The organism is Mycolicibacterium komossense, assembly GCF_025822605.1.
In the GTDB taxonomy this organism is placed as follows: domain Bacteria; phylum Actinomycetota; class Actinomycetes; order Mycobacteriales; family Mycobacteriaceae; genus Mycobacterium; species Mycobacterium komossense.
The window spans coordinates 1-57,671 of the sequence record NZ_JACKTY010000024.1 but is presented as its reverse complement, the minus strand read 5'-3'; the positions used below and the strand labels follow the sequence as shown (position 1 = coordinate 57,671).

The following is a 57,671-nucleotide window of genomic DNA, read 5'->3' as shown; positions in this document are numbered from 1 at the left end:
ACGGCGGGCCTGGTCTCGCGCCGCCGCCGAAAGCGCTCGCGTCGTTCATCTTTCGACCAGCATCGAAGTAGACGACAACACCCGGCAGTACTAGCGCGTCAGTCGGCGGTGATTGCGGCTCACGAGATCACCATGAGTAGGTCGCTGCCTTCGACGTGCGCGGTCGGGGTCACCGCGATCCGTTCGACTCTGCCCGCTTTGGGCGCGGTGATGGCGGCTTCCATCTTCATCGCCTCGATGGTCGCCACGGTCTGCCCTGCATGCACCGACTCTCCGACGCTGACACCGAGCGTGACGACCCCGGAGAAAGGGGCGGCGACGTGGTCGGGGTTGGCTCGATCGGACTTCTCCGCGGAGGGGACGTCGCTGGCGATGCTGCGGTCACGCACCGCCACGGGCCGCAGCTGTCCATTGATGATGCACATCACCGTCCGCATACCGCGCTCGTCGGGCTCGGAGATCGCCTCCAGGCCGATGAGCAGCTCGACACCCTTCTCCAGCTGTACCCGGTGTTCGTCGTCGCGGCGCAATCCATAGAAGAACTGATTGGCTGACAGCTGCGAGGTGTCCCCGTATTCCTCGCGGTGCGACACGAATTCGCGTGTCGGTCCAGGAAAGAGCAACTGGTTCAGTCTCATCCGACGTCTCGGGCCAACGGCGGCGAGGGCGGCTTCGTCGTCGGTGCTGAGTGCTGCAGGCGGTGTGGCCGCTGACCGGCCGGCAAGCGCCCTAGTGCGCAGTGGTTCCGGCCACCCGCCGGGGGGATCGCCCAGTTCACCACCCAGGAAGCCGATTACCGAGTCGGGGATGTCGAAGCGCGCTGGGTCGTTGGCGAATTCGTCGGCGTCGACTCCGGCGCCGACGAGCGCCAAGGCGAGATCCCCGACGACCTTGGATGACGGTGTCACCTTGACCAGCCTGCCAAGTATTCGGTCGGCGGCGGCGTAGTTGGCCTCGATCTGTTCGAATCTGTCGCCGAGGCCCAGCGCGAGGGCCTGTTGGCGGAGGTTGGAGAGTTGACCGCCGGGAATCTCGTGCTCATAGACGCGTCCGGTCGGTGCCTGCAGTCCGGATTCGAAGGGCGCGTACACGTTTCGCAATGCCTCCCAGTACGGTTCGAGCTCGCAGACGGCGCGCAGTGACAGTCCGGTGTCGTGGTCGGTGTGTGCGGCTGCGGCGACGATCGAGGACAGGGCGGGCTGGCTGGTGGTGCCGGCCAGTGGCGCTGCGGCCCCGTCGACGGCGTCGGCACCGGCCTGCCACGCCGCCACGTAGGTGGCCAGTTGCCCGCCGGGGGTGTCGTGGGTGTGCACGTGCACCGGCAGGTCGAACCGGCTGCGCAATGCGGTGACCAGGGTGTGGGCGGCGGGTGCCCGCAACAGCCCGGCCATGTCCTTGATCGCGAGCACGTGCGCACCGGCGTCGACGATCTGTTCGGCGAGCTTGAGGTAGTAGTCCAGGGTGTAGAGGTTCTCAGCCGGGTCGGACAGGTCGCCGGTGTAGGACATTGCGACTTCGGCTACGGTGCAACCGGTTTCACAGACCGCGTCGATGGCGGGGCGCATCGACTCGACATTGTTGAGGGCATCGAAGATCCGGAAGACGTCGATTCCCGTGTCGGTCGCCTCCTGCACGAACGCCGTAGTCACGACATTCGGGTACGGGGTGTACCCCACGGTGTTGCGGCCACGCAGCAGCATCTGCAAGCAGATGTTGGGGACCGCTTCCCGCAACGCGGCGAGGCGCTCCCACGGGTCTTCCTTCAGGAACCGCAGCGCGACGTCGTAGGTGGCGCCGCCCCAACATTCGATGGACAGCAGTTCCGGGGTGAGCCGGGCGATGTAGGGCGCCACGGTCACCAGCCCGCTGGTGCGTACCCGGGTGGCCAGCAGCGACTGGTGGGCGTCGCGGAAGGTGGTGTCGGTAACGGCCACGGCGTCCTGATCACGCAACGCACGGGCGAAATTCTCGGGACCAAGTGCCCGAAGTCGTTGTCGCGATCCGGGTGGCGGCGTGATGGTGAGATCGACGTCGGGCAGCTTGTCGTGGGGGTAGACCGTGGAGGGTCGCGGGCCGTGCGGTTGGTTGACGGTGACGTCGGCGAGGTAGGTGAGGATCTTGGTGCCACGGTCCGCGGATGGTGGTCGGGCGGTCAGGAGGTGTGGTCGCTCGTCGATGAACGACGTGGTGATTCTTCCTGCCTGAAAGTCGGGATCGTCCAGAACAGCCTGCAGGAAGCCGATGTTCGTCGACACCCCGCGAATCCGGAATTCGGCAACACCGCGGCGGGACCGGCGTACCGCGGTCGGGAAGTCCCTGCCACGACAGGTCATCTTCACCAGCATGGAGTCGAAGTGCGCACTGATCTCGGCACCCAGATGGGTGCCGCCGTCGAGCCGGATGCCCGCGCCGCCGGGTGTCCGGTAGGCGGTGATGCGGCCGGTGTCGGGCCGAAAGCCGTTGGCTGGGTCTTCGGTGGTGATCCGGCATTGCAGTGCCGCGCCGCGCACCTGAATGGACTCTTGCTGGAGGCCGAGATCCTGCAGGGTCTCTCCGGCGGAGATCCGCAGCTGGCTGGCCACCAGGTCGACGTCGGTGATCTCCTCAGTGACGGTGTGCTCGACTTGGATCCGCGGGTTCATCTCGATGAAGACGTACCGTCCTTGCTCGTCGAGAAGGAACTCCACCGTCCCAGCGCCGGTGTAGCCGATGCGTCGGGCGAAGGCGACCGCGTCGGCGCAGATCCTGTCCCGCAGTGCCTCGGGGAGGTTCGGGGCGGGTGCCAGCTCGACGACCTTCTGGTGGCGCCGCTGCAGGCTGCAGTCGCGCTCGTAGAGGTGAATCACGTTGCCGTGGATGTCGGCGAGGATCTGTACCTCGATGTGGCGAGGGTTGATCACCGCCTGTTCGAGGAACACCGTCGCGTCGCCGAACGCCGAGGATGCCTCGCGGCTGGCCGCCTCGATCGCCTCGCGCAGACCAGAATATGCTGTGACTCGGCGCATTCCACGCCCACCGCCACCGGCGACGGCCTTTACGAAGAGCGGGAACTGCATGGACTCGGCGGCCGCCAACAGTTCCTCGACCGAGGTTGAGGGGGCCGATGACGCCAGCACCGGCAGCCCGGCCTCGCGTGCCGCGGCGATGGCGCGGGATTTGTCACCGGTCAGTTCGAGCAGGTCCGCGCCCGGGCCGACGAAGATTATCCCGGCGGCGGCGCACGCGCGGGACAGCTCGGGGTTCTCCGAGAGGAACCCGTACCCCGGGTAGATCGCGCTCACGCCAGCTCTTGTCGCGGTCTCGACGATCTCGGCGACCGACAGGTAGGCACGGACCGGATGACCGATCTCACCGATCTGGTAGGACTCGTCGGCCTTGAGCCGGTGTATCGAGTTTCGATCCTCGTAGGGGTACACCGCGACCGTTGAGATGCCCATTTCGTAGGCGGCGCGGAACGCGCGGATGGCGATTTCGCCACGGTTGGCGACCAGCAGTTTGGAGATCATGGGTTCAGGCAAGTGCGCGCTGGGGTGGGCCGGAGTAGTCACTCAGGGGCCGGATCAGGGCGTTGGAGGCGGCCTGCTCGATGATGTGGGCGGTCCACCCGGTGATGCGGCTCATCACGAAGATCGGCGTGAAGCTGGGGATGTCGAATCCCATGAGGTGGTAGACGGGGCCGGTCGGGAAGTCGAGGTTCGGTTTGATGCCGGTGGTAGCCAGCATTCCGCTCTCCAACGTGCGGTAGATGTCGAGATACTGCTGGCCGCCGCGGGCAGCGACCACACGTTCTAGGGCCGCTTTCATGGTGGGCACTCGCGAGTCTCCGTTGCGATAGACGCGGTGTCCGAAGCCCATGACCTTCTCCTTGCGGGAGAGCTTGCCGTGCAACCATTCCGAGGCTTTGTCGCCGGTTCCGATCTCGATCATGTCGTGCATGACCGCTTCGTTGGCCCCGCCATGTAGCGATCCCTTCAGTGCGCCGATCGCCGCGGTCACGGCGCTGTAGATGTCGGACTGGGTGGAGGTGACGACCCTGGCCGCGAACGTGGAGGCGTTGAAGCTGTGCTCGGCGTACAGCGTCATCGACTGCTCGAAGGCTTCGACGATCACCGGTTCGGGCACCGTATCGAAGCACATGTGGAGGAAGTTCTCCGCATAGCCCAGCCCGTGGTGGGGTGCGATCGGCTCCAGCCCGCGGCGACGGCGCATGTCGGCGGCCACGATGGTAGGCAGAATCGCCCACATACGAAGGGATTTGGCGTAGTTCGCCGCTTCGGAGCTGTTGTCCTCGTCTGGGTCCTCGGCGCCGAGGTAACTGATCGCGGTGCGCACGACGTCCATCGGATGGCAGGTATCGGGCAGCTTGGCCAGCAGCGAGTGCATCGATCGGTTCAGGCCGCGGCTCGCCCGTTCGCGCTGGCTGAACAGCTGCAGCTGGCCCTCGGTGGGGAGTTCGCCGTGCCACAGCAGGTAGGCCACCTGCTCGAAACTGCAGTTCGCGGCGAGGTCCTGCACGGGATAGCCGCGATAGGTCAAGGAGTTCGTCTCTGGGACCACCTTGGAGATGGCGGTGGTGTCGACGACGACGCCGGCCAATCCCTTGTAGATGTGGGGCTTGTCCGTCGGTTCGGCCGTGAGCGTCACGGTGTCACTCCTTGCAACGCGAAGTTATAGATGTCGGAGTCGAACTGGTTGTACTCGGTGTAGCGCAGCAATTCGTAGAGTCGGGCGCGGTGTTGCATGCGGTCGAGAAGACCTGATTGCGTTCCGGCCGAATGGACTTCGCGCAGGCCGATCTCGACCGCGTGCATGGCCAACCGCAATGCGGTCACTGGATAGATGACGACGTTGTAGCCGATGTCGGCCAGCACGGCGGCGTTCAGCAAGTCGGACTTGCCGAACTCGGTCATGTTGGCCAGCAGTGGGGTATCGATCGCCGCTCGGAACCGTTCGAATTCGCTTGCTGCGGTGAGGGCTTCGGTGAAGATGAGGTCGGCTCCAGCGTCGGTGTAAGCCTTGGCACGTTCGATGGCCGCGGGCACCCCCTCGATGGCCGCGGCGTCGGTGCGGGCGCAGATGACGAAGTTGGGGTCCCGCCGGGCCGATACCGCGGCGCGCAGTCGTCGGACCATCTCCGAGGTCGGGACGACGGCCTTGCCGTCGAGGTGGCCGCACCGCTTCGGGTTCACCTGGTCCTCGAAGTGACAACCCGCCAGCCCGGCGTCCTCCAACACCGTGACGGTCCGTGCCGCGCTCATCGGCTCGCCGAACCCGGTGTCGGCGTCGATGAGGGTGGGGAGGTCGGTGACCGACGCGATCTGCGCACCGCGGGAGGCCACTTCGGTCAGTGTCGTCAGACCGATGTCGGGTAGACCGAGATCTGCCGACAGCACGGCACCCGACACGTAGACACCGTCGAAACCGATGTCTGCGATGAGTGTGGCCACCAGGGGCGAGAAGGCACCCGGAAAGCGCTGGAGGTGTCCTGAATCCAGCGCTGCCCGAAAGTGAGCACGCTTGTCGGCGGCGGGTGTGACCGACGCGAGCAGGCCGCTCATCGAAAGATTCCTGACGGAATCGTGGGAGCCTTGTCGAGCACCCGGGGGTCGACCCGGACGTTCAGCGCACCGAGTGCCCCCGCCTTGAGCCCTGAGACATTGTCGACTGCGTCCAAGAACCGTTGCTGCTCTTCGGCTTCCACGACGCCATCGGCGAGTTCGGTGAACTTGGCCACGTACTGTTCACGGTCGAACGGGCGGGCGCCGAGCGGGTGCGCATCGGCGACGGCGAGCTCGTCGACGATGGTGTCGCCGTTCTTCAGCGTGATGACAGCTCTGGCGCCGAAGGCCTTCTCGCTCGGGTCGGTCGAGTGGTAACGGCGGGTCCACTCGGCGTCCTCGACGGTGGAGATCTTGCGCCACAGGTCGATGGTGTCGGCTTGGTGGGCACGCTCGGGTGCGTAGGACCTTTCGTGATGCCAGGTGCCGTCCTGCAGGGCGACGGCGAAGATGTACATGACCGAGTGGTCGAGGGTCTCCCGTGAGGCGTCGGGGTCGAACTTCTGCGGATCGTTGGACCCGGTTCCGATCACCACATGAGTGTGGTTGCTGGTATGCAGCACGACCGACTCGATCTGGTCGAGATCACTTATCCGGCTGCGCATTCGGCGGGCCAGGTCGATGGGCGCCTGACTCTGATACTCCGCGGAATGTTCCTTGGTGTAGCTGTCCAGGATGGCCCGCTTGGGCTCCCCCGGGCCGGGCAGTGGCACCCGATAGGTGTGCTCCGGGCCGGCGAGTAGCCACGCGACGACGCCGTCCTCACCTTCCCAGATCGGGGCGGGTGATCCCTCTCCCCGCATGGCGCGGTCGACGGCCTCGATGGCGACCTTGCCCGCCCAGGCCGGCGCAAACGCCTTCCAGCTGGAGATGAGGCCCTTGCGGGACTGCCTGGTGGCGGTCGTCAGGTGCAGGGCTTGCCCGACGGCGGCGTAGATGGTCTCCGGGTCCAGGCGCAGCATGGTGCCCAGGCCCGCGGCGACCGACGGACCGAGGTGCGCGACATGGTCGATCTTGTGCTGGTGCAAACAGATTCCCTTGACCAGGTCGATCTGGACCTCGTAGGCGGTGGCTATGCCGCGGATCAGGTCAGCGCCGCGCACACCCAACTGCTGCGCCACGGCCACCAGGGCCGGGATGTTGTCGCCGGGATGGGAGTACTCGGCGGCCAGGAAGGTGTCGTGAAAATCCAGCTCGCGGACCGCGACGCCATTGGCCCACGCCGCCCACTCCGCAGAGACCGTGCCGTCGACGCCGAAGACGCTCGCTCCATGGCGGGTCCGGTGGGCGAACGCCTGGGCCCGTCCCACCGTCACCGGTCTGCGGATCACCGACGCCGCCGACACCGCAGCGTTGTCGATGATGCGGTTGACGACCATCGCCTCGGTCTGCGCCGGTACCGGCACGGGGTCGGCGGCGATTTCCGCGATCTTCCACGCGAGGTGTTCCGAGCGCGGGAAGTCCTCCGCGCTGCGGCGGGTCTTGACGTCGTGTTCAGGCATGATCCGCACAGTACGCAGCCCCTAGTGAGCACGAAAGACCCTGTAAATGCGTAATCTTGTGTCCATTATCGACCTGTTTTGCGAATATTGTGTAAGCCGAGTCGGATACAGTTTTCCTGGTGGCGAAGACGTTCGCGGGAGCCCGCCTGAGACGGCTGAGGGACGAAAGGGGCCTCACGCAGGTCGCGCTGGCGCGTGTCCTCGGCCTGTCGACGAGCTACGTCAACCAACTCGAAAACGACCAGCGGCCCATCACCGTCCCCGTGTTGCTGGCGCTGTCGGACCGCTTCGACCTGCCCACCCACTACTTCGCCGCCGACACCGACGCCAGACTGGTGTCGGACCTACGCGACATCCTCGCCGACGGCAGTGCTACCGCCGCTCAGATCGAGGAACTGGTCGCGCGCATGCCCGAGGTCGGGCAGACGATGGTCAACCTGCACCGTCGGCTGCACGACGCGACCGCCGAACTCGAGACTGTGCACGGCCGCGCCAACCTCGACGTCCAGTCCAGCGGCCAGCAACCGATGCCCTTTGAGGAGGTGCGCGACTTCTTTTACGACCGGCGCAACTACGTCGACGAACTCGACCGTGCCGCCGAAGATCTCGTCGCCAAACACGGCCTACGGGTCGGCGGCATGGACGAGCAGCTAGCCGCCGTCCTGGTCGAGGAGTTCGGGATCATCGTGCGCGTCGACGACGGTGATGTGCTGGGGCCCAATGAGAAACGTCGCTACCAGCCCGCCACCTGCACCGTGTTCGTCGCGCGGTGGCTCCTGCCGGGACAGCGAGCATTTCAGCTCGCCACCCAGCTCGCGATGCTGTTGCACTCCGACCTCATCGATGCGGTCGCCGCCGCCGACGATCAGCTGAGTTCCGAGGCTCGCGACGTGGCGCGGATCGGGCTGGCCAACTATTTCGCTGGGGCGCTGCTCCTGCCGTACCGGTTGTTCCTGTCCGCGGCTGAAGGCCTCCGCTACGACGTCGACCAGCTGGCACGGCGATTCGAGGTGGGCTTCGAAACCATCTGCCACCGACTCTCCACGCTGCAACGCCACGACGCCCGCGGGGTGCCGTTCATCTTCGTCCGCACAGACAGCGCCGGAAACATCTCGAAACGTCAGTCCGCGACAGCCTTTCACTTCTCACGCGTCGGAGGGAACTGCCCACTCTGGGTGGTACACCACGCATTCGCCAGGCCCGGGCAATTCCTCACCCAGGTAGCGCAGATGCCCGACGGCCGCTCCTACTTTTGGATCGCCAGGACCACCGACGCGCCAGTGAGCCGCTACCTCGGGCCACAGAAGAGCTTCGCGATAGGGCTGGGGTGCGACCTCGCCCACGCGACCAAACTCGTGTACTCCGTGGGAATCGATCTCACCGACCAGGACGCCGCCACACCGATCGGCGCGGGATGCCGGATCTGCGACCGAGCGGCCTGCCCGCAGCGTGCGTTCCCCTACGTGGGGCGGCCCGTCCACGTCGATCCCCAAAGTAGCAGCAACCTGCCGTATCCACCTGGTGCACGACACGATCAGTCGACGACCGGTGACCGCTAGCGTCGGCCGGCCCCCGCCTCGCCCTCACGGCGCGGTTGTTTCACGTGTCGCGCACATCTCACAGCCCCGGACGCACAGTCTGTTGCCAGGTAAAGCGCCTGGTCGCGGTCGAAGGTTTACGCTAACTTGCGCTTACGTGTGACGGTGCAGGGAAGCCGGTGAAATTCCGGGACGGTTGCGCCACTGTGAGCCACGACATATTCGTCGCGGTCAGTCAGATACCTCGCCGTCACGCCATCCACCCACGAACAGGGACGCAACATCCCTAGAGGAGGCCACCATGTCCACCGCTTCAATCCCCGCGTCAGGCCCGAGAGTTCACGTCTCACCCGAGGCCATCTCGCGGGGTCGAGTAGTCGTCATGCTCTCGATCACCGTCTTCCTGGCGCTGTTGGCGTACTACTTCGTCGGGGTCGACGAGGGCATGACCTCGGTATTCGGCAAGACCATGGTGGTCCACGAATGGGTCCACGACTCCCGGCATCTCCTCGGATTCCCCTGCCACTGAGCAGCGAGAGCCACACATGGAACTGCGCATCGTCCTTCGGGGCGCCCTGGCCGGTGCGATCGCCGGCATTCTCGGGTTCGTCTTCGCCCGGATCTTCGCCGAGCCCGTGATCAATCAGGCCATCGACTACGAATCCGGCCGCGACGACATCCTCGACAAGCTCAACCAAGCAGCGGGCGGCATGCCTGGCATGGACGGCCCGGAAATCATTTCCCGCACCGTTCAGTCCACCTTTGGCATCGCCACCGGCATCATCGCGTTCTCCGCCGCGATGGGCGCGCTGGTGGCCGTGGCCTACGTCGCGCTGCACGGCCGGGTGCACCTCCGCCCCCGCACCCTGGTGTGGCTGATCGCTGGATTCGGGTTCCTCGGGGTGTTCCTGCTGCCGTTCGTGAAGTACCCGGCAAACCCGCCTGCCATCGGGCACACCTTCACGATCGAAACCCGCGGCCACCTGTATCTGACGATGGTGGCCGCATCACTGATCCTCCTCGGCTTGACCGTCTATCTGTTCCGGATGATGGTGCGGCGCTTCAGGGCCGGGGGCGCCGCGGCGATCAGTGCCGCCGGGTTTCTGATCGTGTTCAGCGCGTTGATCGGGTTGTTGCCCTCGCTGGGCGACTTGCAGGCCAACGTGGATGCGGCCAACCAGTTCGGCTTCGCCCGCGCCGCCACCGAGACCCCACAACCGATCACCAACATCCTCTCCACACCCCTGACCATCGACGGCCACACCGTGGCCCCCGGGCAAATCGTCTACCCGGGCTTCGACCCCGACGTGCTCTGGAAGTTCCGCTGGTACTCAATCCTCAACCAAACGCTGGTATGGGGCACCATCGCCCTCGCCTTCGGGTGGCTGCTGGAACGCTTCGTGGGCGTCCCGGCCGCCCCACGGGCCACCCCCCAACGCGTGGCATTCGAATAGCTCGCGTCGGCGCTGCCGGCGCCCAGCCCCTCCTTCACTGGTCAGCTGGCTAGTTGACAAGTGCAGAGAAACACCGACGGGCAAGGTCCAGAAGTTCAGGCTCGTCGAGCTGGTGGTGCGCTAGCCGGTGAGACTCTTGAGTTGACCAACGTGATCGACCCTTTCTGCATGCGTCTCTGCCAGCGGCTCGGCGATGAGACAGCTCACCCCTGCTGCGCGGTAGGCCGACAATCGCGCTTCGATGTGTTCCGCTGAGCCGATCAGCGCGATCGATCGAACGAAGTCCTGAGGCACGGCGGCGGCGGCCTCCTCTTTCTTGCCCTGCAGGTACAGCGCCTGGATCGCCTCAGCTTCTGCGGCGAAGCCATAACGACTGAACAGGGTGTTGTAGAAGTTCTTGCCCTTGGCGCCCATGCCACCGACATAGAGCGCGACGTGGTTGCGCACGCCCTGCAATGCCGCTGACTGGGCATTCTCGTCGTCGGTGATCAACAGGAAGGTCTGCACGGCGATGCCGAGGTCGCCAAGTTCTGGATCGCGTTTGGCGCGCCCCGACGCCAGTGCTTCGCCGAAGGCGAGTTCGGCAAGTTCGGGGTGGAACAGGAAGGGCTGCCACTCGTCGAAGATCTCGGCAGCCAAGGCGACATTCTTGGGGCCGATCGCTGCCAGCAGCATGGGAATCCGGTCACGCAGAGGCCTATTCATCATGCGCAGCGGCTTGCCGAGTCCGCTGCCGCCGTCTTCCTCGGTCAGCGGAAGGTGGTAGTGCTGTCCGTGGTACTCGGACTTTTCGCGTCGCCAGATGGTGCGGCAGATATCGACGTGCTCGCGGGCGCGGCCCAGGGGAGCATCGTATTTGATGCCATGAAACCCCTCGACGACCTGCGGTCCGGATGCACCCAAGCCCAGGACGCACCGCCCATTGCTGATGTAGTCCAGACCCGCGGCGGTCATCGCCAAGTTGGTGGGGCTGCGCGAGAACATGGGCAGGATGCCGAATGCCAACTCGACACGTTCGGTGGTGGCGGCCGCGAATCCCAGTTGGGAGACGGCGTCGAAGCCGTATGCCTCGGGCACCATGACTCGATCCAGCCCGACGGACTCGAAGTCGCGCAGGTGGGCGATCGTCTCGCGAAAGTCCCCTGCGTAGGTGATGGGCATCCCGACCTTCATCTGTCACTCCTGGATTCGACTCGACTGCCACGAACAACACAGAATTTAACATCCAATAAAAACCAACTCGGAATCAACCGCATCCACATCCTATGACGCTGCAGCATCATGGTTTAATCTAGGTTAAATAGTAGGCCGGTTTCACGTTGGATGGAGGTGGGGATGTCGACGGCGGCGCGGATCTCACGGCAGGTGGGATTGATGTGCGATGCTCCCGACGCCGTGGCGGCCTGGCTCCGGGAACGCGGCGAGCCCGTCGTCGGCGAGGTCAGCATTGCCCGCGTGGGCTTCGGCCAGTCCAACATCACCACTGTCGTCAGTGCGCAGGACGGTCACGAATGGGTGTTGCGCGAACCCCCGCCGGGTGATCGCGCGGAATCGGCACACGATGTGGCACGCGAGGCCCATATCGTGACAAGTCTGGCCCATAGTGACATCCCCGTTCCGCGAGTCATCGGAACCGGGAAGACCCCGGCCGGCAACGCGTTCTTCGTCATGGAGCGGGTGGCGGGGTCTGCCCTGGAGAGTGAGGCCGATGCTGGGGCGCTGAGCGCCGGGCAACGGCGCGAGTTGGGTCTGGAAGTCATCGACACGCTCGCGCGTCTGCACACACTCGATCCTGCGACGGTCGGCCTGTCCGATCTCGCACGGCCGAGTTCGACGCCCTACGTGGGGCGACAGATCCGTCGGCTGACAGCGGCCTGGGAACACATGGGCCAGCAGACTCCGCACCACCGGTTATGGGATTCGGTGCGAGCCCGGCTCGCGGCGTCACTGCCCGCGGACGCGCCAACGGTCCTGATCCACGGTGATTTCCGGCTGTCGAATCTCCTTGTGCAGGACTGCCGGATCAGCGCGGTACTGGACTGGGAACTGTGCACGCTCGGTGATCCGCTCGCGGATCTGGCCTGGCTGCTCGACGACTGGCGCCAACCCGCTGACGAGGTCATCTCGATGCCCAGTCCGACTCGGGCGGGCGGCTTCCCGGAACGATCTGAGCTGCTTGAGGTGTATTGCCGGGAAACAGGATTGAATGCCGACCGGATTGCCTACTACCGCGGATTCAGCCAATGGCGAGCCGCGACTCTGCTGCAGGGGGTCGCTGCGCGTCGCCGATCGGGCCTGCTGGGGACGCACGGGCAACTCGACCTCGATCAGCTCGACAGCACCATCGCGACACTGATCAACGCCGCCGCCGCTGAGTTGGAGACCGTATGACGAACATGAACCCCGCCGACGACGGTACCCACGAGGTCGGCTCCGAACCGAACTGGAACGAGTCGATGTATGTCCAGTTCCACGATCCGAACGCTGGATTGGGCGGATTTCTCCGGTTGGCGAAACGCCCCAACGAAGGCCGTGGTGAACGCACGGTCTGCCTTTATCTGCCCGACGGCTCCGTTGCGTTCGGCTACAGCCGGCCTAGCGTCTCCGCTGGTGGAGCCTTCGAGGGGGCAGGACTGCTGGTCGAGGTTCTTGAGCCGTTCGAACACCTCCGGGTGTCCTTCGGGGGCGCGGTGAACCTCCTGCCGGAGCCTGCGGCATTGGTCGATCCCAAGGCGGCACTGTCGAGCACGGCTGTCACCGGTTGCGCTGTGGCACTCGACCTTCGAGCCGTCACACCACCGTACGCCGAGAGTTTCGACGGCGCAGGGCAGTCTTTCGCGCCGAACCACTACGAACAGCTGATGGCAGTCAGCGGAGTGCTGACGCTGGGCGAAACATCCACCGATATCAACGGTTTCGGTCTCCGCGACCACTCATGGGGGCCGAGGTCGTGGCAGGCGCCGCACTTCTACCGATGGGTGCACGGATCCAGCCGGGAAGTCGGGTTCATGGGTGCTTACTTCGGCGATCCCGACGGTGCAGACCGCTTCGGCGGGTTCGTCTGGGACGGCGGTGCGCTGCACCGCTGCGAGGAGGTCGAGGTCTCCACCGAACGGGACGTTGATTCCGCGCCCCGATCGGTGACCGTCACATTGACGGCGCCGCAACGTCGATGGACGTTCCACGGCGAAGCCAAAGCTGTTGTACCGCTGCGTCACCGGCGAGGGGACAGCGATTCGGCGACCGACGCCACCCGGATCGCCGAAGCAGCGATGGTATGGAAGGCCGAGGACGGGACGACGCTGCACGGGATGGCGGAGTACCTGGACCAGGTATACGACGGCGAACTGGCCGGACTGAGGATATAAGGAGCACACGATTTGAGCACGCAATCCGACCACAGGACCGTGACGGTTTTCGCCGATCTCGCCGAGTTCGCGGGCGCCGAGGGTACCGAACTCGGCCCCACCGACTGGCTCGTCGTCGATCAGCCCAGAATCGACCAGTTCGCCCAGGCGACCGATGATCACCAGTGGATTCACGTGGATCCGCAGCGGGCGGCCGACGGCCCCTACGGTCGCACCATTGCGCACGGTCTGCTCACGCTGTCGTTGCTGCCGCACTTCATGCACGACCTGTACCGGGTCGACAACGTCAAGATGGCAATCAACTACGGCTTCAACAAGGTTCGATTCATCAGCCCGGTGCCGGTGGGATCGCGCCTGCGCGCCACAGCCACGATCACCGACATCGTCAAGCTCAACGGGGGAGCGCAGGCGACATTCACCACGACCATCGAAGTCGAGGGATCGGACAAGCCGGCCGCGGTCATCGAGTCCATCATCAGATACCTGGCTTGAGATGTCGGTTGAGACGCACAGCGATGCGACATCCAGCGCGAAGGCGCTCTATGCTGCGTTGGCGGCGGGTGATAAGGATGCGATCGACGCTCTTTTGAGCGAAGAGTTCGTCGGTCACGCCGCAGAGGGCCTGCCGCTGGGGATGGGTGGGGAGCACCGCGGCCGCGAGGCCATGCAGCGCAACCTCTGGTGGAAGATCGGCAAACACTTCAAGGTCGAGGCGCAGCCGGCCGATTTCCGCCTGCTCGATGACGGCAGGCTGCTGGTGGCCGGGCACTACCGGGGCGTCGCTCGCCGGTCCGGCCGGCGCCTCGACGCCGAATTCACCCACGTGCTCGCGTTCAATGCCGAGGGGCGCATCACCTCGTTGCGGCAGCTCACCGACACCGCGGCCTGGATTGAGGCCCTCGGTGCCGACGCGCCGTTGCAGCGCATCGAGTATTCGGTCGCCGACGGTGTGGCGACGATGTGCCTGAACCGGCCGGATGCCCGCAATGCGATCGACCTGCAGATGGCGCAGGAGACCCTCGTCGTCGCCCGCCGGATCGCTGCCGACCCCACGGTGCGGGCCGTCCTGATCTGTGGCAATGGTCCGTCGTTGACGGTCGGTGGTGATATCGCCTTCTTCCGTGAGACACCGCCGGCGGAATACGCAGACCTGTTGGTGCGCATGACGACTCCGTTCCACGAGGCCTTCCGGATCCTCAGCCGGCTCGATGCTCCCATCGTCACGGCCGCACACGGGTCGGTGGCCGGCGGCGGTATCGGCTATGCGTACGCGGCCGATATCGTGCTGGCAGCCGAAGGAACGAAGTTTGTCACGGCCTTCGCCGCAATCGGGCTCTCCGGGGACGGCGGTGGAACCTGGCACCTGCCGCGTCTGATCGGACCCGCGCGAGCGGCGCGCGCCTATCTCCAGAACCGCCCGATCACCGCCGAGCAGGCGCTGGAGTGGGGCATGATCAGTGAAATCGTGCCCCCGGCGGAACTGCGCGAACGGGCGGCGGCGCTGGCCCGATCGCTGGCTCAGGGGCCGACCCGGGCCTTCGGCCGGATGCGGGCGCTGTTGCGGGACAGCGCGAACAACGATCTGTCCCAGCAATTGCTGGCTGAATCCGAAGGCATCAAAGCCACCGGCGACACCGTCGACGCCACCGACGCCGTTGCGAGCTTCATCGCAAGACAAACTCCACAGTTCGAAGGAAGGTAGAACGTGTCGAATCTCGTCGTAGACACCGAGGAGCACAGGGCAATTCGCGAGAGCGTGGCGGGGATCGTGTCCCGCTACGGGCAGGAGTATTTCCTCGAGCGCGGCCGCCGCGGCCAGGGGATCGAAGAGCTCTGGAAGGACCTGGGCGCCTCAGGTCTGCTGGGTGTGCATCTGCCGGAGGAGTACGGCGGTGGGGGCGGCGGCATGGCCGAGGCCGTCGTCGTCGTCGAGGAGTTGGCGGCCCACGGTATGCCCATGCTGATCTGGGTGATTTCGCCCGCGATCTGCGGCAGTATCCTGGCCCATCACGGCTCTGAGGCCATGAAGCGGGAGTGGTTGCCCAGCATTGCCGATGGGTCGCGCAAGATGGCCTTCGGTCTGACCGAGCCCGACGCCGGCTCCAACAGCCACAAGGTCGCCACCACGGCGCGGCGTACGGACACCGGGTGGAAGATCTCCGGTTCGAAGTACTACATCTCGGCCATCGACCAGGCCGAGGCCGTGCTCCTGGTGGCCAAGGATGCCGAACACTCGACTCCGGAGAAGAGCGCACTGTCGCTGTTCGTGGTGCCCACCAACAGCCCGGGCCTGACGTTGCAGGAGATCGAAACCTCCATCGTCTCGCCCGATAAGCAGTTCACAGTGTTCCTCGACGAGGTGGAGGTAGGCGAGGGCGCGCTCATCGGCACGGCGGGCCAGGGGCTCAAGCAGGTGTTCTCGGGCCTGAATCCCGAGCGCATCCTGGTCGGTGCGATCTGCAGCGGTGTCGGACGGTTCGCGATCGATAAGGCCGCGCAGTACGCCAAGCAACGCCAGGTCTGGTCCACCCCGATCGGCGCCCATCAGGGTATTGCTCACCCTTTGGCCGAAGCGCACATCGCGGTGGAACTCGGTCGGATGGCCACCATGCGCAGCGCCGAACTCTTCGATGCGGGCGAATCAGCGGCCGAGGCAGCCAATATCGCCAAGTTCGCCGCATCTGAGGCCTCGCTGCAGGCGCTTGACCAGGCTATCCAGACCCATGGTGGCAATGGTCTGGCCCACGAATACGGGCTCTCGGAGCTGTGGTTCATCACCCGCCTGATGCGCACTGCTCCGGTCAGCCGGGAGATGGTGCTCAACTTCGTCGCACAGACCTCCCTCGGCCTGCCGCGTTCGTACTAGAACCGAAAACCGAAAGGACACAACGTGACCGAACAACGTGAGTTCGATGCCATCGTCATCGGAGCCGGCGCGGGGGGATTGTTCACCGCTGCCCGCCTCGCGCATCGTGGCTACCGGACCCTGGTGGTCGAAAGGCTGGACAAGGTCGGTGGCCGCGCGTCGACCGACGACATCGACGGGTTCAAGGTCAACAACGGGGCGATCGTCATCGAGGTCGGCGGCATCACTCAGCAGACCTGTGAAGAGGTCGGTGCTCCGTTCGAGATCCGGGAACCCAGCCCACCGATCCTGTACCGAATCGGTGGCAAGGACGTGGACGTCACCGGTGGCGGCTGGGGGCTACTCCTCGGCAAGCTCACCCGCCAAGGCGCGAAGCTGGTCAAGGGCATTGGCGCGGCGCGATCCGACGACGGGCTGCCCGAGGATGAAATCACTACCGCCGAATGGGTGTCCAAATACACCAAAAACGAAGGGGTGCATGGCATCTTCCGCAATATGTGCGCCTCGGTGTTCGCAGTGGGATCAGAGGATCTGCCGGCCAGGGTCTTCCTGACGTACTTCACCCGCAAGAGTGCCTTCAAGCGTTTCGGTTTCCACCCGCAGGGCACGATCGGTCTCTGGCAGGGGCTGGCGGAGGTGGTGGCCTCTCATGGGGGCGAGGTCTGGTTGTCGACGGACGTGACGAAGATCGTCGTCGACGGTAACAGAGTGACCGGCGTACAGGTCGAACGTGACGGTACGACAATCGATATCGCTTCATCGATCGTCGTCAGTGATGTCGGGCCCGCGGCGACCGTGGGCTTGATCGGCGCGGGTAACGTGCCTGCGGACTATCGGGAGCTGGTACGCAAGGGTGATCGTCCTACCGCGATGATCTCGGTGAACTTCGCCAGCCAGGAGCGGTTGATCGAGGCGCCGGGCATGTTGAGTTTCGCCAAATCGCGCAGGGTGGCCTACATCGCGAACTTCACCGATATCTGCCCCGAGATGGCACCGCCGGGATGGCACCTCTACGTTGGCACCTCGGTCCCCAAGCCGTCCGTCGGCGACTTCGACGAGAAGGCCGAAACCGATCTGCTGCTCGAGGATCTCCGGGACACGATCGACGGTTTCGACGAGCGGGCGAGGGTCCTCAATATTGCCATCACACGTGACGGCTGGCCCCCGCAGCGTGCGGTCGCCGGGTTTGACCTACCGCGTGACACCCCCTTCGAAGGGCTCTGGAACGTCGGCGACGCTGTCAAGGAGTACGCCAACGGCGGTACGACCGCGTGTGCGGAGACAGCGCAGCTCGTCGTCGAGGAGATCGCGGCGACCTTCTCGTTGACGACCAGCGGCTAGCTTCAGCGCTCGCGACTCAGCTGGGCTTGACAGCGCCGTCGGCAGTGTGCCGACGGCGCTGTCAATCGTTGGATCCTGCTCGCGTGTGTCATGAGCAACACTCGAATGTTGACTGTGCTACACACCATAAGTACTATATTTTTTAATCAGAAATAAGTTTTGTACGTGTGTCGCACTGGAGAGGGAACGATGGGGTTCAACAACTCTGACGAAGTCACCAAGTACATCGGCGGGATCTTCGAAAATGCCTTCGGGGATCCGGAAATCGGGCCGAAGTTGGCCGAGACCGGCTTGGTGGTGGCCTTTGACTTCACTGAGCCGGACGCCCTGGTCGTCGTCGACATGGCCAACAAGGCGGTCAGCGGCGGCGGCCCGGATGCGCCAACTCCGTCGGCCACCATGGGCATGACGGCCGATCTGGGCAACGCCTATTGGCAGGGAAAGGTCAACCTGCCGATGGCGATGGCCAAGCGCAAAATCAAGGTCGATGGCAACGTGGCGAGTCTGCTCAAGCTGGCCCCGCTCGGTAAGAAGCTCTACGGCGACTACATCCAGCGACTCAAGGATGACGGCCGCGAAGATCTGGTCGTCCAGTAAAACATGTTCCCAGGAGCACACGCCGCTACCGCACCCCAGCGTCCGGCGGTCGTCATGGCAGATTCCGGCGTGACGGTGACCTACGGTCAGCTGGACGAGAACTCGGCCCGGTTGGCCGCCGTACTGCGGCAGCTGGGCCTGCAACCCGGTGATGTCATCGCCGTCTTGTCGGACAATGTGCCAGAGGCTTTTGAAATCTACTGGGCCGCAGTACGGTCTGGCCTCTACGTGACCTTCGCGAACTGGCACCTGTCGCCGGCCGAGGCCGCCTACATCGTGGCCGACAGCGGCGCGCAGGTTGTCTTCGCTTCCGCGGGGGTCGCATCGCTGAGCATCGAAGTTGCCGCTCTGGTACCCCAGGTCGAGCACTGGTACGCCTTCGGCGGCGCGATCGACGGATACAAGTCCTATACCGAACTGCTGGAGCAGGCGGGTCCTCGGTTGACCGACCAGCCCCGCGGATCGGAGATGCTGTACTCCTCGGGCACGACCGGCAGGCCCAAGGGCATCAAGCCGCGGCTGTTGCCCATTCAGGTCAACGAGCCCGGTGAGAGCGTCACCGCTCTTCTGCAGCACGGTTTCGGATTCACTGCCGATGACGTCTACCTATCGCCGGCCCCCGTTTATCATGCGGCGCCGCTGAAGTGGTGTGCGGCCGTGCAGGCGCTGGGTGGCACCGTCGTGGTGATGGATCGATTCGATGCCGAGGGTTCTCTTGCGGCGATCCAGCGGTACAAGGTCACGGCGCTGCAAATGGTGCCCACCATGTTCGTACGTCTGCTGCAACTGCCCGAAGAGACGCGAGCGTCCTACGACGTGTCGTCACTGCGGCTCGCGGTGCACGCGGCGGCACCCTGCCCGCCGGACGTCAAGGACGCGATGATCGACTGGTGGGGCCCGATCCTCGCCGAGTATTACGGGGCCACCGAGGGCCACGGTGTCACGCTGATCAGCACGCCCGAGTGGCGCAAGAAGCGGGGATCGGTCGGTAAGGCCGCCATCGGCACCGTGCATATCTGTGATGACGACGGCGTAGAACTGCCCACCGGCCAGCCCGGCGTCATCTACTTCGAGCGCGACGAGCCGCCGTTCACCTATCACAACGACCCCGAAAAGACTTCCGAGTCAAGGCATCCCGCGCACGATAACTGGGCCACCGTAGGCGATATCGGTTACCTCGACGAGGACGGCTATCTGTTCCTCACCGATCGCAAGGCATTCATGATCATCTCCGGGGGAGTGAACATCTACCCGCAAGAGGTCGAGAACGTGTTGGCTATGCACCCGCAGATCTACGATGTCGCCGTGATCGGAATTCCTCATCCCGAGATGGGACAAGAGGTCAAGGCGGTCGTACAGCTACGTGATGGTGAGTCGCCGTCCGACGGACTGGCCTCCGAGATCATCGATTACGTCAGGGAGCGGTTGGCGCGTTTCAAGGCGCCACGTTCGGTCGATTTCGTCGACGAACTGCCCCGGTCAGCCACCGGAAAGCTCGTCAAACGCACACTGCAGGAACGATATGTGGAGGTAGGAAGATGACCGCTGGACTGACATCACCCGGCCGCACCTACGATCCGGTCAGCATATCGCCGCTGAGTTTTTGGGCCGGCACGGCCGAGGACCGAGAGGCGTCGTTCAAGATCTTGCGGGACGAGCGCCCGCTGAGCTGGCACCCGCCGCTGGCCGGCGCGCTGATGGCACCCGAAATCGACGGCATTTGGGTGGTGACCCGCCACGAGGACATCGCCTACGTGAGCAAGCATCCAGGTTTGTTCTCCTCGGCCAAAGGTGTTCAGAGCGAGGCGGTTCCGGAGGAGATGCTGGAGGCGGCCGAGTCCTTCCTCGGAATGGACGGGGTCAGCCATTCCAGCCTGCGCAAGCTGGTGAGCTCGGTCTTTACCCCCCGCCAGGTGGCCAAGATTCAGGATCAGATCAAGAACCAGGCCACCACGATCGTCGACGAACTGCTGCGGACCAAAAATGGTGACTTCGTTCAGCAGGTCTCCAAGCGCCTGCCCATGTGGACCATCTACGAGATGATGGGCCTGCCCGAGGACATGCGGGACGAGGCAGCGCACAACGCCGACGGCATGGTGTCGTGGGCCGACGAGGACGTGGCCGCCGGGCGGGAGTCGGGGGAAGTTCTCAGCGATTCGCTGGTCGGCCTCCTCACGGCCGGTCTGGAATTGGCCGAGCTGCGCCGCTCGCAGCCGACGTCCGACCTGATGTCGCAACTGGTACAGGCCGAGGTCGACGGTCGCAAGCTCACCGACGAAGAACTCGGTGCCTTCTTCGTTCTGTTGTCGGTGGCCGGCAACGACACCACTCGCAACACGATTACTTTGACAACCCATGCGCTGCAACAGTTCCCCGCCCAGCGGGAGCTGTTGGTGCAGGACTATGACGGGCACATCAAGCCGGCCATGGAGGAGTTCGTGCGCTGGGTGACTCCGGTGATGACCTTCCGCCGCACCGTCACCCAGGACACGGTCCTGCGTGGACAGGAGATCAAGGAAGGCGAGTGGGTCATGATGATGTACTCCTCGGCCAACCGCGACGAACGGGTGTTCGCCAATCCTCACACTTTTGATATTCGCCGAAAGCCTAACAACCACTTAGGCTTTGGAGGCGGTGGGCCGCACTTCTGCATGGGTAGCTTCCTGGCCAAGATGCAGCTGGAGGCGTTCTTCCGCGAGTTGATCTTCCGGGCCCCGAACCTGCGAGTCGGCGAGCCGGAGTACCTCGTCGGCAACTTCGTGCGCGCCGCGAAATCCATGCCTTACACCCTCGATTAGGAGTTATAGATGGCTGCCTTCCAAGGAAAGCGCTTCGTCGTCACCGGTGCCGCCTCCGGCATCGGTAACGCAGTTGCCGAGCGTCTGCTCGCCGCAGGCGCGGAAGTGACCTCATTGGACCGGAACACCCCCACGGCTGCGGTGACGCGACACATCGAGGTCGACCTCGCCAATCCCCGCAGCATCGACGCCGCCCTCGAGCAGCTCGATGGGACATTCGACGGATTGCTCAACGTCGCGGGCATTCCCGGCACGGCCCCGGCTGATCTGGTGCTGGCGGTTAACACCCTCGCCGTCCGTCACCTGGCGGAGGCGTTCTTCGAACGGCTCAACCCCGGTGGTTCCGTGGTGATCGTGTCCTCGACCGCAGGTTTCGGCTGGCCGGCCCGCCTGGACACCATTCGGGATCTGCTCGCCACCGACACCTTCGAAGAGGGCGCAGCCTGGTTCAAGGCCAACCCGCAGCAGGGCAACGCCTACAACTTCTCCAAAGAAGCCACCACCGTCTACACCATGACGATGGGCCTGGCCGTCGTCGAAATGGGTCTGCGTATCAACGCGGTGCTGCCCGGTCCGGTCGAGACCCCGATCCTGGTGGACTTCGAGGAATCGATGGGCAAGGACAACCTCGACGGCATCAAGGAACTCCTCGGCAGGCATGCGACTCCGGACGATATCGCCTCGGCTGTGCTGTTCCTGGCCTCCGATGAGGCACGGTGGATCAACGGTCACGCGCTCGTCGTCGATGGTGGGATCAGCGGCGCCGTACTCTCCGGTGTCGTCCCCGCGCCCGAGATCTGAGCCGAGACGTGTCGATCCAGGCAGCTTCCGGGCACACCTCGCTGACCGGCCCGGCAGCCGACGCTTTTGATCTGTCCGCGCTGCGCCAGGTTTTCAACACCGGTCGCACCCGGGATCTGAGCTGGCGGCTGTCTCAGCTCGAGGGTATCGAACGGCTTTGTGACGAAAGAGAATCCGAGATCTCCGCGGCGCTGCACGCCGATCTCGGCCGGCCGGCGGTCGAGGCGTGGCTTGGCGATATCGCCTCGACCAAGGGTGAAGCTACTTTCGCGCGCAAGCACCTCAAGTCGTGGATGCGGCCGCGTCGGCAACCGCTGCCACTGGCCCAGCTACCGGGACGGAGCTGGGTGCAGTACGACCCACTCGGTGTCGTCCTGGTCATCGGGCCGTGGAACTACCCGCTTTACCTGAGCCTGGGACCGATCGTCGCCGCCGTGGCGGCGGGCAACTGCGTGGTACTCAAGCCCTCAGAGCTGGCGCCCGCCACTTCGGCACTGTTGGCCAAACTGGTGCCGCAATACCTCGATGCCGAGGCGGTCCGGGTCGTCGAAGGTGATGGCCAGACGACGCAGGATCTGCTGGCGCAGGGTTTCGATCACGCTCTGTTCACCGGTGGCACCGAGATCGGCAAGTTGATCATGGCCGCCGCCGCTCCGACGCTGACGCCGGTCACCTTGGAACTCGGTGGTAAAAGCCCGGTCGTCGTTGCCGCTGATGCGAACCTCGACGTCGCGGCTCGACGTATCGCGTGGGTCAAGCTGCTGAACTCCGGCCAGACCTGTATCGCGCCGGACTATGTTCTGGCGGAGCGGTCGATCGCCAAGGAGCTGACCGACAAGATCGTCGCCAATATCAAGGCCTTTCGGGCCGAGGACATTGGCGGAATGCGGATCGTCAACGCACGGCAATTCGACCGGCTGACCTCCTTGATCGATTCCACCACCGGCACGATCCTCGCCGGCGGCGGCTACTCGCGCGAAGCGTTGACGATCGAGCCCACCGTGATCCTCGACCCGTCAGCTGCCGATCCGGTGATGGCCGACGAGATCTTCGGACCGGTCTTGCCGGTGATCACCATCGAATCAACCGATGCGGCTGTGGATTTCGTCAATAGCAGACCGAAACCCCTGGCGCTGTACGTCTTCACGGCGTCTCGGCGGTTGGCAAAGGGATTGGTGGACTCGATTCCGTCCGGCGGAGCGGTGGTGAACCATGTGGCGATGCACTGTCTGGTCCCGCAATTGCCCTTCGGTGGAGTGGGCGCCAGCGGGATAGGTGCTTATCACGGGCGCTGGGGTTTCGAGGCGCTGAGCCATCGGCGCGCGGTGTTATCGAAGACCACCTGGCCCGATCCTCTGTTGGTGTACCCGCCTTACACGGATCGGGCCATCAAGATCATGCGCAAAATCTTCTGACGGTACAGCAGTTTTCGACGATCAAACCTTCGAAGGAATGGAACGAGCAACATGGCAGGGCTTGACGGCAGGGTCATCATCATCACCGGTGCGGGCGGCGGACTGGGGCGCGAGTACGCGCTACTCGCCGCCGACGAGGGCGCCCAGGTGGTGGTGAACGACCTCGGGGGAGCCCGCGACGGATCGGGATCCGGGCAGGCCATGGCGGACACCGTCGTCGACGAGATCCGCCAGCGCGGCGGAACGGCGTTGGCCAACTACGACAACATCTCGACGGAGGACGGCGCGCAGTCGTTGGTCGACGCCGCGGTGACCGAGTTCGGAACAGTGGACGGCGTCGTCAACAACGCCGGCATCCTGCGCGACGGCGCATTCCACAAGATGAGCACGGAGAACTGGGACGCGGTCCTCAAAGTCCATCTTTACGGCGGCTACTACGTCACCCGCGCGGCCTGGGCACACCTGCGCGAGAAGAAGTTTGGCCGGATCGTCATGGCCACCTCGACCAGCGGACTGTTCGGCAACTTCGGCCAGGCCAACTACGGCGCGGCGAAACTCGGGTTGGTCGGACTGATCAACACCCTCGCCATCGAAGGCGCCAAGTACGGGATCCTGGCGAACGCCGTCGCGCCGATGGCGGCGACACGGATGACCACCGACATCGCCCCGCCGGAACTGCTCGAGAAGCTGCCTGCCGCGCAGGTGGCGCCGGTCGTGGGCTACCTCCTCAGTGAGCAGTGCACCGATTCGGGCAGCGTGTATGTCGTCGGCGGCGGAAACATCCAGCGAGTGGCGCAGTTCCAGAACAAGGGAGTGACCTTCTCGGAGACACCGACGGTCGATGAACTCACCGCGCGCTGGTCGGAGATCTCCGATCTGTCCAACGTCGAACTGGGTTGCAACCCGCTCGGCTGAGCAGGCTGTTCGGACAACCCGTGCTTGAGGAGTGACGTTGACGAAGCGAGTTCTATCACTGTGTGCCCTGGCCGGCCCAGCGACTGTGGTCATCGCGCTGGTTGGTTGGCTCATCGCCGGCGTGCTGCCCATTCCACTGGGCCCGGACAGTTCGGTCCACGAGGTTGTCGACTTCTACAGCCAGACTCGGGTGCTCGCCGGAATGGCGGTCGCGTCGGTGGGCATTTGTCTGGTGTTCCCGCTCATTGCGGTGATCGGCGTCTACATGGTGCGCATGGAGGGCCGCACGCCCATCCTGACGTTCCTGCAGTTGATCACCGGAGCGGCGACCGGCGTGCTGCTGCTCCTACCGATGTTGTTGATGGCGGTGATCGGGTTTCGGCCCGATCGCAACCCCGAGTTGACGGTGACCCTCAACGACATCGCCTGGCTGCTCTTCATCACGCCGATCGCTCCGTTCATCATCCAGAACGTCGCGATCGGTGTCGCGATCCTCAACGACAAGCGCCAGACGCTGCCGCGGTGGGTGGGATACGTCAACTTCTGGATTGCGTTCTCGTTCCTGCCCGACCCGCTGGCGTTCTTCTTCCACAGCGGTCCCTTCGCGTGGCGCGGCATCTTCATCTTCTGGTTGGCACTGACGACCTACACGATCTTCCTGGTGGTGATGGGAGTCATGTTGCACAAGGTGATCAAGGAGTCGCAGGAGCAGGACATGACCGCGGTATCCGGAGCGTCGGCATGACGAACCCTGGGGCGCAGGCAGATACCGGAATGCCAGAATTTCTCGGTGGCACGACCGAAGCCGATGAGGTCGGAGCCACGCAGCGTCCGAAAAGGCCGGCGGCCGGGCACATTCCCGGCGAAGCCGGATTGTGGATCTTCCTTCTCGGCGATATGACGCTGTTCGCGGCGATCATGCTGGTGTTCCTTTGGGACCGGCGTGCGCAGCCGGACCTCTTCACGCAGTCAGCTCACCAGCTAATTCAGCCGATCGGGGCGGTCAATACCCTGGTCCTGCTGCTGAGTTCGTATCTGGTGGTACGCGCGCTCGCCGCGCACCGAGCCGGAAGACACACTGTCGCCAGGCAATTAGTCGGCGGGGCGATCGGGTGCGCGGCGGTGTTCGCCGGACTCAAGGCCGTCGAGTACACCAGTGAGATCACCGCCGGTCACACACCGGCGTCCGGGACATTCTTCACGTTCTACTTCGTCCTTGCCGGGCTGCATCTACTGCACGTCCTGATCGGTTCGGCACTGCTGCTGGCCTGGCAGGGCATGCTCAAACACCGACGCCCGTGGGTGCGGGCACGCGGCGTGGTGGAGGGCTTCGCGTCCTATTGGCATATGGTCGATCTGCTGTGGGTGGCGATCTTCGCGCTCGTCTATCTGGTGAGCGCCGAATGAACGGCGCGGTGTCCGATCGGGTCAACGCGGTGTTCGCCGGCCTTGTCCTCGCGACATGCCTCACCTGGTGGCTCGGCAGCGGCACATCGTCAACGGGCGGCGGGCTCGGAGTCGCCGCGACGTTGACCATCGTGATCGCGTTCGCGAAAATCTTCTTCATCGGCATGGACTTCATGGAGCTGCGCGCCGCTCCCACCGCGCTGAAGGCGCTGTTCACCATCTGGGTAGCTGCGGTTGCCGTTGCAGCCATCGCACTGGTCGTGATCTGACGTGGTGGACCCGCTCAGTCTCGCCCGCACCCTGCTGTTCGTGCCGGGCGACAGGCCCGGCCGTTTCGACAAGGCCAAGTCATCCGGCGCGGACGGTGTCATCCTGGATCTCGAAGACGCGGTTGCGGCGCCGGCCAAGGAAGAAGCACGGGCGCACGTCGCGAACTGGCTTACCGGCGGCACAGCCGCCGTGGTGCGCATCAACGCGGTCGACACACCGTGGTTTGCCGATGATGTCGCCGCGCTGCGCGGCACAGGCTGCACCGTCATGCTCCCGAAGTCGTCTGCCGAAGGTATCGAGGCCGTCGGCGCGGTGCTGGGGGAGCAGACCCGGGTGATTGCCCTCGTCGAAACCGCGGCAGGCGTCATGGCGGCTTCGTCGGTCTGCGCTGCCCCCCACGTGATTCGACTTGCGTTCGGCAGCATCGATTTCAGCACCGAACTCGGGGTGGCGGCGGACGACCGTGAAGCGCTCCTACACGCGCGTTCGGTCCTCGTCTTGGCCTCGGTCGCGGCCGGTCTCGCACCGCCGCTCGACGGCGTGACGACCGACCTGACGAGCGGGGACCAGGCAGGCACCGATGCGGCGTATGCCTCACGGTTGGGCTTCACCGGGAAGATGTGCATCCACCCGATCCAGGTCGAAGCGGTCAACTCCGCTTTCGAGCCCGACCCCGCGCAACGGGAATGGGCGCGAACGGTTTTGGCTGGTGCTGCGGGTGGAGCGGCCAAGGTCGACGGCCATATGGTCGATGCCCCGGTGCTGGAGCGCGCCCGCCGCCTACTCGATCGCCATCAATTGCGCCGCTGATGATGACGCTGAGCCGAGCGCCCGCTCGGCTCAGCGCGTCTGAGTTGTCAGGTACCCGAAGCGATATCGCGCCCGATGATCTCTTTCATGATTTCGGTCGTTCCGCCGTAGATCGTCTGGATCCGAGTGTCGACGAAGGCGCGGGCAACCGGGTATTCCGCCATATAGCCATATCCGCCGTGCAGTTGGAGGCACCGGTCGATAACGCGCTTTTGCAGCTCGCTGACGAACCATTTGCCCTTGGCGGCGTCGATCGGCGTGAGTTCGCCGGAGTTATAGGCCAGTACCGACTTGTCGACATAGGCCTCGGCGACATCGATTTCGGTGGCCATCTCGGCGAGTTCGAACCGGATGTGCTGATTGGCTGTCAGCGGCCTGCCGAAGGCGTTGCGCTGGCGGCAGTACTCGGCGGTGATATCGAAGATGGCCCGGGTGGTGGCCATCGCCTTCGCGGACACTCCGAGCCGCTCGCGGGGGAGGTGGCTCATGAGGTACTGCAACCCGCGGCCTTCTTCACCCAGCAGGTTCTCCGCCGGTACGACTGCGTTGTTGAAGAACAGCTCCGACGTGTCCTGCGCCGGCAACCCGATCTTCTCCAGCTGACGGCCGCGTTCGAAGCCGGGGGTGTCCCGCTCCACCACGAAGAGGCTGAGGTCCCCTGAGCCGCCCTCGTTACCGGTCCGGGCCGCGAGGACCACGACATCGGACATGATGCCGCTGGAGATGAACGTCTTCTGGCCGTTGATAATCCAGTTGTCGCCGTCACGTTTGGCGGTGGTGCGGATGCCCCGCAAGTCGCTGCCCGTGCCCGGCTCGGTCATCGCCAGTGAGCCGATGATCTCGCCGGAGGCGAACCCCGGCAGCCAGCGCTGCTTCTGCTCGTCGTTGGTCAGATCGAGCAAGTAATGCAACACGAGATCGTCCTGCAGGCTGACTGTCAGCCCGAAGGACAGGGCATTGATCCGCGCCACTTCCTCACAGACGATCATCCGGTAGCGGTAGTCCGATTCGCCCGCTCCGCCGTAGGCCTCACCGACCTGTAGGGCGTAGACACCCGCCTTGGCGGCCCGGGCGAAGACCTCCCGGTCTATCCAATGCTGGCGATCCCACTCGTCCTTGTGGGGCTCGACTTCACGAGCCAGGAACTCCCGCACCGTCTCGCGGTAGGCCTCGTGATCGGCATTGTAGAGCGTGCGCTTCATGGTCAGAGCCGTTCGATGATCGTGACGTTAGCCTGCCCGCCGCCCTCGCACATGGTCTGCAGGCCGTACCGGCCGCCGGTGCGCTCGAGTTCGTGTAGCAGCGAGGTCATGAGACGGGCGCCGGTGCAACCGATGGGGTGGCCGAGGGCGATCGCGCCGCCGTTGGGGTTGACCCGCTTGGGGTCGGCCCCGAGTTCGGCGATCCAGGCCAGCACGACCGGCGCGAAGGCCTCGTTGATCTCGACGGCGTCGATGTCGTCGATCGACATGCCGGCGCGCTTGAGGGCGTGCTGGGTCGCGGGGATCGGTGCGGACAGCATCATCACCGGATCGGCGCCACGCACTGACATGTGGTGGATTCGGGCACGGGGCGTGAGGCCGAATCGATCGACGGCGTCCTGTGAGGCGATCAGCAGGGCGGCGGCGCCGTCGGAGATCTGACTGGCGACGGCGGCGGTCAGCACACCCCCTTCGGTCAGGGTGGCCAGGGCGGCCATCTTCTCCAGGGAAGTGTTGGCGCGCGGCCCTTCGTCGACGGAAACCCCTGCGTAAGGCGAGATTTCGCGCTCGAAGTAGCCATTGGCGATGGCCGCCAGTGCGCGCTGGTGACTTTCCAGTGCGAAGCGCTCGTTGTCCTCGCGACTCAGATTCCACTGGCTGGCGATCATCTCGGCGCCCCGGAACTGCGAGATCTCCTGATCGCCGAAGCGCTCCAGCCAGCCGCGGCACCCGGTCCACGGATCCGTGCTGCCGAACGGCTCACCCGCGGCGAAGGCACTGAGGATGGGGTACTGGCTCATCTTCTGGACCCCGCCGGCGACGATGAGATCCGAGGTTCCGCTCATGACTGCCTGGGCGGCGAAATGCACTGCCTGCTGGGCAGATCCGCACTGGCGGTCGATCGTGACGCCGGGCACCGACTCGGGTAGCCCCGCTGCCAGGGCGGCGGTACGGGCGATGTCACCGGCTTGTGAGCCGATGTTATCGAGACAGCCGAGGATGACGTCGTCGATCGCGGCTGGATCGACGTCGTGTCGGCCGACTACCGTCTTGATGACATGAGCGGCCATGTCGGCTGGATGTTCGGCGGCGAATCCGCCGCTTCTCTTGCCGACGGCGGTGCGGACGGCATCAACTATGAAGGCTTCAGGCATGTTAGAAATCTAACACAGATTTGAAAATGTTCTAAGCGCCCGGATCGCCTTCGTTATTCACGGGCAGGAGTGCACCTCTGACGAGATCCTGTGCGGCCCCGACCACAGCGGTCAGGGCAGTACGGCTGGGATCCCACCACTCGGCCGCCCAATTGAGCGCGCCCATGATCAGCATTTGGGCGATTCTGAGGTCGAGGTCCTTGCGTAACGCGCCCGCATTCGCTGCGTCATCGAAGAGTTGGCGCCAGATCGCCCCGTAACGATCTCCCTCTTGGTCGGCCCGGATCCGTAGGTGCAGCGGTATCTGACCGTGGTTACGGATTGAAGCCGTTGTGTAGTCGGAGATTTGCAGCTCGTGCCGCAGATGTGCTTCCACCGCTGTCAGGATTCGGTCGATGGGCGGGGTGTCGGCGGGCAGCGCGGCGAGCATCGCCACGAGATGCTCGCGCATATCGGCCAGACCGCACGCCAAGACTTCTTCGATGAGGTAGTCGCGGGAGTCGAAGTAGTAGTAAATCGCCGGCGTTTGAATCGCAGCACGCTGCGCGACGTCGGACAGTCGGGTGCCGGCATAGCCCTTCCGGCTCAGCAGATAGGCAGTGGCGTCGAGTATTCGGCGTCGAGTGCGGGCGTACTTCGTATCGCCCGCCCGGGCCGCGGTCATCACGGCATGGTGTAGCCGCCGCTGACCGAGATCAGCTGACCGGTCACCTGGCGGGCGGCTAGGGGGGAGGCGAACCACAGAACGGAGCGGCCGACGTCATCGGCCGTCGTCAGCCTCCGCATCGGGGTGTCCTTCAGCATGAATTCGATCTGCTTGGGGTTGAAGACTTCATCCTCGCCGACCGACCAAAGGCTCTCGGCACCAACGGCATCAGGGCCGTCGGGTATCACGAGTCCCGGACAGACCACGTTGGACCGGATGCCATGCCGGCCGTGTTCGCGGGCGGTGGTGCGGGCCAGCGCCACCATCGCAGCCTTCGATGCGCCATAGATACCCTGTCGGATCTGGCCGAAGGCGGCGTCGCTGGCGATGAACACGATGGAACCGCCACCGGCGTCCTTCATCGGACCGAGGGCGGCCTGAGTGGCCGCCACCGCCGAGAAGAAGTTGACCTCGATGGTCCGCTGCCACTTGGTTCGGTCGGTGTCGGAGGCGATGAAACCCGGGACCGACCATCCGGCATTGTTTACCAGGACGTCGATGCCACCCCAGGTGTCGACCGCCGTGCCGATGGCTTGATCCGCACCGTCGGGACCGGTGAGGTCGGCGATCGCCAACTCGACTGCGGCGGCCCCGCGTTCGAGAGCCTCACCCCTGACCTTCTCGGCCTGGGGCTCGTCGATGTCGCTGATCACGATTCGTGCACCCTCCCCGGCAAACTGATGCACGATGCCACGCCCGATGTTGGACGCTCCTCCGGTGACGACGACGCGGGCGTTGGTCAGTCCGAGGTCCATTGGTCTCCCATCTCATGACGCCGACAGCGGTGAATCCGAGGCGGCGCGTCCAGCGATACGCGAAGTTTAACGTCTATTAGAAAAGATCTGGTCAGAATCGCACCCAAAACTGACGAGGGCGTAGGCGGCTTGACACTGCCACGGGCATATTTTAATGTTGATTAGATTATCTCCCTCGTGATCGACGCGGCCGCCCCGGGCCTGCGGGGGATGGGCAAGGGCAAACGCGTGGAGGGCACATGAAGGTCGTCGTCGATTTCGCCAAGTGCACGGGACTGGGCATCTGCGAGTCCATGGCGCCAGAATTCTTCGAGGTCAACGACGATGGTGATCTCGTCTTGCTCAAGGAGGACATCACCGACGTCGAGCTCCAGTCGGTCGAGGAGGCCGTGTCCGGCTGCCCGACCGAAGCCTTGCGGATCGAGCGCTGAATGCGACTTTCGTCGGGGCAGAGGCGATGAGTATCGATCGGCTAGTGGTCATCGGTGGCTCCCTGGCGGGGCTACGCGCCGTCGAGGCCGCCCGCAAAGCGGGTTTCGACGGCTCCATCACCCTCATCGGCGCCGAACGCCACCTTCCTTATGATCGTCCGCCGCTGTCCAAGGACTTTCTCAATGCCACTGAGCCTGGCGGGCAGGCTTCGGCCCCCTTCTTTCGAAGTGATGACGTTTTCGCCGACGAGTTGCGGGTCGAACTGCTTCTTGGCGCTCCGGCGACGAGTCTGGACGTCGGGCGCAGGATCGTGTACATCGGTGACCGCGAAGTGGGCTACGACGCACTGGTGATTGCCACCGGATCCAAGCTGCGGACACTGCCCGACACTGATCATCTCGACGGTGTCCACGGCCTGCGCACGCTCGATGACTCACTCGCGATTCGCGCCGCGCTGGACGCCGGTGCTCGGACCGTGGTGATCGGTGCCGGATTCATCGGCTCGGAAGTCGCTGCGAGCGCCCAAAAGCGAGGTGTTCCAGTCACTGTCGTCGAAGCCCTGCCGACCCCGCTGGTGCGTGCGACGGGCACCGTGATGGGGGCAGCCGTTGCTTCGCTACATGAACGCAACGGTACAAGGCTGCTGTGCGGAACCGGGGTTAAAGCCCTTGAGGGTGACGGTCGTGTGCAACGAGTGGTCTTGAGTGACGGCACGGTTCTCGAGGCCGATCTCGTCATAGTCGGAATCGGCGTGGTGCCGTGCACAGATTGGCTTGAGGGGTCCGGTCTGACGGTCGACAACGGTCTCGTTTGTGACGAAACCTTGTGGACGGGGGTCCCGGGGGTCTACGCGGCTGGTGACGTCGCCAACTGGCTGAACCCAATGTTCGGCGTGCACCAGCGCATGGAGAACTGGACCGCGGCCGCCGAACAGGGTGCCGCCGCCGCGCGTAACGCCATCGATCCGGACAACGCCAAACCATATGAGACAGTGCCGTATTTCTGGTCCGATTGGTATGACGCCAGAATCCAGTTCGTCGGGGTGCCCGAATGCGACGAGGTACTCGTCGTCGATGGTGACGTCGACTGTGGTGACCGATGGACCGCGCTCTACCGGCACGGGGACCGTCTGGTGGGTGCGCTCACCCTCAACGGTCAAACGGTGATCATGAAGTACCGCAGGATGATCGCCCAGAAGGCTTCGTGGGATGAGGCCTTGGAGTTTGCCGACAAGCGAAAGGCAGCCGCCGCGGCTAAAGTCGCCGCGTTGCCGTAGTGGGCACCTGGCGCGCCGCCCACTACAAGGGGTGCCCGGTGGCTGGGGCGTCGGGAGGGCTTGGGCCGACGAACGCCAAAGCGGCCCCGGCATCATTCCGGGCCCGCTTTGGCGCCGGAGGTTTCAGATCCCTCCGCGCGCGACAAGTTGGCTCGCGATCACGTTGCGCTGGATCTCGTTGGTGCCCTCGCCGACGATCATCAGGGGTGCATCGCGGAAGTAGCGCTCGACGTCGTATTCAGTGGAGTAGCCGTATCCGCCGTGGATGCGAACCGCGTTGAGGGCGATCTCCATGGCTGCCTCGGAGGCGAACAACTTGGCCATCCCGGCCTCCATATCGCAGCGTTCCCCGCTGTCGTAGCGTTCTGCAGCGTGGTAGGTGAGTTGACGCGCGGCGGTGAGCTTGGTGGCCATATCGGCCAGGTAGTGCCCGATAGCCTGATGCTTCCAGATGGGCTGGCCAAAGCTCTCGCGGTCCTGGGCATAGGCCAAGGCGTCCTCCAACGCCGCGGTGGCCACACCCAGTGCCCGCGCGGCCACCTGGATACGGCCGGTCTCAAGGCCCTTCATCATCTGAGCGAAGCCGCGGCCCGGTTCACCGCCGAGGACTGACGACGCAGGCACCCGACAGTCGTCGAATGCCAACTCGCAACTCTCGACGCCTTTGTAGCCGAGCTTGGGTAGATCCCGGGATACCAACAGGCCAGCGGTGTCCCGCTCTACCAGGAGTACCGAGATGCCCTTGTGTTTGGGCTTCGCGCTCGGGTCCGTCTTGCACAGCAGGGCGATGAGACCCGATCTACGGGCATTGCTGATCCACGTCTTGGCTCCGTTGATCACCAGGTCGTCGCCGTCGGCGCGCGCGACTGTGGTCATGGCTTGCAGATCTGATCCGCCGCCGGGTTCGGTCAGTGCCATCGTGGCCCGAAGCTCGCCGGTGGCCATGGCCGGCAAGTATGTCTGCTTCTGTTTCTCGGTGCCGAAGAGACCGATGAGCTTGGCCACCACGGTGTGTCCGCCCATGGCTCCGGCAAGGCTCATCCAGCCGCGCGCGAGCTCCTGTGTGACGTCGACGTAGCAGGGCATCGACACCGGTGTGCCGCCGTATTCCTCCGGGATGGCCAACCCGTAGATGCCGATGCGCTTCATCTGGTCGATCCACACTTCGGGATACTCGTTCGCGTGCTCGACCTCGCGCACCGATGGTTTGACGTCCCGGTCGATGAACTGGCGGACGGTTTCGACCAGCATGGTCTCTTCGATGCCCAATGCTGTTGTCATGTCGCCCTTCCTGGCGTTGCGTCGGAACTACATGTAGTCGACGGCGGTGGGTGGTGGGCGCGGCATCAGCCGCACACGGGCACACCCGTATTGACGAGATTCGTACCCCCTGTTTTTAACACAGATTAAACTATCGATCAATGTGGCGCCGACGCAGTGTGTTCGATGGGGGCGATCCGGGTGCTGGCAAGGCAATCCGGGGCTGGTGTTAGGGCTGCTTCTTTCGTCGCCTGGTGGCAGTGGTGGTGGCACTGGGCGAGAGGCCATGGCGAACCAAGGATTGGGCATTGGCGACCACCGCGTCGACCGAACCGCGGCGAGGGTCCCACCATTCAACAGTCCAATTGAGAGCACCGAGGACGAGCATCTGCGCGATGTACAGGTCGAGGTCGGCACGCAGCTCACCGGCGCGGGCGAGGGCGTTGATCAGACCTCGCCATATTTCGCCGTAACGTTCCTCTTCGCGAATCTGGCGTTTCCGGATGGTGTCTGGCACCTGACCCGCATTACGGATGGATGCGGTGGTGTAGTCGGAAATCTCCAGCGCGTGGCGCAGATGAGCCTCCACTGCCGCCAAGAGACTGTCCAGGGCGGATGTTCCGGGAGGTAGCTCGTCGAGAACTGCGACCATATGCTCGCGCATGTCGGCGATGCCCGCCCACATCACTTCTTCGATGAGGTCCTCACGGGAAGGGAAGTAATAGTAGATGGCGGGTGCCTGAATTTCGGCCTGGGCAGCTACGTCAGTCAACCTCAGGCCGCCATAGCCTTTCACGCTGAGGACGTAGGCGGCGGCATCCAGTATTCGTCGCCGGGTCAGCGCCGATTTGGAATCCGGGTCGCGGTCGCCATCCGACGAGGTGACAGCGTTGTTGATGTCCCTCGCCCGTGCCATGAGCCAGATGGTACCCAGCACAGGCCCGCACGTCTCGCAGGCGCTACCGCGACGGCGAGCCCCAGTTGCGCGCTGTCGCCCGTCCGCTCACGGATGTTCACGCGGTGGCGACGATGCCGGATTCGCGCAGTCGGTGCACGTCGTGAGGTGACATCGCCAGGCGTTCGGTGAGCACGTCGAGCGTGTCGTCGCCCAGCGTCGGTGCGGCAATCGCTGCTGCGCGGGCACCGTCGACGGACACTGGTGAGCCGGCAGCGAGGTAATCACCGATCCGGGGTTGACGCACACTCGTGAACAGCGGGTTGTCGGTGACGCGTGGATCGATCGCGGCCTGCGCGAAAGTGCGGTAGCGCTCCCACAGAACCGACGTCGTCGACAAGTCCGCCGAGATCTGGTCTGCGCGGCGATTTGCGAACCAGTTGGTGAACAGAGCGGTGAGAGCGTCGCGGTGACGGTACCGATCGCTCTCGTCGGCGAAGTCGGCATGAAGCGCTTCGGCAAGGGCGGCAACAGCCTCGGTAGTTCCAGTGACCTTGGCGAGGTCGCGGATGTGGCGGCCAGTGAGGGCTACGATCATGAACGTGACCCCGTCTTGGCTGGTGAAGTCCTGGCCGTACTGGCCGTAAATCGCGTTCCCCAGTCGCTCGCGCTGCGTACCGTTGACCATCGGCTCGGTCAGGAAGCCCAGGTTGCTTGCGGTGGCCAGCGCTACGTCCTCCAGGGGTAGCCGTATTCGGCTGCCCTGGCCCGTTGCCTCCCGATGGCGCACGGCGGCCGTGATGGCCAGGGCGGCATACAGTCCGCAGGTGACATCCCAGGCCGGTAATACATGGTTGACCGGTCCCGGCGCCGACGGATGCCCGGTTACCATCGGGAAGCCGACCCCGGCGTTCACGGTGTAGTCCACGCCGGTGCCACCGTCTCCGCGCCCGGAGACCTCCAGGTGGATCAGGTCGGGACGCATCGACACCAGGGCCTCGTACGAATGCCAGTCGCGACCCACCACGTTGGTGATCAAGATCCCGCCGTGAGGTCCACTCTCGGTGACCAGTCGCTGCACGAGTCTCTGGCCCTCCGGTGAGCGCAGGTCAACAGCGACCGACCGTTTTCCCTTGTTCAAACCGGCCCAGTAAATGCTTGCCCCGCTGTCGGCCACGGGCCACCGCTGGTAGTCGGCGGCGCCGCCGATCGGGTCGACGCGGATGACCTCGCACCCGAGCTGTGACAGGGTCATTCCGGCCAGGGGGACGGCCACGAAACTGGAGAGCTCGACGACCCGAAAGCCCTCTAGCGGTGTGGCGGCAGCTGACGTGGCGGACATGATCTGATCTCCTATCGCGAGGCGCGACGCCTGCGCAGATGTCGTAATTCAAAGTGGAAGCGGTCCTCGGAGCGATCCATCCGGGCGAGGCAGTCGCGATCCGCGCCGCGATAATTTCTATCGCTGGTTAGATTACCTTCGCAATGGGGCGTTCATTCACCTGCCGCTGGGTTCGCCGGTGCGGGACATGTCAGCTAGCTGGAGTTGCCGCGCCCAAACGCGCCACCGGCCGCGTCATTCCTGTGAAAAATCATCAATCACAACAATATTCGTGACACGGCAGGTATCCGCTGGGTGTCGATCCGGTTGACGGCGACGTCAGAAAAAGACTGTGTCCGCACGACACCGAGAGGTTCACTCGGCCCAACTATCCGACGCTTGCCTTCCGGTGGTTTTTTTATTTTACTTTCAAATCAGTAGTGAGCCGGATCACTGTAACCCCGGCCAGGTGGACACGTCGCCGGAGAGGGACATGGTCGGTTGATGCCAATTACTGTGAGCGGGCGACGAGTCGTCCGGGGATGCCGAAACTTTCAGGCCCGTCCCACGCCGACGCGGCGGACGGTGCGCTAGATGGTGTCGACCGGTATCGCCGCCAAGCCGTTTCGGGGCTTCGGCGGCTTCGTCGCAATGGCACTGGACACGTTCGTGTGCTTGTTCCGGGGACCGTTTGCCTGGCGTGAGTACCTGTTGCAGACGTGGTTCGTTGCGCGGGTGTCGTTGGTGCCGACTCTGTTCTTGTCGGTCCCGTTCACAGTGTTGACGGTGTTCACCTTCAACGTGTTGTTGGTGGAGTTCGGGGCGGCCGACTTCTCCAGGACCGGCGCGTCGCTGGGGACGGTGAATCAGACGGGTCCGATCGTGACGGTGCTGGTGGTCGCCGGTGCCGGCGCGACGTCGATGTGTGCCGATTTGGGGGCGCGCACGATCCGTGAGGAGCTCGACGCACTACGGGTGATGGGGATCAATCCCATCCAGACGCTGGTGGTACCGCGGGTGCTCGCCGCCACCACCGTCGCCTTGCTGCTGTCATCGCTGGTGATCCTGGTCGGATTGGCCGGCGGATTCTTCTTCTCGGTGTACTTCCAGCACGTCACGCCTGGTGCCTTTGTCGCGGGGATGACCTTGATCACCGGGCTCAGCGATGTCTTGGTGGCTTTGATCAAGGCCACCCTTTTCGGCCTGACCGCCGGCCTGATTGCCTGCTACATGGGCACATCGGTCGGTGGTGGCCCCGCTGGGGTGGGTAACGCAGTCAACGAGACCGTGGTGTTCTCCTTCGTCGCCCTGTTCGTGATCAACGTGATTGTCACCGCCGTTGGCTTCCAGGTGACGCCATGAGCGTGGGATCGTCTGTGGCGCTGAAACTTCCACGCACCGCTAGAGCGGGACGAGGCATCGTCGATGGCATCGAACGGATCGGCGGACAGGCGCAGTTCTACGCCAAGACGGTGCTGTCCATCGGTGATGCGCTCACCCGGTACACCGGCGAACTGATCCGGCTGATTGCCCAGATGAGTCTGGGTACAGGTGCATTGGTGATGATCGGTGGCACCACCGCGATCGTGGGATTCCTGACGCTGTCGACCGGCGCGCTGGTCGCGGTGCAGGGCTACAACCAGTTCTCTCAAGTGGGTGTCGAAGCGCTGATCGGATTCGCCTCGGCGTTCTTCAACGTGCGACTGATCGCGCCGTTGACCGCTGGTATCGCGATGGCAGCCACCATTGGTGCGGGCGCGACCGCGCAGATCGGTGCGATGCGGATCAGCGAGGAGATCGACGCGCTGGAAGTGATGGGTATCCGCTCGGTGGCCTACCTGGCCTCGACGCGGGTGGCTGCGGGGGTCGTCGTGGTCATCCCGGTGTACTGCGTGGCGGTGATGGCGTCGTTCTTCGCCGCCCGGTTCGGCACCACTGTCTACTACGGGCAGTCTGCCGGTGTCTACGACCATTACTTCTACACGTTTCTCTCCACGACAGATCTGTTGTGGTCCTTCGTGCTCGCTCTCGTGATGGCGGTGGTGATCATGCTGGTGCACACCTATTACGGCTACAACGCAACCGGCGGTCCGGCCGGTGTCGGTGAGGCGGTGGGTCGGGCCGTACGCACGTCGATGATCTCCGCCTCGGTGGTGGTGCTGTTTGTTTCGCTGGCCATTTATGGCCAGACCGGCCACTTCAACTTGGCGGGTTGAGCATGGCGGCGACGAGATGGGGTGAAAGCCGAGCGTCCCGGCTCTGGTCGGCGCTCGCGCTGGTGGTCGTGATCGTGGCGTTCGTCTACGTGACGATGGGCGCGTTCAACAAGAGTTTCAGTTCCTTCGTTCCAGTCACGTTGGTTTCGGACCGGGCGGGACTGGTTATGGAGGTCGGCGCAAAAGTTAAGATGCGCGGCGTGCAGGTCGGCGAGGTCGGCACCATCACCGGCGGCAACACTCCAGTTACGTTGAAGCTGAATCTGTTCCCCGACCAATTGAAATTCATTCCAGCCAACGTCGCCGCCCGCATTCAGGCCACCACCATCTTTGGTGCCAAATACGTAGAGCTGGTGTACCCGGCAGATCCCAGTGCGACGCGCCTGGCCTCAGGTGCGGTCTTGCAATCGGACAATGTCAGCACCGAGGTCAACACGGTGTTCGAGAACCTGGTGGGTCTGCTCAACCAGGTCGATCCCGCGAAGCTCAACGCAATCCTGTCTGCGCTCGCACAAGGCGTCCGTGGGCAGGGCGAGCGCATCGGCGAAGCCAGCACGGGGCTCAATGAGGTTTTGCTGCAACTAAATCCGCGATCTGAGACCATTAGGGCCGACTTTCGCTCACTCAAGGGTTTCGCTGACACTTACAGTGCGTCGGCGCAGAACATCCTCGCAACCCTGGACGCGGCGAACACCACCAGCGATACCGTCAACCGGCAAGCCAAGCAGCTGGACGCCTTGCTGCTCAACATCACCGGTTTCGCCAACAGCGGTGTCAATCTGCTTGCGCCGAACCGTGACAACTACATTCGGGCGATTAACGACCTGCAATCCACGACATCGCTGCTGAACAAGTATAATCCGGAATACACCTGCCTTTTGGTCGGCGCGAAGACGCTGCTCGATACCGGTTATCCCGGTATTACCGGAGGGGACAACGGCAAGTCTCTGGTCGTGGACGCCGCACTGCTGTTCGGCAAGGACCAGTACCGCTACCCCGAGAATCTGACCATCATCGGCGCGAAGGGTGGACCCGGTGGAAAGCCGGGCTGCGGCTCGCTACCCGATGTCGCGAAGAACTTTCCGGTCCGCGACCTGGTGACCAACACGGGGTGGGGTACCGGGGTGGATATCCGGCCCAATCCGGGAATCGGACGCCCGTTCTACACCGATCTGTTCCCCGCCACCCGGGGCGTACCCCAACCTCCGACGCTGCGCGGACAGGATCGGGGTCCTGCGCCAGGTCCCATTCCTTACCCGCGTGCTCCGGCCTACGGCGCCCCGATGTACGCCCCCGACGGCACCCCGCTCTACCCGGGGCTACCGCCGGCGCCCCCACCCGGTCTGCCGAGGGAACCAGGGCCGCCACCGCCGGGGGCGGATCCATTCGTGGTCCCCAATCCTGCAGAAGTCCAGCCCGATCCACCGGCCACCCCGCTGCCGGTGCCGGCATCACCCTCACCGTGATCGGCACGACGTTGCCAGGCGACGACCGCCAGGGAAGGACGCAATGAAAGACAACCTGTCCGGTGCTGTTGCGCGCCTGAGTGTCTTCGTCGTGGTCTGCTTGTTGGGAACCTTTGCGCTGCTGGCGATATACGCGCAGTTCCGTTTCGAGGACGGTAAGACCTATACAGCGGTGTTCAAGAATGTCAGCGGGCTGGCAGGAGGAAACTTCGTCCGAGTAGCCGGTGTCGAAGTGGGTAAGGTCACCCACATTTCGGTCAACGCCGACAGCACCGCATCGGTGGAGTTCACCGCCAATGATCGGGTCTTCCTGACCGATGGCAGCCGCGCCGCCATCCACTACGACAACCTGATCGGCGGGCGGTATCTCGAGTTGCTCGAGGGGGCGGGGGGCACCAAACGGCTGCCCGAACACGCCACTATCGGTTTGGATCACACCTCCCCGGCGCTTGACTTGGACGCATTGATCGGCGGCTTCCGCCCGCTGTTTCGCGCCTTGGACCCCAACCAGGTCAACGCGTTATCTGGCGAGCTCATCTCCGCTTTCCAAGGCCAAGGTGCTTCCATTGGTTCGTTCTTGACCCAGACAGCGGCACTGACCAGCACGCTGGCCGACCGCGATCAGTTGATCGGGCAGGTAGTCGTCAACCTCAACACCGTGCTCGGCTCACTGGCAGGCCAGGGCGACCAGTTCGCCAAGGCAGTGGATTCGCTATCGTCTCTGGTCGGCGGGCTGGCGGCTCGCAAACAGGATCTCAGCAACGGACTGGCCTACACCAACGCGGCCGCAGCGTCCATCACCGACTTACTGACCCAAGCCCGTGCCCCGTTCAAGGAAACGGTGACCCAGACCGATCGGGTGGCGGCGACGGTGCTAGGCGATAAGGACTTCTTCGACGACTTCCTCAACACCCTGCCCGACGCTTACAAGGTCCTCGGCCGCCAGGCACTGACTGGTGACTACTTCAGCTTCTACATGTGCGACATCGTGCTCAAGGTCAACGGAAAGGGTGGACAACCCGTGTACGTCAAACTGGCGGGCCAAGATACGGGCAGGTGCACCCCGCGATGAAGAAGCCTTTCGGCAACCGGGAACCGATGAAGCCGTTCGCCGAGCGCAATCCCGTCGTGCTCGGTGTCATCGGTGCCGTCGTGCTGGCGGCACTGGTCATCGGTGCTCTCCAGTTCCGCACCGTTGTGTCATATGCCCAGGGACGCACCTACTCGGCGAGTTTCGCCGACGCGGGCGGCTTGAAAACCGGTGCAGCAGTGCAGGTTGCTGGTTTCAAGGTGGGTGAGGTCAAGAGCATCTCGCTGCAGGATGCACACGCCCTGATCACTTTTGACATCGATGACAACATCCGAGTCGGCGATCGTTCCGAGGCGGCAATCAAGACCAAGGCGCTTCTGGGCTCCAAGGTGCTCGAAGTGACTCCGATCGGGGACGGCACGCAACAAGGTACGATTCCGCTCGCGCGAACCACCTCGCCGTATCAGCTGCCTGATGCGCTCGGAGACCTCTCGGCGACCATCAGCGGCCTCAACACCGGTCAGCTGTCCAGCTCGCTGACCGTGCTGTCGCAGACCTTCGCCGACACCCCGCCCCAGCTGCGGGCGGCGTTGGACGGAGTTGCGCGCTTCTCCCAAACCCTCGACGAACGCGACGCGCAGCTACGGTCGTTGCTGGGCAATGCCAGCAAGGCCACGGGCATTCTGGCTCAGCGCAGCGATGAGATCGTCAGCCTGGTCGCCAATACCAACGCCCTGTTGGTTCAGCTGGAAAGTCAAAGCAGCGCACTGGATCAGCTCTCTAGCAACTTCTCGGCGCTCAGTAAGCAGATCACGGGATTGATCGCCGACAATCGCACTACGCTCAAGCCTGCCCTGGATCGGCTCAACGGTGTGCTCACGATCGTCGATAACCGCAAGACAAGGATCCAAGAGGCACTGAAGGGTTTGCGCGATTACGCGACCTCGCTGGGGGAGTCGGTGGGGTCGGGCCCCTTCTTCAAGGCCTACCTTGCCAACTTGCTGCCCGGCCAGTTCGTGCAGCCGTTCATCGATGCCGCGTTTTCCGATCTCGGTCTCGATCCCAACGTGCTGCTCCCGTCGCAGCGCGTCGACCCGCAGGTCGGGCAGCCCGGCACGCCGGCACTGCCGGTGCCGTACCCGCGGACTGGCCAGGGAGGCGACCCGAAACTGACACTGCCCGATGCGATCACCGGCAATCCAGGGGACCCAGGCTGTGGGCCGGCTGGCTTACCGCTGCCAGGTCCGACCGGTTGTTATCCCTACCGGGAGCCGCTGCCCGCGCCCCCGCCTGGTGGTCCGCCGCCCGGCCCACCCGCCGACGTCGCGCCGGCGTCCACCCCCACGCCGGTGCTTTCTCTGGCGCCCGGTGAGGTGCCCCCCGCCAGCCCGGAGGCAGGCCAGTGAGAATCCGCAGCCGACGCCTCGGCTTGGCCGCCGTGCTGATCGTCAGCCTCGTCGCTGGATTCGTCGTAATCCTGCGCGGTGGAGCCGATCTCGGCATCGGCCGCACCCATCTGGTTGCCTACTTCGACAACAGCAACGGCATCTTCGTCGGCGACGAAGTGCGCATCGTAGGTGTCCCCGTCGGGGTGATCGACAAGATCGAACCGCAGCCGATGCAGGTCAAGATCAGCTTCTCCCTCGACGACACATACAAGGTCCCCGCCGATGCCAAGGCAGTGATCCTGTCGCCGTCGCTGGTCACTTCCCGTGCGATCCAACTGACCCCGCCCTACACCTCGGGGCCCGTGATGGCCGATAACACCGTGATCGGGCGAGATCGCACCGCGGTACCCGTGGAATTCGACGACTTCCGCCAGCAGTTGCAGAAACTCAACGATGCTCTGCAGCCGACCGAGCCGGGCGGTGTCAGCCCACTCGGTGCGTTGGTCAACACGACCGCCGACAATCTGCGTGGCCAAGGCGCCACCATTCGCGACACCATCGTCAAGCTTTCCCAAGCGATCTCGGCGCTGGGCGATCACAGTGACGACCTCTTCACCACTCTGAAAAACCTGTCGCTGCTGGTTTCGGCGCTGCAAGGCTCCAGCGACCTGCTCGCTCAACTCAATCAGAATCTCGCGTCCGTCACCAATCTTGTCGCCAACGACCCCAACGAGGTGGGCAATGCCGTGCACGACCTCGGTGATCTGGCTGGGCAATTGGCCGGATTCGTCAACGACAACCGCGAATCACTGGGTATCACCGCCGATAAGCTGGCCTCGGTGTCCCAAGCGCTGCATGACAGCATCCCCGACATCAAGGAAGTTCTCCACGTTGCGCCTCCGACGTTCCAGAACTTCCTGAACATTTACCAGCCCGCTCAGGGCACGCTGACCGGGGCGCTGTCAGTCAACAACTTTCAGAACCCAATCACATTCCTGTGCGGGGCCATTCAGGCCGCATCGCGACTAGGTGCCGAGCAATCGGCGAAACTATGCGCGCAATACCTGGCGCCGATCATCAAGAATCGCCAGTTCAATTTCCCTCCGATCGGGATGAACCCTCTGGCCGGCGCGATGGCCCGGCAGAACGAGGTGACCTTCAGCGAGGACTGGATGCGTCCGGACTACGTTCCGCCCCAGGCTCCGATCCAGCCACCACCAAGTGAAACGCCGGCAGCCGCGGAAGCACCGGCGCAGTCCCCGCCCATCGACCCCGCGTCTGGTTTGACTGGGATGATGGTTCCAGCCGGAGGCGGCCAGTGAGCGTCCCTCGTGTGCGCACGAAGACCGCCGGAATCGTCATCGCGGCGGCGGTGGCGACCACTTCGGGCTGCGGTTGGCATGGCCTGAACTCCCTGTCGTTGCCGGGTACCGCCGGTGGCGGTCCGGGCGCTTTCACCATCACCGCCGAGTTGCCCAATGTCACCAATCTTCAACCTAATTCCCGCGTTCAGGTGGGCGATGTGACCGTCGGCAACGTCACAAGCGTGGACATGCAGGGGTGGCACGCACTGCTGACGATGTCCCTCGACGGCGATGTGGACCTGCCTGCCAACGCGACAGTCAAACTGGGTCAAACCAGCTTGTTCGGTTCCCTCCACATCGAACTCGCACCCCCGACGAATATCCCACCAGAAGGCAAACTGCACGAGGGTTCGTTGATCCCGCTGTCTGCCGCTGGAACCTTCCCGAGCACCGAGCAGACGCTGGCGGCGATCTCTATGGTGCTCAACGGCGGGGGAGTGGGCCAAATACAAGACATCACCGAAGCCTTCAGCACGGCCTTCGCCGGCCGCGCCGACGACTTGCGTAGCTTGATCGGGCAACTCGACACCTACGTCGGATACCTCAACGATCAAAAAGACGACATCATCGCCGCAGCCGACAGTCTCAACAACCTCGTGGACCAGATCGCCGCGCAAAAGCCGGTCGTCGACAAGGCCCTGCGGACCATTCCCGATGCGCTCGCAGTGCTCGACGACCAACGCCAGAACATTGCCGACGCCATCACCCAACTGGGCCAATTCTCCGCACTCGCAACTGACACGACCAACCAGACGAAGAGCGCCCTGGTGCGTGAGCTCTCCGACATCGCCCCGGTGCTCAAGTCGTTGGCCGACGCAGGCCCCGCGTTGACTCGCGCCTTGAGCGTGCTGCCCACCTTCCCGTTCCCCAAGGAGCAGTTGACCACGTGGATGCGCGGTGACTACGCCAACCTGACTGCGGTCATCGACCTGACACTGAGCCGGCTGGACTCGTCGTTCTTCACCGGCACCCGGTTCGAGGGCAACCTCACCGAGCTCGAACTGCAGTGGGGTCGCACCATCGGGCAGCTGCCCAGCCCCTACACCGCGGGAAATCCGCTGGTGGTTCCATACCATATGGATCAGGGGTCGTAGGCGTGTACCTGCCCAAGCGTGTCGCCATCCAAATTGCCATCTTCACCACCGGCACCCTGGTCGCCGTGTCGGTGATGGCGTTCCACTATATGGGCCTGCCCAACTATCTGTTCGGAGTCGGGCACTACCGGGTCACACTGCATCTACCCGCCGCCGCCGGCCTCTACTCCAGCGGCAACGTCACCTACCGGGGCACTGAAGTCGGCCGCGTGGAAAGCGTCGGGTTGACCAACACTGGCGTCGACGCGATCCTGTCGCTGGATTCCAGCGTGCCGATCCCCGCCGACCTGGACGCCGAGGTCCACAGCCAAACCGCGGTCGGTGAACAGTTCGTCGCCCTGCGGCCCCGAAGCGGCAGCGGGCCGATGCTCAAGAACGGTGATGTCATCCCCGAGGATCGGGCTTCCATCCCGCCGGACGTCAATTCTCTTCTGGCCGCGACCAATCGAGGCATTCAGGCCATTCCCCACGACAATCTCAAGACGGTCATCGACGAGGGTTACACCGCTGTCGGCGGCCTCGGACCGGAGTTGTCGCGGCTGGTCAAAGGAACCACCACGCTGGCCATCGATGCGCGCAAGAACCTCGACGCGCTGATCACCCTGACTGATCGATCCCAACCCGTGCTGGACTCTCAGACCAATTCCGCGGACTCCATCGCGGCCTGGGCGGCCAACATTGCGACGGTCACCACGGAACTCAAGACTCAGGATCCAGCGGTAGGGAGGCTGTTGACCGACGGGCCCGGCGCCGCGGACGCCACCCGCGGCCTGCTCGACCGTCTCCAGCCATCGCTACCGGTATTACTGCACAACCTGGTGGGACTCGACCAAGTCGGCATGACCTACAACAACAACCTCGAACAGCTTCTGGTGCTACTCCCACAGGGCATTTCGATTCTGCAGGGCGCCGGCCTGGCCAACAGAAACACCAAACAGGCCTATCGGGGCGGTTACCTGTCCTTCAACCTCAATCTCAACCTACCGCCGGCGTGTCTCACCGGTTTCTTGCCGCCGCAGCAGCAGCGCGTTCCCACCGACGTGGACTATCCGCCGCGGCCAGAGGGCAATTTGTACTGCCGCGTGCCCCAGGATTCGCCGTTCAATGTCCGTGGTGCGCGCAATATTCCGTGTGAGACCAAACCCGGAAAACGTGCACCCACCGCTGCGATGTGTGAAAGCGACGAGAACTACGTCCCGCTCAACGACGGCTACGCCTGGAAGGGCGACCCCAACGCCACCCTGTCCGGGCAGCCCGTTCCACAGCTCCCGCCGGGGACGCCGGATCCCGCCGCGGCTGCGCCCACAATGGCACCGGCGGCAGCAGCGCCACCGCCGATCGCAGTTGCCCAGTACGACCCGAACACCGGCACGTACGTCGGGCCTGATGGACGGACCTATCGGCAGACCGACCTGGCTCGCGACGCCGACCCGCATCAGTCCTGGCAGGATCTGATGCTGCCGCCACAGGGATAACGGTCGCGAAAGCCGTCAGCTGCAGGGAACGATCCAGATCGCCTGTGCGGCAGGACTTCCCAGCTCGACCGTCTTGGGCTCGGTATCGGCGTCGTTGTCATGTCCGATCGAGACCGACACCGTGCCGGCGAAATCGCGCCTGGCCAACACCGTCAGGTGCGAATCCAGGGCGATGCCCACATCGTCGAAGTACCGCAGCATTTCCGGGTCGGCGTCGCTGATCCGAGCGACCGCGCCGTGGTCGCCGTCGGCACAAACGGCCAGCTGCTGGGCCGGCGGTGTCGGCACCTGACCGTCGAGATCGGGGATCGGGTCGCCATGCGGGTCCCGCTGCGGGTAGCCCAGTTTGGCGTCGATCCGGGCCATCATCAGATCGGAGACGGCGTGCTCGAGTACCTCGGCCTCGTCGTGCACCTCGTCCCAGCTGTAACCGAGCTCGCTGACCAGGAAGGTCTCCAACAGCCGGTGTCTGCGGACCACCGAGATGGCGGCGCGGCGGCCCCGTTCGGTGAGGGTGACGGCGCCGTACTTCGCGTGGTCGACCAGGCCCTGATCGGCGAGCTTGCGGATGGATTCCGACGCGGTGCTGGCCGACACGCCGATGCGTTCGGCGAGCATCTTTGTGCTGACTTTTTCCAGGGACCATTCTTGGGCCGTCCAGATCGTCTTCAGGTAGTCCTGTGCGACGGTCGACAAATCGTGTACCCCGAGATCGGGACCGCCATCAGGACTCACACACCAAAGTTTAGGCAATCATCACCTGATCCGGGGATCTCACGCGGCTCACGGTGCGGCGGCACCGTAGGCTTGGGCCCGTGCAGCGGTGGCGGGGACAGGACGAGATCCCCTCAGACTGGGGCAGGTGCGTGCTCACCATCGGCGTGTTCGACGGTGTGCACCGTGGACATGCCGAGTTGATCACGGGTGCCGTCAAGGCGGGTAGATCCCGCGGTATCCCGACGGTGTTGATGACCTTCGACCCCCACCCGATGGAAGTGGTCTTTCCCGGCAGCCACCCCGCACAGCTGACGACGCTGACCCGCCGCGCGGAGCTCGCCGAGGAACTCGGGGTCGATGTGTTCCTGGTGATGCCGTTCACCACCGACTTCATGAAGCTCACGCCTGAGCGCTACATCCACGAGCTGCTGGTGGAGAACCTGCACGTCGTCGAGGTGGTGGTCGGCGAGAATTTCACGTTCGGCAAGAAGGCGGCCGGAAACGTCGCGATGCTGCGCAGAGCCGGCGAGCGCTTCGGCTTTGCAGTGGAGGCGATGTCGTTGGTCGCCGAACATCATCATTCCGAAACCGTGACGTTCTCCTCGACCTACATCCGCTCCTGCGTGGACGCCGGCGATGTGGTGGCTGCCGCCGAGGCGCTGGGCCGCCCGCACCGCGTCGAAGGCGTCGTAGTGCGCGGCGACGGCCGGGGCAGGGTGCTCGGTTTCCCGACTGCCAATGTGGCGCCCCCCATGTACTCGGCGATACCTGCCGACGGCGTGTATGCCGCCTGGTTCACTGTGCTCGGGCACGGTCCGGTGATGGGTACCGTCATCCCTGGCGAGCGCTACCAGGCTGCGGTCTCCGTCGGCACCAATCCGACCTTCTCGGGGCGGACCCGCACAGTCGAGGCGTTCGTGCTGGATACCGCCGCCGACCTGTACGGCCAGCACGTCGCCGTCGACTTCGTCGCGCGGATCCGCGGTCAGGAGAAGTTCGGATCCGTCGAGGACCTGGTGGCGGCCATGGACCGGGATACCGAAAAGGCCCGTGGGATTCTTGCTGCTCAGTAGGCAGTCGCCACCCGCACGATTTCGGCTCGGCGGGCTGCACTGATAACATTTCGGCTCGAAACGACGTGTGCTGCAGTTCGCGGCGGCCGCGTCGGTCTTCTTGTCAGAAGGCCTTACTGATCGCGGACCTATCGATGGAGTGAATTCGTGGCGCTTACCGCCGAGCAGAAAAAAGACATCCTGGGCCAGTACGGCCTGCATGACACCGACACCGGTTCGCCCGAGGCGCAGGTCGCACTGCTGACCAAGCGGATCTCCGATCTGACCGAGCACCTCAAGCTCCACAAGCACGACCACCACTCGCGCCGCGGTCTGCTGCTGCTCGTCGGTCGTCGTCGCCGACTGCTCAAGTACGTCGCGCAGGTCGACGTCGCGCGTTATCGCTCGTTGATCGAGCGCCTGGGCCTGCGTCGCTGACTCGGGCTCTTGCCCTTTTAGTGATGCCCCGCCGCGCTGCCCTGACATCAGGCCTAGGGACCACGGCGGTCGCTTCTTTCGTGGTCCTCGGGCTCAGCGGGTGCTCTGGGTTATTGAGCAACATCGGTGCCGGACCTGATCTGAAGGTAGGGGACTGCCTCAAGGTCAGCGGCCCGGTCGACAGGCCCGAGGCCACCAAGGCGGACTGCGGTAGCACCGTTTCGAATTTCAAGGTGGCTGCCGTTGTCGCGAAAAGTAACCAGTGTCCCACCGACGTGGATTCGTACTATTCGCAGAGCAGCACCTTCACCCCCGAATCCACCACCGTCTGTCTGGACATCGACTGGTTGGTCGGGGGCTGCATGAGTGTCGACCCCGAGAACGATCGAGATCCGTATCGGGTCGACTGTGCGGATTCTGGGGCGGCGAACCGGCAGCGCGCCACCCAGGTGCTGGCCGGGGTGGCCAGCGTCGACCAGTGTGCCAGCGGACTCGGCTACGCCTACGACGAGCGACAGTTCACGGTATGTGTCGAGAACGTAGCCTGATCGTCGCCGGACACGGCGTGTCCCTGCCGCGTTGACCTGCCCGAATGCCGGGATTCCAAACCTCCCGGTGTACAGTGGGGCTGTTCTGAGCCTTACTGGCTCGAACGTACCGGTGCGGTTCGGGCATACCCGCGCGACCGTTCCTGTGCGTCACCCGCATTTCCGGGGAGATGGCCTCATTGTGGGCGGTCTTCGGTAGTGGCTGCCGGGCCCCTGCAAGGGAGGGTCGGCCGCTTCGATCGACGGCCGTAGCCGCATTGATGGATCCCTTGGTTCTGCGCGTGACGACGCGAAACAGCTGAACAGTGAATCTAGAGAGGCATCGCGGACATCTATGTCTGTAGCTGAAATTGACGAAGGCGTGTTCGAATCGACCGCCATCATCGAGAACGGGAGCTTCGGCACCCGCACCATCCGTTTCGAGACCGGCCGGCTCGCACAGCAAGCCGCCGGAGCTGTCGTCGCCTACCTCGACGACGACACCATGTTGCTGTCGGCGACCACCGCCAGCAAGCAGCCCAAAGACCATTTCGACTTCTTCCCGCTGACGATCGACGTCGAAGAGCGCATGTACGCCGCGGGACGCATCCCGGGGTCGTTCTTCCGGCGTGAGGGCAGGCCGTCCACCGACGCGATCCTGACCTGTCGCCTGATCGACCGGCCACTGCGGCCGACGTTCATCTCCGGTCTGCGTAACGAGATCCAGGTTGTCGTCACGGTCCTGAGCCTCGATCCCAAGGATCTCTACGACGTACTGGCGATCAATGCCGCCTCGGCGTCCACCCAGATCTCGGGTCTCCCGTTCTCCGGCCCGGTCGGCGGCGTGCGCGTCGCACTGATCAACGGCCAGTGGGTCGCCTTCCCGACTGTCGAGCAGCTCGAAGGCGCCGTGTTCGACATGGTGGTCGCGGGTCGTAAAGCCGGTGACGACGTTGCCATCATGATGGTCGAGGCCGAAGCCACCGAGAACGTGATCGAGCTGATCGCCGGCGGTGCCGGTGCGCCGACGGAAAGTGTTGTCGCAGAAGGCCTTGAGGCCGCCAAGCCGTTCATCGCCGCGCTGTGCACCGCGCAGGAAGAGCTCGCCACCGCCGCGGGCAAGGAGACCGCCGACTACCCGGTGTTCCCCGATTACCAGGACGACGTCTACTACTCGGTGGCCTCCGTGGCGACCGAGCAGCTGGCGCAGGCCCTGACCATCTCGAGTAAGGCCGAGCGCGACGCGCGCACCGACGAGCTCAAGGTCGAGGTGCTGGAGCGCCTGGGCGAGACCTATGCGGGTCGCGAGAAGGAGATCGGCGCCGCCTACCGGTCGCTGACCAAGAAACTGGTCCGCCAGCGCATCTTGACCGATCACTTCCGCATCGACGGCCGCGGCATCACCGATATCCGCGCCCTGTCGGCCGAGGTGGCCATCATCCCGCGGGCGCACGGCAGCGCGTTGTTCGAGCGTGGCGAGACCCAAATTATGGGCGTCACCACCCTCGACATGGTCAAGATGGCTCAGCAGATCGACTCGCTGGGACCGGAAAAGTCCAAGCGCTACATGCATCACTACAACTTCCCGCCGTATTCGACCGGTGAGACCGGCCGCGTCGGTTCGCCCAAGCGGCGCGAAATCGGCCACGGCGCGCTCGCCGAGCGGGCCCTGGTGCCGGTGCTGCCGAGTGTCGAGGAGTTCCCGTACGCCATCCGCCAGGTGTCGGAGGCGCTGAGCTCCAACGGCTCGACGTCCATGGGATCGGTCTGCGCGTCCACCCTGTCGCTGCTGAACGCCGGTGTGCCGCTCAAGGCCCCCGTCGCCGGTATCGCCATGGGTCTGGTGTCTGACGACATCGAAGTTGACGCGGGAGACGGCACCAAGAAACTGGAGCGTCGCTTCGTCACGCTGACCGACATCCTCGGCGCCGAAGATGCCTTTGGCGACATGGACTTCAAGTGTGCAGGCACCAAGGACTTCGTCACGGCGCTGCAGCTGGACACCAAGCTCGACGGTATCCCGTCGCAGGTGCTGGCCGGGGCGTTGGCGCAGGCCAAGGATGCCCGGATCACCATCCTCGAGGTGATGGCCGAGGCCATCGACGCCCCCGACGAGATGAGCCCGCACGCGCCGCGTGTCACGGCCATCAAGGTGCCGATCGACAAGATCGGTGAGGTCATCGGGCCCAAGGGCAAGATGATCAACTCGATCACCGAGCAGACCGGCGCGTCGATCTCCATCGAGGACGACGGCACCGTGTTCGTTGGCGCCACCGACGGTCTGTCGGCGCAGGCGGCGATCGACATGATCAACGCGATCGCGAACCCGCAGCTGCCCAAGGTCGGCGAACGGTTCCTCGGCACAGTCGTCAAAACCACTGATTTTGGCGCCTTCGTTTCCTTGTTGCCCGGTCGTGACGGCCTGGTCCACATCTCGAAGTTGGGCCGCGGCAAGCGGATCAACAAGGTCGAGGACGTGGTCAAGGTCGGCGACAAGCTGCGCGTCGAGATCGCCGATATCGACAACCGCGGCAAGATCTCGCTGGTGCTCGTCGCCGAGGAAGGTGAGGCCGCAGAGCCGTCTCAGCCCGAAGCGGCTCCAGCCGAGGCCGCGACCGCTGACGCGTAACAACTACACCCGCGGCAGGGTGGTGCAGGCGACGCAGGAGCAATCCGGCGTCCGTCGCACCACCCTGCCGGGGGGTTTGCGCATCGTCACCGAGTTCGTCCCATCGGTGCGTTCGGCATCCGTCGGTGTCTGGGTCGGCGTCGGATCGCGCGACGAAGGCCCGACTGTGGCCGGCGCCGCGCATTTCCTGGAACACCTCCTGTTCAAGTCGACGCCGACGCGCACAGCAGTCGACATGGCGCGGTCCATGGACGCCGTCGGTGGCGAACTCAACGCGTTCACCGCCAAAGAGCACACCTGCTACTACGCGTATGTGCTGGACACCGATCTCGCACTGGCCGTGGATCTGGTGGCCGATGTGGTGCTCAACGGGCGTTGCGCGGCCGAGGACGTCGAAGTCGAGCGTGATGTGGTGCTCGAAGAGATCGCGATGCGCGACGACGATCCCGAGGACACTCTCGGGGACGTGTTCCTGTCGGCGATGTTCGGCGACCACCCGGTGGGTCGCCCCGTCATCGGCAGTGTCGAGTCGATCGAGGGGATGACCCGGACCCAGCTGCATTCGTTCCATCAGCGTCGTTACACCCCCGAGCGGATGGTCGTCGCGGTCGCCGGAAACATCGACCACGACGAGGTCGTCGCGCTGGTGCGCGAGCATTTCGCCGCCCGTCTGGTGCGCGGCCTGAAACCGCAGAAGCCGCGCAAGGGCACCGGCCGGGTCGGCGGCGAGCCGATGCTGGAGTTGGTCAACCGCGATGCCGAACAGACGCACATGCTGCTCGGCGTGCGTGCCCCCGGACGGCACTGGCAGCACCGCTGGGCACTGTCCGTCCTCAACTCTGCTCTCGGTGGTGGCCTGAGTTCCCGCCTGTTCCAACAGATTCGAGAGACTCGCGGGTTGGCGTACTCGGTGTACTCGACGATGGACACCTTCTCTGACAGTGGTGCGTTCTCGGTCTATGCCGCGTGCCTGCCTGAGCGCTTCAGTGAAGTTGTCTCCGTGACCACCGAGGTGCTGGGAACCGTAGCCCGCGACGGCATCACCGAAGACGAATGCCGGATCGGCAAGGGCTCGTTGCGGGGTGGACTGGTGCTGGGCCTGGAGGACTCCGGTTCACGGATGAACCGGATCGGTCGTAGCGAGCTCAACTATGGTGAGCACCGCACGCTGGAGCGCACCCTCGCGCAGATCGACGCTGTTACCGTCGACGAGGTCAATGCGGTCGCCCGTAAGCTGCTGACCAAGTCCTACGGCGCCGCGGTGCTGGGCCCATATTCTTCGAAACGTAAACTGCCGCAACCACTTCAGTCCATTACGAAGTAGCCGGATGGTGTTCGACGTTCGTGATCTCGCCCTCCCCATCGTCGGTGCGCCGATGGCGGGCGGACCGAGTACCCCGCAGTTGGCCGCGGCGGTCGGTGCTGCGGGCGGACTCGGATTTCTCGCCGCCGGGTATCTGAGTGCGGAGCGGTTCGATACCGATATCGCTGCGGCCCGCGCCGCCGGTGGGGGCCCACTCGGGGTCAACCTCTTCGCTCCCGGCCCGAGCCTCGCTGTTACCGAGGAACTGACGCGCTACCGTGCACTGCTGCAGCCGCTGGCCGAGCACTACCTGGCCGAGCTGGGCACCCCGCATGCCGACGATGACGCTTGGCGAGCGAAGCTGGACGTGGTCGCTGACACCCGACCGGAGGTGGTGTCGTTCACCTTCGCCTGCCCCGAACCTGCTGTCCTGAAGTGGTTTCGCGACTTGGGCATCTTGACCTTGGTCACGGTGACGACATCGGCAGAGGCGCAGATCGCCGTCGAGGCGGGTGCCGATGGACTGATCGCCCAGGGCCCGAAAGCGGGCGGCCACCGCGGTACGTTCGACCCGGGTGCTGTTCCCGCAGATCAGTCGCTGGAGGATCTGCTCGACGCGGTGTCCGGTCTGAGCTTGCCGGTGATCGTCGCCGGCGGACTGGCCACCGCCGATGACGTCAGCGCCATCTTGCGCCGCGGTGCCGTCGCCGCGCAGGTTGGCACCGCGCTGCTACTGGCGGACGAGGCCGGCACCAACGTCGCGCACCGCGCTGCGCTGGCAAGCCCTGACTTCACCGAAACTGTTGTCACGCGGGCATTCTCGGGCCGCTACGCCCGTGGTCTGCGTAACGATTTCACCAGGCGTTTCGACGAGGTGGCGCCGTTCGGCTACCCGGAGGTGAACCAGATGACGTCGCCGATGCGGAAGGCCGCGGTGGCGGCCGGTGATCCGCACGGGACAAACCTGTGGGCCGGAACGGCGTTCGGTCTGACGAAAGCGGGTCCCGCCGCCGAAATCGTTGCCGAGCTCGCAGGGGACTAGAGCACTCGCACCGAGTCGTCGCGTTTCAGGACGAAGAAGTACGGCTTGCGGGAGCCACGCAGGTCCATCGCGCCGATCACGGTCTGATCGTCGATCCTGCGGAAGACATCGTTGATCGGTAGCTGGTCGTACACCATCGTCGCGGTGTCCTTACCGCGGTAGCGGGTGGTGCGCAGTCGTGCCTTGGGGCGGCGGGTGGCCAGGAGCGGGCGCAGGGCGGCGATCGGCCGCTCGAAGGACCAGTCCTTCACCAGTGGAATCTTGCTCGCCACGCCGATTCCTCCGAAGGCAAGTATCGGGTTGAGTGCCCACAGCGCAGTGGTGTCACTGGTCGGGAACAGCAGCGGGTGCACGGTCTCCGCGTCGACGAACTGCTTACCCCACCAGCCGCTGGCCTCCAGGAAGCCGTCCAGCGGATGTCCGGTCGGAATTTCGGCGCCGTGCCACGTACCGATCATGAATTCCGGCTCGACGGGGTCGGCCGCGTCGAACACGGTCAAGGCCTCTGCGGTGGTGGTGGGCGTCGCGATGGTCAGCGCGTCAGCTGTCATGGCCCCAGCTTACTTGACAGGTGTCAAGTTTGGTCAAGCGCGATGAATTTCCGTGGAGTCTGAGGTCTGTAGTGGTAGATCGTCCAAACGCCGAAAGGAAGCAGTTGTGAGCGACTACGCAGCCCCCGTCGGGGCTCCCATCTGGTTCGACTTGATGAGCAGTGCGCCCGCGCGGGCTGCGGAGTTCTACCGCGCGATCTTCGGATGGGAGGTCGAGGGGCCGCCGCAGGAGGAGTTCGGCGGCTACCAGAACTTCACCAGGAACGGTAAACGCGTGGCGGGCATCGCGCCGACCATGCCCGAAGCCGGCGGCGCGTCCGACATCTGGTCGGTGTATCTCCATACCGGCGATGCAGCCGACACCGTGGCAGTCGCGGAGGCGGCCGGGGCGTCGGTGATGGTGCCGCCCATGCCGATCGGCGATCTAGGGTCGATGATGGTTCTCACCGATCCGGCGGGTGCAGTCATCGGGTTCTGGCAACCCGGCAGCCATGTCGGCTTCACGGAGTGGGGCGAGCATGGCACGCCCTACTGGTTCGAATGCCAGAGCAAAGATTTCGACGCCTCGGTCGCGTTCTATCAGAGCGTCATCGGTGCGCGGATCGAGGAGATCGGCACCGGCGGCGACCCTGAAGTCGTCGGGCCGGACCGTTACGGTCAGGTCTTCGTCGGCGAGAGCGCGTACTCGGGAATTATGGACGCCGCCAAGCTTTTTCCCCCGGAGGTGCCGTCGTTCTGGCAGGTGTACATCACCGTCGACGACGTCGACGAGACTGTGAAACTCGCGGAATCGCTGGGAGCCGAGATCGTGATGCCCGGTGAGGTCACTCCATACGGAACCCTCGCTGCGATCCGGGATCCGCTCGGAGCGCTGATCTGCCTTGGCCATCCGCCGGCCGGCAGGTAAACCACCGGCCGGCGGGTCTATCAGGCCAGCAGAGCTGTTGGATCCGTGAACGGCATGTCGAGGTCGGCGGCCACCTGCTCGGACAGCAGCTCGCCCTGATGGGTGGACAGGCCCTTGGCCAGTGCGGCATCAGCCTGGCATGCCGCGCGCCAGCCCTGGTCGGCCAGCTTGAGGACATACGGCATGGTCGCGTTGGTCAGCGCGAACGTCGACGTACGCGGCACGGCCCCAGGCATGTTCGCGACGCAGTAGAACACGGTGTCGTGCACGGCGAAGGTCGGGTCGTCGTGCGTGGTGGGACGGGAGTCCTCGAAACAGCCGCCCTGGTCGATCGCGATATCGACCAACACCGCACCCGACTTCATATTTGCGACGGTCGCGTTGGTGACCAACTTGGGCGCCTTGGCCCCGGGCACCAGGACAGCGCCGATCACGAGGTCCGCGCGTTTGACGGCGTCCTCGAGCTCCAGCGTCGAGGAGTAGCGGGTTTCGATGTTGCCGCTGAACTCACCGTCGATCTTGCGCAGGGTGTTGACGTTGAGATCGAAAACCGTGACGTGGGCGCCCATGCCGCTCGCGACGCGCGCGGCGTTGTAGCCGGCCATCCCGCCACCGATGACGACAACTTCGGCCGGCGCGACACCGGGGACACCGCCCATCAGAACGCCCCGGCCGCCCTGGCTGCGCATCAGATGGTAGGCGCCGACCTGTGCGGATAGCCGGCCGGCGACCTCGCTCATCGGGGCCAGCAGGGGCAGCGCGCCGTCTGCGGTCTGGACGGTTTCGTAGGCGATCGAGGTGGTGCGAGATGCCAGGAGCGCATCGGTACACGGCTTGGACGCCGCTAGGTGCAGGTAGGTGAAGAGCGTCTGGCCTTCACGCAGCCGCGAATATTCTTCGGCGATAGGTTCTTTGACCTTCAGCAGAAGGTCGGCCTGGGTCCAGACCTCGTCTGCTGTGTTGACGATCTCGGCGCCGGCGGCCTTGAAATCAGTGTCGGAAATGGCGGAACCGTCACCGGCGCCGGCCTGGATGACCACGTCATGTCCACGGCGGGTCAGTTCGGCGACACCGGCCGGGGTGATGGCCACCCGAAATTCGTTGTTCTTGATCTCGGTCGGGATGCCGACGCGCATGATCTCTCCTAGATATCGTCTGTGGGTTGCGTTAAGTGTGAAGAAATGTCGACAACTAGGCAATATGTTTGATGATGATTCGTTAAAGTTGGATTGTGAACGAAGAATCGACAGGATCGATGGCGCGTATCCCGCCTGCGTCGAAGGATGTTCGGACGACGGATATTGACGACGTCGACCGCAGAATTCTGACGATCCTGCACAGCGATGCCCGCATCTCCAACAGTGCACTCGCCGATAGCGTGGGGATCGCACCATCGACGTGCCACGGCAGGCTGCGGCGGCTGCAAGAGCTCGGGGTGATCCGCGGGTTCTACGCCGATATCGACCCGTCTGCGATCGGGCTGTCGCTGCAAGCGATGATCTCGGTCAGTCTGCAGTCCAATGCCCGTGGGAAGATCCGCAGTTTCATCCAGCAGATCCGGCGCAAACCGCAGGTGATGGACGTCTACTTCCTGGCTGGGGGTGACGACTTCATCCTGCACGTCGCCGCCCGCGACACCGACGATCTACGAAAGTTCGTGGTGGACAACCTCAACGCTGATGCGGACGTCGCCGGTACCCAGACATCGCTGATCTTCGAGCACCTACGGGGAGCATCTCCGCTGTAATGGCGGTCTGAATCTGCGCGACCCTGTCTGCGGCGATGCCCCATGGGTCCTCCACGCCGACGCGGTGGTCGAGGTCCCATAGCACGCACGGCTCGCCAGGGGCCGCGACCATCGACCACGCCACGATCGTCCGGCGCAGCTGCTCGTCGGCCGAATCGTGAGCTGCGGGGATATCTTGTGGGGTGCCGCCGTCCGGATGGTGGTGGAGAAACCGTCCGTACGCTGCCTCGCAGAACGCGGAATACTGTGCGGTGCAGAGGATCAGGCCGTGCCATGCCTCGTCCACCGCGTGCGAGGGCATCCCGATCACCTGGCCGTCCCGTAACGCAGGCGCGCAGCATCGGAGCCATTGTCGTAAACCAGTCTCGACAAGTGAGCGCGGTTGCCATGGGCAACTCTTGAAGACCACCGGCGGCAATTCCAGCTCTGCCACCGCGGCGGACATTCGATCGAAGTCAGGCCCCCTACGCCGCACAGAGTCAACTTTAGGCGGTATCAGTGGCCGGGTAGGGTCTTGTTCATGGGTGGGGGCTCAATCTGGATAGCAATCGGCATCGTGGTGGCGGTCCTGGCGCTGGCCGTCTTCGTATTGGTGTGGCGCGCCCTGGGTGAGGCGAAGAGACAGGCCACAAAGCGGCGCAAGATCTGGGCCGCCGGGACGGCGGCCGGGGTCGGCCTCTACGGCAGTGGTGGCAGCAGCTGCGGTGGTGGAGGCGGCGGCGGAACGAGTTGTGGTGGCGGGTCCGGTCATTGCGGCGGGAGTAGCTGTGGCGGCGGCGGCGGCTGTGGTGGTGGTGGCTGCGGCGGAGGTGGCGGGTAAGCGTCGCAGTGCGATCGAATTGCCTTGCGCTGGAACAGCTTTCTTTGTGGCGCATGTTGATGTCGCGGCCATGCTGAAGTCCCCGCTGGGTCACCGGGGAATCGACCAGGGCGGCGTGGAGCGTTAGGGGACGTCCTCGTCGTTTGGTGTGTTCCTGTGCTGCCGGCTGAGGAGTCGGTCGGGGTGGTGGTAGGCGTTGGTGGTGTGTTGGCCGGTGTCGAGGTGGGGTGGGGGTAGCCATTCGGTGGTGCACTTCGGTGTGGT

General features: G+C 64.5%; 55 protein-coding genes and 1 riboswitch (1 of these 56 running past the window's edge). Of the genes, 39 read left to right on the top strand and 16 right to left on the bottom strand.

Annotation, left to right across the window (positions count from 1 at the left end; genetic code table 11):
• Positions 1-71: the 3' end of a (2Fe-2S) ferredoxin domain-containing protein gene (locus H7J73_RS10695; protein ID WP_264067326.1), read on the top strand. Its footprint begins 289 nt before the window's first position; only the last 71 of its 360 coding nucleotides appear in the window; the start codon falls outside the window, past its left edge; it ends in the stop codon at positions 69-71.
• A gap of 48 nt (positions 72-119) precedes the next feature.
• On the opposite strand, the gene H7J73_RS10690 is transcribed toward H7J73_RS10695, so the two are convergent.
• The 4 genes from H7J73_RS10690 to prpD are packed head-to-tail and all read right to left on the bottom strand — an operon-like array spanning position 120 to position 7,060.
• Positions 120-3,506, bottom strand: coding sequence for a pyruvate carboxylase (locus H7J73_RS10690; RefSeq protein WP_264067325.1), 3,387 nt, complete (start codon positions 3,504-3,506; stop codon positions 120-122).
• A 4-nt stretch (positions 3,507-3,510) separates the two neighbouring features.
• Positions 3,511-4,644, bottom strand: coding sequence for a bifunctional 2-methylcitrate synthase/citrate synthase (locus tag H7J73_RS10685; protein ID WP_264067324.1), 1,134 nt, complete (start codon positions 4,642-4,644; stop codon positions 3,511-3,513).
• The gene (gene prpB / locus H7J73_RS10680) at positions 4,641-5,558 is read right to left on the bottom strand and encodes a methylisocitrate lyase (protein WP_264067323.1); all 918 of its coding nucleotides are present in this window, start codon (positions 5,556-5,558) and stop codon (positions 4,641-4,643) included. Before prpB ends, H7J73_RS10685 begins: the two co-directional genes overlap by 4 nt.
• Positions 5,555-7,060, bottom strand: coding sequence for a 2-methylcitrate dehydratase PrpD (gene prpD, locus H7J73_RS10675; protein ID WP_264067322.1), 1,506 nt, complete (start codon positions 7,058-7,060; stop codon positions 5,555-5,557). Before prpD ends, prpB begins: the two co-directional genes overlap by 4 nt.
• Before the next feature lie 119 nt (positions 7,061-7,179).
• Here prpD and H7J73_RS10670 point away from each other — a divergent pair, with 119 nt between their 5' ends.
• The 3 genes from H7J73_RS10670 (at position 7,180) to H7J73_RS10660 (ending at position 10,052) form a co-directional block, all read left to right on the top strand.
• Positions 7,180-8,619, top strand: coding sequence for a short-chain fatty acyl-CoA regulator family protein (locus H7J73_RS10670; protein WP_264067321.1), 1,440 nt, complete (start codon positions 7,180-7,182; stop codon positions 8,617-8,619).
• Positions 8,620-8,744: 125 nt separating this feature from the next.
• A riboswitch (cobalamin riboswitch) is annotated at positions 8,745-8,864 on the top strand.
• A 35-nt stretch (positions 8,865-8,899) separates the two neighbouring features.
• Entirely contained in the window at positions 8,900-9,127 is a 228-nt protein-coding gene (locus H7J73_RS10665; protein WP_264067320.1) for a CbtB domain-containing protein, read from the top strand.
• Positions 9,128-9,143: 16 nt separating this feature from the next.
• The gene (locus H7J73_RS10660; protein ID WP_264067319.1) at positions 9,144-10,052 is read left to right on the top strand and encodes a CbtA family protein; all 909 of its coding nucleotides are present in this window, start codon (positions 9,144-9,146) and stop codon (positions 10,050-10,052) included.
• A 120-nt stretch (positions 10,053-10,172) separates the two neighbouring features.
• Here the strand turns inward: H7J73_RS10660 and H7J73_RS10655 are convergent, their stop codons facing one another.
• Positions 10,173-11,225: an LLM class F420-dependent oxidoreductase gene (locus H7J73_RS10655; protein WP_264067318.1), complete on the bottom strand. Its 1,053-nt coding sequence runs from the start codon at positions 11,223-11,225 to the stop codon at positions 10,173-10,175.
• A 162-nt stretch (positions 11,226-11,387) separates the two neighbouring features.
• Here H7J73_RS10655 and H7J73_RS10650 point away from each other — a divergent pair, with 162 nt between their 5' ends.
• From H7J73_RS10650 to H7J73_RS10575, 16 genes are all read left to right on the top strand, one after another.
• Positions 11,388-12,443 (top strand): phosphotransferase family protein, encoded by a 1,056-nt coding sequence (locus tag H7J73_RS10650; protein WP_264067317.1) that lies wholly within the window; start codon positions 11,388-11,390, stop codon positions 12,441-12,443.
• Positions 12,440-13,420 (top strand): DUF7064 domain-containing protein, encoded by a 981-nt coding sequence (locus H7J73_RS10645; RefSeq protein ID WP_264067316.1) that lies wholly within the window; start codon positions 12,440-12,442, stop codon positions 13,418-13,420. Before H7J73_RS10650 ends, H7J73_RS10645 begins: the two co-directional genes overlap by 4 nt.
• Before the next feature lie 39 nt (positions 13,421-13,459).
• Positions 13,460-13,912 carry a MaoC family dehydratase gene (locus H7J73_RS10640; protein ID WP_264067378.1) on the top strand — a complete coding sequence of 151 codons (453 nt, stop codon included), beginning with the start codon at positions 13,460-13,462 and terminating at the stop codon, positions 13,910-13,912.
• Position 13,913: 1 nt separating this feature from the next.
• Entirely contained in the window at positions 13,914-15,122 is a 1,209-nt protein-coding gene (locus tag H7J73_RS10635) for an enoyl-CoA hydratase-related protein (RefSeq protein WP_264067315.1), read from the top strand.
• A gap of 3 nt (positions 15,123-15,125) precedes the next feature.
• Entirely contained in the window at positions 15,126-16,286 is a 1,161-nt protein-coding gene (locus H7J73_RS10630) for an acyl-CoA dehydrogenase family protein (protein WP_264067314.1), read from the top strand.
• 24 nt (positions 16,287-16,310) lie between these two features.
• Positions 16,311-17,627, top strand: coding sequence for a phytoene desaturase family protein (locus tag H7J73_RS10625; RefSeq protein WP_264067313.1), 1,317 nt, complete (start codon positions 16,311-16,313; stop codon positions 17,625-17,627).
• 189 nt (positions 17,628-17,816) lie between these two features.
• The gene (locus tag H7J73_RS10620) at positions 17,817-18,224 is read left to right on the top strand and encodes an SCP2 sterol-binding domain-containing protein (RefSeq protein ID WP_264067312.1); all 408 of its coding nucleotides are present in this window, start codon (positions 17,817-17,819) and stop codon (positions 18,222-18,224) included.
• Positions 18,225-18,227: 3 nt separating this feature from the next.
• Positions 18,228-19,766: an acyl-CoA synthetase gene (locus H7J73_RS10615; RefSeq protein ID WP_264067311.1), complete on the top strand. Its 1,539-nt coding sequence runs from the start codon at positions 18,228-18,230 to the stop codon at positions 19,764-19,766.
• A complete protein-coding gene (locus tag H7J73_RS10610) occupies positions 19,763-21,022 on the top strand; it encodes a cytochrome P450 (RefSeq protein ID WP_264067310.1) in 1,260 nt (419 codons plus the stop codon). The genes H7J73_RS10615 and H7J73_RS10610 overlap by 4 nt, the downstream gene beginning before the upstream one ends.
• 9 nt (positions 21,023-21,031) lie before the next feature.
• Positions 21,032-21,823: a coniferyl-alcohol dehydrogenase gene (locus tag H7J73_RS10605; RefSeq protein WP_264067309.1), complete on the top strand. Its 792-nt coding sequence runs from the start codon at positions 21,032-21,034 to the stop codon at positions 21,821-21,823.
• A gap of 41 nt (positions 21,824-21,864) precedes the next feature.
• Positions 21,865-23,238: an aldehyde dehydrogenase family protein gene (locus H7J73_RS10600; protein ID WP_264067377.1), complete on the top strand. Its 1,374-nt coding sequence runs from the start codon at positions 21,865-21,867 to the stop codon at positions 23,236-23,238.
• A gap of 51 nt (positions 23,239-23,289) precedes the next feature.
• Positions 23,290-24,153: an SDR family oxidoreductase gene (locus H7J73_RS10595; RefSeq protein WP_264067308.1), complete on the top strand. Its 864-nt coding sequence runs from the start codon at positions 23,290-23,292 to the stop codon at positions 24,151-24,153.
• Positions 24,154-24,190: 37 nt separating this feature from the next.
• Entirely contained in the window at positions 24,191-24,898 is a 708-nt protein-coding gene (locus tag H7J73_RS10590; protein WP_264067307.1) for a hypothetical protein, read from the top strand.
• Entirely contained in the window at positions 24,895-25,560 is a 666-nt protein-coding gene (locus tag H7J73_RS10585) for a cytochrome c oxidase subunit 3 (protein WP_264067306.1), read from the top strand. The genes H7J73_RS10590 and H7J73_RS10585 overlap by 4 nt, the downstream gene beginning before the upstream one ends.
• Before the next feature lie 8 nt (positions 25,561-25,568).
• The gene (locus tag H7J73_RS10580; protein ID WP_264067305.1) at positions 25,569-25,829 is read left to right on the top strand and encodes a cytochrome C oxidase subunit IV family protein; all 261 of its coding nucleotides are present in this window, start codon (positions 25,569-25,571) and stop codon (positions 25,827-25,829) included.
• A 1-nt stretch (position 25,830) separates the two neighbouring features.
• Positions 25,831-26,640 carry an HpcH/HpaI aldolase/citrate lyase family protein gene (locus H7J73_RS10575; RefSeq protein WP_264067304.1) on the top strand — a complete coding sequence of 270 codons (810 nt, stop codon included), beginning with the start codon at positions 25,831-25,833 and terminating at the stop codon, positions 26,638-26,640.
• Positions 26,641-26,687: 47 nt separating this feature from the next.
• Here the strand turns inward: H7J73_RS10575 and H7J73_RS10570 are convergent, their stop codons facing one another.
• Genes H7J73_RS10570 through H7J73_RS10555 form a run of 4 tightly spaced genes read right to left on the bottom strand, consistent with a single transcriptional unit; the run spans position 26,688 to position 30,457 of the window.
• A complete protein-coding gene (locus H7J73_RS10570; protein WP_264067303.1) occupies positions 26,688-27,842 on the bottom strand; it encodes an acyl-CoA dehydrogenase family protein in 1,155 nt (384 codons plus the stop codon).
• Between the two features lie 2 nt (positions 27,843-27,844).
• Positions 27,845-28,996 carry an acetyl-CoA C-acetyltransferase gene (locus H7J73_RS10565; protein ID WP_264067302.1) on the bottom strand — a complete coding sequence of 384 codons (1,152 nt, stop codon included), beginning with the start codon at positions 28,994-28,996 and terminating at the stop codon, positions 27,845-27,847.
• Positions 28,997-29,027: 31 nt separating this feature from the next.
• Positions 29,028-29,660 carry a TetR/AcrR family transcriptional regulator gene (locus H7J73_RS10560; protein ID WP_264067301.1) on the bottom strand — a complete coding sequence of 211 codons (633 nt, stop codon included), beginning with the start codon at positions 29,658-29,660 and terminating at the stop codon, positions 29,028-29,030.
• Positions 29,660-30,457 carry an SDR family NAD(P)-dependent oxidoreductase gene (locus H7J73_RS10555; protein ID WP_264067300.1) on the bottom strand — a complete coding sequence of 266 codons (798 nt, stop codon included), beginning with the start codon at positions 30,455-30,457 and terminating at the stop codon, positions 29,660-29,662. The genes H7J73_RS10560 and H7J73_RS10555 overlap by 1 nt, the downstream gene beginning before the upstream one ends.
• A gap of 239 nt (positions 30,458-30,696) precedes the next feature.
• Here H7J73_RS10555 and H7J73_RS10550 point away from each other — a divergent pair, with 239 nt between their 5' ends.
• Complete coding sequence (locus tag H7J73_RS10550; RefSeq protein ID WP_264067299.1) at positions 30,697-30,888, top strand: ferredoxin; 192 nt, start codon at positions 30,697-30,699, stop codon at positions 30,886-30,888.
• A 26-nt stretch (positions 30,889-30,914) separates the two neighbouring features.
• Positions 30,915-32,165 (top strand): NAD(P)/FAD-dependent oxidoreductase, encoded by a 1,251-nt coding sequence (locus tag H7J73_RS10545; protein WP_264067298.1) that lies wholly within the window; start codon positions 30,915-30,917, stop codon positions 32,163-32,165.
• Positions 32,166-32,288: 123 nt separating this feature from the next.
• On the opposite strand, the gene H7J73_RS10540 is transcribed toward H7J73_RS10545, so the two are convergent.
• The 3 genes from H7J73_RS10540 to H7J73_RS10530 form a co-directional block, all read right to left on the bottom strand.
• A complete protein-coding gene (locus tag H7J73_RS10540) occupies positions 32,289-33,446 on the bottom strand; it encodes an acyl-CoA dehydrogenase family protein (RefSeq protein ID WP_264067297.1) in 1,158 nt (385 codons plus the stop codon).
• Positions 33,447-33,654: 208 nt separating this feature from the next.
• Positions 33,655-34,341, bottom strand: a complete 687-nt coding sequence (locus H7J73_RS10535) for a TetR/AcrR family transcriptional regulator (RefSeq protein WP_264067376.1) — start codon at positions 34,339-34,341, stop codon at positions 33,655-33,657.
• Positions 34,342-34,438: 97 nt separating this feature from the next.
• Positions 34,439-35,662, bottom strand: coding sequence for a CoA transferase (locus H7J73_RS10530; RefSeq protein WP_264067296.1), 1,224 nt, complete (start codon positions 35,660-35,662; stop codon positions 34,439-34,441).
• A gap of 573 nt (positions 35,663-36,235) precedes the next feature.
• Here H7J73_RS10530 and H7J73_RS10525 point away from each other — a divergent pair.
• The 8 genes from H7J73_RS10525 to H7J73_RS10490 are packed head-to-tail and all read left to right on the top strand — an operon-like array spanning position 36,236 to position 45,674.
• On the top strand, positions 36,236-37,003 hold the full coding sequence (locus H7J73_RS10525) for an MlaE family ABC transporter permease (RefSeq protein ID WP_264067295.1): 768 nt from the start codon (positions 36,236-36,238) through the stop codon (positions 37,001-37,003).
• Entirely contained in the window at positions 37,000-37,857 is an 858-nt protein-coding gene (locus H7J73_RS10520) for an ABC transporter permease (protein ID WP_264067294.1), read from the top strand. Before H7J73_RS10525 ends, H7J73_RS10520 begins: the two co-directional genes overlap by 4 nt.
• Positions 37,858-37,859: 2 nt before the next feature.
• The gene (locus H7J73_RS10515) at positions 37,860-39,323 is read left to right on the top strand and encodes an MCE family protein (protein ID WP_264067293.1); all 1,464 of its coding nucleotides are present in this window, start codon (positions 37,860-37,862) and stop codon (positions 39,321-39,323) included.
• 43 nt (positions 39,324-39,366) lie between these two features.
• Positions 39,367-40,395 carry an MCE family protein gene (locus tag H7J73_RS10510; protein ID WP_264067292.1) on the top strand — a complete coding sequence of 343 codons (1,029 nt, stop codon included), beginning with the start codon at positions 39,367-39,369 and terminating at the stop codon, positions 40,393-40,395.
• 26 nt (positions 40,396-40,421) lie between these two features.
• On the top strand, positions 40,422-41,759 hold the full coding sequence (locus H7J73_RS10505) for an MCE family protein (protein WP_264067375.1): 1,338 nt from the start codon (positions 40,422-40,424) through the stop codon (positions 41,757-41,759).
• A complete protein-coding gene (locus tag H7J73_RS10500) occupies positions 41,756-43,063 on the top strand; it encodes an MCE family protein (protein WP_264067291.1) in 1,308 nt (435 codons plus the stop codon). The genes H7J73_RS10505 and H7J73_RS10500 overlap by 4 nt, the downstream gene beginning before the upstream one ends.
• Positions 43,064-43,074: 11 nt before the next feature.
• Entirely contained in the window at positions 43,075-44,199 is a 1,125-nt protein-coding gene (locus H7J73_RS10495; RefSeq protein ID WP_308207406.1) for an MCE family protein, read from the top strand.
• Positions 44,200-44,201: 2 nt separating this feature from the next.
• On the top strand, positions 44,202-45,674 hold the full coding sequence (locus H7J73_RS10490; protein ID WP_264067290.1) for an MCE family protein: 1,473 nt from the start codon (positions 44,202-44,204) through the stop codon (positions 45,672-45,674).
• Positions 45,675-45,689: 15 nt separating this feature from the next.
• Here the strand turns inward: H7J73_RS10490 and mntR are convergent, their stop codons facing one another.
• On the bottom strand, positions 45,690-46,409 hold the full coding sequence (gene mntR, locus H7J73_RS10485; RefSeq protein ID WP_264067289.1) for a manganese-binding transcriptional regulator MntR: 720 nt from the start codon (positions 46,407-46,409) through the stop codon (positions 45,690-45,692).
• 80 nt (positions 46,410-46,489) lie between these two features.
• On the opposite strand from mntR, the gene H7J73_RS10480 reads away from it, so the two are divergent.
• The 6 genes from H7J73_RS10480 (at position 46,490) to H7J73_RS10455 (ending at position 53,382) form a co-directional block, all read left to right on the top strand.
• Positions 46,490-47,464, top strand: coding sequence for a bifunctional riboflavin kinase/FAD synthetase (locus H7J73_RS10480; RefSeq protein ID WP_264067288.1), 975 nt, complete (start codon positions 46,490-46,492; stop codon positions 47,462-47,464).
• Positions 47,465-47,611: 147 nt separating this feature from the next.
• Positions 47,612-47,881: a 30S ribosomal protein S15 gene (gene rpsO / locus H7J73_RS10475; RefSeq protein WP_264067287.1), complete on the top strand. Its 270-nt coding sequence runs from the start codon at positions 47,612-47,614 to the stop codon at positions 47,879-47,881.
• Between the two features lie 41 nt (positions 47,882-47,922).
• Positions 47,923-48,429 carry an LppU family putative lipoprotein gene (gene lppU, locus H7J73_RS10470; protein ID WP_435405465.1) on the top strand — a complete coding sequence of 169 codons (507 nt, stop codon included), beginning with the start codon at positions 47,923-47,925 and terminating at the stop codon, positions 48,427-48,429.
• 334 nt (positions 48,430-48,763) lie between these two features.
• Entirely contained in the window at positions 48,764-51,037 is a 2,274-nt protein-coding gene (locus H7J73_RS10465; RefSeq protein WP_264067285.1) for a polyribonucleotide nucleotidyltransferase, read from the top strand.
• A 22-nt stretch (positions 51,038-51,059) separates the two neighbouring features.
• Positions 51,060-52,361: a M16 family metallopeptidase gene (locus H7J73_RS10460; protein ID WP_264067284.1), complete on the top strand. Its 1,302-nt coding sequence runs from the start codon at positions 51,060-51,062 to the stop codon at positions 52,359-52,361.
• A 4-nt stretch (positions 52,362-52,365) separates the two neighbouring features.
• Positions 52,366-53,382 carry a nitronate monooxygenase gene (locus H7J73_RS10455; RefSeq protein ID WP_264067283.1) on the top strand — a complete coding sequence of 339 codons (1,017 nt, stop codon included), beginning with the start codon at positions 52,366-52,368 and terminating at the stop codon, positions 53,380-53,382.
• Here H7J73_RS10455 and H7J73_RS10450 read toward each other — a convergent pair.
• Positions 53,379-53,933, bottom strand: a complete 555-nt coding sequence (locus H7J73_RS10450) for a DUF4334 domain-containing protein (RefSeq protein WP_264067282.1) — start codon at positions 53,931-53,933, stop codon at positions 53,379-53,381. The genes H7J73_RS10455 and H7J73_RS10450 overlap by 4 nt on opposite strands.
• A 106-nt stretch (positions 53,934-54,039) precedes the next feature.
• Here H7J73_RS10450 and H7J73_RS10445 point away from each other — a divergent pair, with 106 nt between their 5' ends.
• Positions 54,040-54,840 (top strand): VOC family protein, encoded by an 801-nt coding sequence (locus tag H7J73_RS10445; RefSeq protein ID WP_264067281.1) that lies wholly within the window; start codon positions 54,040-54,042, stop codon positions 54,838-54,840.
• 20 nt (positions 54,841-54,860) lie between these two features.
• On the opposite strand, the gene ald is transcribed toward H7J73_RS10445, so the two are convergent.
• Positions 54,861-55,976, bottom strand: coding sequence for an alanine dehydrogenase (gene ald / locus H7J73_RS10440; protein WP_264067280.1), 1,116 nt, complete (start codon positions 55,974-55,976; stop codon positions 54,861-54,863).
• A gap of 119 nt (positions 55,977-56,095) precedes the next feature.
• Between ald and aldR the strand changes: the two genes are divergently transcribed.
• Positions 56,096-56,587, top strand: coding sequence for an HTH-type transcriptional regulator AldR (gene aldR / locus H7J73_RS10435; RefSeq protein WP_276031142.1), 492 nt, complete (start codon positions 56,096-56,098; stop codon positions 56,585-56,587).
• Here the strand turns inward: aldR and H7J73_RS10430 are convergent.
• Positions 56,511-57,032 carry a UCP032817 domain-containing protein gene (locus H7J73_RS10430; protein ID WP_264067278.1) on the bottom strand — a complete coding sequence of 174 codons (522 nt, stop codon included), beginning with the start codon at positions 57,030-57,032 and terminating at the stop codon, positions 56,511-56,513. The two genes, aldR and H7J73_RS10430, sit on opposite strands and share 77 nt — an antisense overlap.
• Before the next feature lie 75 nt (positions 57,033-57,107).
• Here H7J73_RS10430 and H7J73_RS10425 point away from each other — a divergent pair, with 75 nt between their 5' ends.
• Positions 57,108-57,407: a hypothetical protein gene (locus tag H7J73_RS10425; protein ID WP_264067277.1), complete on the top strand. Its 300-nt coding sequence runs from the start codon at positions 57,108-57,110 to the stop codon at positions 57,405-57,407.
• Positions 57,408-57,671: the final 264 nt, after the last annotated feature.

Bases quoted from the DNA above. Each gene is read 5' to 3' on its own strand.
- prpD (WP_264067322.1), bottom strand. From the start codon at position 7,060: ATGCCTGAACACGACGTCAAGACCCGCCGCAGCGCGGAGGACTTCCCG.
- H7J73_RS10525 (WP_264067295.1), top strand. From the start codon at position 36,236: ATGGTGTCGACCGGTATCGCCGCCAAGCCGTTTCGGGGCTTCGGCGGC.
- H7J73_RS10540 (WP_264067297.1), bottom strand. From the start codon at position 33,446: ATGACAACAGCATTGGGCATCGAAGAGACCATGCTGGTCGAAACCGTC.
- H7J73_RS10465 (WP_264067285.1), top strand. From the start codon at position 48,764: ATGTCTGTAGCTGAAATTGACGAAGGCGTGTTCGAATCGACCGCCATC.
- H7J73_RS10560 (WP_264067301.1), bottom strand. From the start codon at position 29,660: ATGACCGCGGCCCGGGCGGGCGATACGAAGTACGCCCGCACTCGACGC.
- H7J73_RS10530 (WP_264067296.1), bottom strand. From the start codon at position 35,662: ATGTCCGCCACGTCAGCTGCCGCCACACCGCTAGAGGGCTTTCGGGTC.
- H7J73_RS10430 (WP_264067278.1), bottom strand. From the start codon at position 57,032: ATGTCCGCCGCGGTGGCAGAGCTGGAATTGCCGCCGGTGGTCTTCAAG.
- H7J73_RS10585 (WP_264067306.1), top strand. From the start codon at position 24,895: ATGACGAACCCTGGGGCGCAGGCAGATACCGGAATGCCAGAATTTCTC.
- H7J73_RS10620 (WP_264067312.1), top strand. From the start codon at position 17,817: ATGGGGTTCAACAACTCTGACGAAGTCACCAAGTACATCGGCGGGATC.
- ald (WP_264067280.1), bottom strand. From the start codon at position 55,976: ATGCGCGTCGGCATCCCGACCGAGATCAAGAACAACGAATTTCGGGTG.
- H7J73_RS10450 (WP_264067282.1), bottom strand. From the start codon at position 53,933: ATGACAGCTGACGCGCTGACCATCGCGACGCCCACCACCACCGCAGAG.
- H7J73_RS10425 (WP_264067277.1), top strand. From the start codon at position 57,108: ATGGGTGGGGGCTCAATCTGGATAGCAATCGGCATCGTGGTGGCGGTC.
- H7J73_RS10655 (WP_264067318.1), bottom strand. From the start codon at position 11,225: ATGAAGGTCGGGATGCCCATCACCTACGCAGGGGACTTTCGCGAGACG.
- aldR (WP_276031142.1), top strand. From the start codon at position 56,096: ATGGCGCGTATCCCGCCTGCGTCGAAGGATGTTCGGACGACGGATATT.
- H7J73_RS10510 (WP_264067292.1), top strand. From the start codon at position 39,367: ATGAAAGACAACCTGTCCGGTGCTGTTGCGCGCCTGAGTGTCTTCGTC.
- H7J73_RS10665 (WP_264067320.1), top strand. From the start codon at position 8,900: ATGTCCACCGCTTCAATCCCCGCGTCAGGCCCGAGAGTTCACGTCTCA.
- H7J73_RS10690 (WP_264067325.1), bottom strand. From the start codon at position 3,506: ATGATCTCCAAACTGCTGGTCGCCAACCGTGGCGAAATCGCCATCCGC.
- H7J73_RS10565 (WP_264067302.1), bottom strand. From the start codon at position 28,996: ATGCCTGAAGCCTTCATAGTTGATGCCGTCCGCACCGCCGTCGGCAAG.
- H7J73_RS10505 (WP_264067375.1), top strand. From the start codon at position 40,422: ATGAAGCCGTTCGCCGAGCGCAATCCCGTCGTGCTCGGTGTCATCGGT.
- H7J73_RS10645 (WP_264067316.1), top strand. From the start codon at position 12,440: ATGACGAACATGAACCCCGCCGACGACGGTACCCACGAGGTCGGCTCC.
- H7J73_RS10615 (WP_264067311.1), top strand. From the start codon at position 18,228: ATGTTCCCAGGAGCACACGCCGCTACCGCACCCCAGCGTCCGGCGGTC.
- H7J73_RS10455 (WP_264067283.1), top strand. From the start codon at position 52,366: ATGGTGTTCGACGTTCGTGATCTCGCCCTCCCCATCGTCGGTGCGCCG.
- H7J73_RS10520 (WP_264067294.1), top strand. From the start codon at position 37,000: ATGAGCGTGGGATCGTCTGTGGCGCTGAAACTTCCACGCACCGCTAGA.
- prpB (WP_264067323.1), bottom strand. From the start codon at position 5,558: ATGAGCGGCCTGCTCGCGTCGGTCACACCCGCCGCCGACAAGCGTGCT.
- H7J73_RS10605 (WP_264067309.1), top strand. From the start codon at position 21,032: ATGGCTGCCTTCCAAGGAAAGCGCTTCGTCGTCACCGGTGCCGCCTCC.
- H7J73_RS10535 (WP_264067376.1), bottom strand. From the start codon at position 34,341: ATGGCACGGGCGAGGGACATCAACAACGCTGTCACCTCGTCGGATGGC.
- H7J73_RS10595 (WP_264067308.1), top strand. From the start codon at position 23,290: ATGGCAGGGCTTGACGGCAGGGTCATCATCATCACCGGTGCGGGCGGC.
- H7J73_RS10570 (WP_264067303.1), bottom strand. From the start codon at position 27,842: ATGAAGCGCACGCTCTACAATGCCGATCACGAGGCCTACCGCGAGACG.
- H7J73_RS10550 (WP_264067299.1), top strand. From the start codon at position 30,697: ATGAAGGTCGTCGTCGATTTCGCCAAGTGCACGGGACTGGGCATCTGC.
- H7J73_RS10515 (WP_264067293.1), top strand. From the start codon at position 37,860: ATGGCGGCGACGAGATGGGGTGAAAGCCGAGCGTCCCGGCTCTGGTCG.
- H7J73_RS10660 (WP_264067319.1), top strand. From the start codon at position 9,144: ATGGAACTGCGCATCGTCCTTCGGGGCGCCCTGGCCGGTGCGATCGCC.
- H7J73_RS10635 (WP_264067315.1), top strand. From the start codon at position 13,914: ATGTCGGTTGAGACGCACAGCGATGCGACATCCAGCGCGAAGGCGCTC.
- H7J73_RS10650 (WP_264067317.1), top strand. From the start codon at position 11,388: ATGTCGACGGCGGCGCGGATCTCACGGCAGGTGGGATTGATGTGCGAT.
- H7J73_RS10610 (WP_264067310.1), top strand. From the start codon at position 19,763: ATGACCGCTGGACTGACATCACCCGGCCGCACCTACGATCCGGTCAGC.
- H7J73_RS10555 (WP_264067300.1), bottom strand. From the start codon at position 30,457: ATGGACCTCGGACTGACCAACGCCCGCGTCGTCGTCACCGGAGGAGCG.
- H7J73_RS10545 (WP_264067298.1), top strand. From the start codon at position 30,915: ATGAGTATCGATCGGCTAGTGGTCATCGGTGGCTCCCTGGCGGGGCTA.